This is a genomic window from Desulfurispirillum alkaliphilum (genome assembly GCF_055378285.1).
Genome location: NZ_AP042405.1, coordinates 650,001 through 707,671 on the forward strand (window position 1 = coordinate 650,001; position 57,671 = coordinate 707,671).

46 protein-coding genes and 1 tRNA gene (2 of these 47 cut by a window edge) are annotated in these 57,671 nt (G+C 57.4%); 18 read left to right on the forward strand and 29 right to left on the reverse strand.

Annotated features, from left to right (window positions below; all coding sequences use genetic code 11):
- A protein-coding gene (locus tag ACZ46I_RS03160) for a M48 family metalloprotease (RefSeq protein WP_464281404.1) crosses the window boundary here: on the reverse strand, nucleotides 1-40 show its 5' portion. The gene continues 1,283 nt to the left of window position 1, outside the view; only the first 40 of its 1,323 coding nucleotides appear in the window; it begins with the start codon at nucleotides 38-40; its stop codon lies beyond the left edge, outside the window.
- Nucleotides 33-305, reverse strand: a complete 273-nt coding sequence (locus ACZ46I_RS03165) for a LapA family protein (RefSeq protein ID WP_013504800.1) — start codon at nucleotides 303-305, stop codon at nucleotides 33-35. Before ACZ46I_RS03165 ends, ACZ46I_RS03160 begins: the two co-directional genes overlap by 8 nt.
- Nucleotides 306-810: 505 nt before the next feature.
- Here ACZ46I_RS03165 and ACZ46I_RS03170 point away from each other — a divergent pair.
- Nucleotides 811-2,793, forward strand: coding sequence for a methyl-accepting chemotaxis protein (locus ACZ46I_RS03170; protein ID WP_464281405.1), 1,983 nt, complete (start codon nucleotides 811-813; stop codon nucleotides 2,791-2,793).
- An 81-nt stretch (nucleotides 2,794-2,874) separates the two neighbouring features.
- Here ACZ46I_RS03170 and ACZ46I_RS03175 read toward each other — a convergent pair whose 3' ends face one another.
- The 6 genes from ACZ46I_RS03175 to ACZ46I_RS03200 all read right to left on the reverse strand — a co-directional run bounded on the left by ACZ46I_RS03175 (nucleotide 2,875) and on the right by ACZ46I_RS03200 (nucleotide 12,809).
- Nucleotides 2,875-4,728: an SLC13 family permease gene (locus tag ACZ46I_RS03175; protein ID WP_464281406.1), complete on the reverse strand. Its 1,854-nt coding sequence runs from the start codon at nucleotides 4,726-4,728 to the stop codon at nucleotides 2,875-2,877.
- 86 nt (nucleotides 4,729-4,814) lie between these two features.
- Nucleotides 4,815-6,107 carry an MFS transporter gene (locus ACZ46I_RS03180; protein WP_464281407.1) on the reverse strand — a complete coding sequence of 431 codons (1,293 nt, stop codon included), beginning with the start codon at nucleotides 6,105-6,107 and terminating at the stop codon, nucleotides 4,815-4,817.
- Between the two features lie 38 nt (nucleotides 6,108-6,145).
- On the reverse strand, nucleotides 6,146-7,594 hold the full coding sequence (locus ACZ46I_RS03185) for a type I restriction-modification system subunit M (RefSeq protein WP_464281408.1): 1,449 nt from the start codon (nucleotides 7,592-7,594) through the stop codon (nucleotides 6,146-6,148).
- Nucleotides 7,595-8,176: 582 nt separating this feature from the next.
- Complete coding sequence (locus ACZ46I_RS03190) at nucleotides 8,177-8,719, reverse strand: Fic/DOC family protein (protein ID WP_464281409.1); 543 nt, start codon at nucleotides 8,717-8,719, stop codon at nucleotides 8,177-8,179.
- Nucleotides 8,716-10,047, reverse strand: coding sequence for a restriction endonuclease subunit S (locus tag ACZ46I_RS03195; RefSeq protein ID WP_464281835.1), 1,332 nt, complete (start codon nucleotides 10,045-10,047; stop codon nucleotides 8,716-8,718). Before ACZ46I_RS03195 ends, ACZ46I_RS03190 begins: the two co-directional genes overlap by 4 nt.
- Nucleotides 10,047-12,809 (reverse strand): type I restriction endonuclease subunit R, encoded by a 2,763-nt coding sequence (locus ACZ46I_RS03200; protein WP_464281410.1) that lies wholly within the window; start codon nucleotides 12,807-12,809, stop codon nucleotides 10,047-10,049. Before ACZ46I_RS03200 ends, ACZ46I_RS03195 begins: the two co-directional genes overlap by 1 nt.
- 473 nt (nucleotides 12,810-13,282) lie before the next feature.
- Here ACZ46I_RS03200 and ACZ46I_RS03205 point away from each other — a divergent pair, with 473 nt between their 5' ends.
- A complete protein-coding gene (locus ACZ46I_RS03205) occupies nucleotides 13,283-13,792 on the forward strand; it encodes a chemotaxis protein CheW (protein ID WP_464281411.1) in 510 nt (169 codons plus the stop codon).
- A gap of 67 nt (nucleotides 13,793-13,859) precedes the next feature.
- Nucleotides 13,860-15,848 carry a HAMP domain-containing methyl-accepting chemotaxis protein gene (locus ACZ46I_RS03210; RefSeq protein ID WP_464281412.1) on the forward strand — a complete coding sequence of 663 codons (1,989 nt, stop codon included), beginning with the start codon at nucleotides 13,860-13,862 and terminating at the stop codon, nucleotides 15,846-15,848.
- A gap of 80 nt (nucleotides 15,849-15,928) precedes the next feature.
- Here the strand turns inward: ACZ46I_RS03210 and ACZ46I_RS03215 are convergent, their stop codons facing one another.
- The 10 genes from ACZ46I_RS03215 to ACZ46I_RS03260 all read right to left on the reverse strand — a co-directional run bounded on the left by ACZ46I_RS03215 (nucleotide 15,929) and on the right by ACZ46I_RS03260 (nucleotide 21,597).
- Nucleotides 15,929-16,330, reverse strand: coding sequence for a DUF1622 domain-containing protein (locus ACZ46I_RS03215; protein WP_464281413.1), 402 nt, complete (start codon nucleotides 16,328-16,330; stop codon nucleotides 15,929-15,931).
- Nucleotides 16,331-16,342: 12 nt separating this feature from the next.
- Complete coding sequence (gloA, locus tag ACZ46I_RS03220; RefSeq protein ID WP_013504795.1) at nucleotides 16,343-16,726, reverse strand: lactoylglutathione lyase; 384 nt, start codon at nucleotides 16,724-16,726, stop codon at nucleotides 16,343-16,345.
- 103 nt (nucleotides 16,727-16,829) lie between these two features.
- Nucleotides 16,830-17,873 carry an S-methyl-5-thioribose-1-phosphate isomerase gene (gene mtnA, locus ACZ46I_RS03225; protein WP_464281414.1) on the reverse strand — a complete coding sequence of 348 codons (1,044 nt, stop codon included), beginning with the start codon at nucleotides 17,871-17,873 and terminating at the stop codon, nucleotides 16,830-16,832.
- Nucleotides 17,870-18,148: a DUF167 domain-containing protein gene (locus ACZ46I_RS03230; protein WP_013504793.1), complete on the reverse strand. Its 279-nt coding sequence runs from the start codon at nucleotides 18,146-18,148 to the stop codon at nucleotides 17,870-17,872. The genes mtnA and ACZ46I_RS03230 overlap by 4 nt, the downstream gene beginning before the upstream one ends.
- The gene (locus ACZ46I_RS03235) at nucleotides 18,135-18,872 is read right to left on the reverse strand and encodes a DivIVA domain-containing protein (protein WP_464281415.1); all 738 of its coding nucleotides are present in this window, start codon (nucleotides 18,870-18,872) and stop codon (nucleotides 18,135-18,137) included. The genes ACZ46I_RS03230 and ACZ46I_RS03235 overlap by 14 nt, the downstream gene beginning before the upstream one ends.
- Before the next feature lie 15 nt (nucleotides 18,873-18,887).
- On the reverse strand, nucleotides 18,888-19,145 hold the full coding sequence (locus ACZ46I_RS03240; RefSeq protein ID WP_156787997.1) for a YggT family protein: 258 nt from the start codon (nucleotides 19,143-19,145) through the stop codon (nucleotides 18,888-18,890).
- Between the two features lie 19 nt (nucleotides 19,146-19,164).
- Nucleotides 19,165-19,986: a pyrroline-5-carboxylate reductase gene (proC, locus tag ACZ46I_RS03245; protein ID WP_464281416.1), complete on the reverse strand. Its 822-nt coding sequence runs from the start codon at nucleotides 19,984-19,986 to the stop codon at nucleotides 19,165-19,167.
- A 40-nt stretch (nucleotides 19,987-20,026) separates the two neighbouring features.
- Nucleotides 20,027-20,695 carry a YggS family pyridoxal phosphate-dependent enzyme gene (locus ACZ46I_RS03250; RefSeq protein ID WP_464281417.1) on the reverse strand — a complete coding sequence of 223 codons (669 nt, stop codon included), beginning with the start codon at nucleotides 20,693-20,695 and terminating at the stop codon, nucleotides 20,027-20,029.
- Nucleotides 20,683-21,459: a purine nucleoside phosphorylase YfiH/LACC1 family protein gene (locus tag ACZ46I_RS03255; RefSeq protein ID WP_013504788.1), complete on the reverse strand. Its 777-nt coding sequence runs from the start codon at nucleotides 21,457-21,459 to the stop codon at nucleotides 20,683-20,685. The genes ACZ46I_RS03250 and ACZ46I_RS03255 overlap by 13 nt, the downstream gene beginning before the upstream one ends.
- A gap of 52 nt (nucleotides 21,460-21,511) precedes the next feature.
- Nucleotides 21,512-21,597, reverse strand: a tRNA-Leu gene (locus ACZ46I_RS03260).
- Between the two features lie 186 nt (nucleotides 21,598-21,783).
- Here ACZ46I_RS03260 and ACZ46I_RS03265 point away from each other — a divergent pair.
- Genes ACZ46I_RS03265 through ACZ46I_RS03275 form a run of 3 tightly spaced genes read left to right on the forward strand, consistent with a single transcriptional unit; the run spans nucleotide 21,784 to nucleotide 24,118 of the window.
- Complete coding sequence (locus ACZ46I_RS03265; RefSeq protein WP_226508367.1) at nucleotides 21,784-22,533, forward strand: hypothetical protein; 750 nt, start codon at nucleotides 21,784-21,786, stop codon at nucleotides 22,531-22,533.
- Nucleotides 22,530-23,393, forward strand: coding sequence for an HDOD domain-containing protein (locus ACZ46I_RS03270; RefSeq protein ID WP_013504786.1), 864 nt, complete (start codon nucleotides 22,530-22,532; stop codon nucleotides 23,391-23,393). Before ACZ46I_RS03265 ends, ACZ46I_RS03270 begins: the two co-directional genes overlap by 4 nt.
- A complete protein-coding gene (locus tag ACZ46I_RS03275; RefSeq protein WP_013504785.1) occupies nucleotides 23,393-24,118 on the forward strand; it encodes a GAF domain-containing protein in 726 nt (241 codons plus the stop codon). The genes ACZ46I_RS03270 and ACZ46I_RS03275 overlap by 1 nt, the downstream gene beginning before the upstream one ends.
- A gap of 1,313 nt (nucleotides 24,119-25,431) precedes the next feature.
- Here ACZ46I_RS03275 and ACZ46I_RS03280 read toward each other — a convergent pair.
- The gene (locus ACZ46I_RS03280) at nucleotides 25,432-26,646 is read right to left on the reverse strand and encodes an ISL3 family transposase (RefSeq protein ID WP_464280675.1); all 1,215 of its coding nucleotides are present in this window, start codon (nucleotides 26,644-26,646) and stop codon (nucleotides 25,432-25,434) included.
- Nucleotides 26,647-26,825: 179 nt separating this feature from the next.
- Here ACZ46I_RS03280 and ACZ46I_RS03285 point away from each other — a divergent pair, with 179 nt between their 5' ends.
- The 4 genes from ACZ46I_RS03285 to ACZ46I_RS03300 all read left to right on the forward strand — a co-directional run bounded on the left by ACZ46I_RS03285 (nucleotide 26,826) and on the right by ACZ46I_RS03300 (nucleotide 28,954).
- The gene (locus ACZ46I_RS03285; RefSeq protein WP_013504783.1) at nucleotides 26,826-27,293 is read left to right on the forward strand and encodes a protein-export chaperone SecB; all 468 of its coding nucleotides are present in this window, start codon (nucleotides 26,826-26,828) and stop codon (nucleotides 27,291-27,293) included.
- 56 nt (nucleotides 27,294-27,349) lie between these two features.
- The gene (gene elbB, locus ACZ46I_RS03290) at nucleotides 27,350-28,012 is read left to right on the forward strand and encodes an isoprenoid biosynthesis glyoxalase ElbB (protein WP_226508366.1); all 663 of its coding nucleotides are present in this window, start codon (nucleotides 27,350-27,352) and stop codon (nucleotides 28,010-28,012) included.
- A gap of 64 nt (nucleotides 28,013-28,076) precedes the next feature.
- Nucleotides 28,077-28,472 (forward strand): secondary thiamine-phosphate synthase enzyme YjbQ, encoded by a 396-nt coding sequence (locus ACZ46I_RS03295; protein ID WP_464281418.1) that lies wholly within the window; start codon nucleotides 28,077-28,079, stop codon nucleotides 28,470-28,472.
- 83 nt (nucleotides 28,473-28,555) lie between these two features.
- A complete protein-coding gene (locus ACZ46I_RS03300) occupies nucleotides 28,556-28,954 on the forward strand; it encodes a hemerythrin domain-containing protein (RefSeq protein ID WP_013504780.1) in 399 nt (132 codons plus the stop codon).
- A 23-nt stretch (nucleotides 28,955-28,977) separates the two neighbouring features.
- On the opposite strand, the gene ACZ46I_RS03305 is transcribed toward ACZ46I_RS03300, so the two are convergent.
- From ACZ46I_RS03305 to mnmG, 6 genes are all read right to left on the reverse strand, one after another.
- Nucleotides 28,978-30,138 (reverse strand): murein transglycosylase domain-containing protein, encoded by a 1,161-nt coding sequence (locus ACZ46I_RS03305; protein WP_464281419.1) that lies wholly within the window; start codon nucleotides 30,136-30,138, stop codon nucleotides 28,978-28,980.
- 19 nt (nucleotides 30,139-30,157) lie between these two features.
- Nucleotides 30,158-30,445 (reverse strand): preprotein translocase subunit SecG, encoded by a 288-nt coding sequence (gene secG, locus ACZ46I_RS03310; RefSeq protein ID WP_013504778.1) that lies wholly within the window; start codon nucleotides 30,443-30,445, stop codon nucleotides 30,158-30,160.
- A gap of 150 nt (nucleotides 30,446-30,595) precedes the next feature.
- Nucleotides 30,596-31,342, reverse strand: coding sequence for a triose-phosphate isomerase (tpiA, locus tag ACZ46I_RS03315; RefSeq protein WP_464281420.1), 747 nt, complete (start codon nucleotides 31,340-31,342; stop codon nucleotides 30,596-30,598).
- A gap of 15 nt (nucleotides 31,343-31,357) precedes the next feature.
- On the reverse strand, nucleotides 31,358-32,017 hold the full coding sequence (locus ACZ46I_RS03320; RefSeq protein ID WP_013504776.1) for a ParA family protein: 660 nt from the start codon (nucleotides 32,015-32,017) through the stop codon (nucleotides 31,358-31,360).
- Nucleotides 32,018-32,050: 33 nt separating this feature from the next.
- Nucleotides 32,051-32,662 (reverse strand): 16S rRNA (guanine(527)-N(7))-methyltransferase RsmG, encoded by a 612-nt coding sequence (gene rsmG, locus ACZ46I_RS03325; RefSeq protein WP_226508363.1) that lies wholly within the window; start codon nucleotides 32,660-32,662, stop codon nucleotides 32,051-32,053.
- Nucleotides 32,659-34,551, reverse strand: a complete 1,893-nt coding sequence (mnmG, locus tag ACZ46I_RS03330; protein WP_464281421.1) for a tRNA uridine-5-carboxymethylaminomethyl(34) synthesis enzyme MnmG — start codon at nucleotides 34,549-34,551, stop codon at nucleotides 32,659-32,661. The genes rsmG and mnmG overlap by 4 nt, the downstream gene beginning before the upstream one ends.
- A gap of 141 nt (nucleotides 34,552-34,692) precedes the next feature.
- Here mnmG and ACZ46I_RS03335 point away from each other — a divergent pair, with 141 nt between their 5' ends.
- From ACZ46I_RS03335 to ACZ46I_RS03365, 7 genes are all read left to right on the forward strand, one after another.
- Entirely contained in the window at nucleotides 34,693-35,103 is a 411-nt protein-coding gene (locus tag ACZ46I_RS03335) for a hypothetical protein (RefSeq protein ID WP_013504773.1), read from the forward strand.
- Nucleotides 35,104-35,187: 84 nt separating this feature from the next.
- Nucleotides 35,188-37,602 (forward strand): U32 family peptidase, encoded by a 2,415-nt coding sequence (locus tag ACZ46I_RS03340; RefSeq protein WP_464281422.1) that lies wholly within the window; start codon nucleotides 35,188-35,190, stop codon nucleotides 37,600-37,602.
- A gap of 64 nt (nucleotides 37,603-37,666) precedes the next feature.
- Complete coding sequence (locus ACZ46I_RS03345; RefSeq protein WP_013504771.1) at nucleotides 37,667-38,575, forward strand: AEC family transporter; 909 nt, start codon at nucleotides 37,667-37,669, stop codon at nucleotides 38,573-38,575.
- Nucleotide 38,576: 1 nt separating this feature from the next.
- Nucleotides 38,577-39,347, forward strand: a complete 771-nt coding sequence (locus ACZ46I_RS03350; RefSeq protein WP_464281423.1) for a class II glutamine amidotransferase — start codon at nucleotides 38,577-38,579, stop codon at nucleotides 39,345-39,347.
- 1,051 nt (nucleotides 39,348-40,398) lie between these two features.
- A complete protein-coding gene (locus tag ACZ46I_RS03355) occupies nucleotides 40,399-45,858 on the forward strand; it encodes a leucine-rich repeat domain-containing protein (protein WP_464281836.1) in 5,460 nt (1,819 codons plus the stop codon).
- Complete coding sequence (locus ACZ46I_RS03360) at nucleotides 45,855-47,474, forward strand: FecR family protein (RefSeq protein WP_464281424.1); 1,620 nt, start codon at nucleotides 45,855-45,857, stop codon at nucleotides 47,472-47,474. The genes ACZ46I_RS03355 and ACZ46I_RS03360 overlap by 4 nt, the downstream gene beginning before the upstream one ends.
- A complete protein-coding gene (locus ACZ46I_RS03365) occupies nucleotides 47,474-49,438 on the forward strand; it encodes a surface lipoprotein assembly modifier (protein WP_464281425.1) in 1,965 nt (654 codons plus the stop codon). Before ACZ46I_RS03360 ends, ACZ46I_RS03365 begins: the two co-directional genes overlap by 1 nt.
- On the opposite strand, the gene ACZ46I_RS03370 is transcribed toward ACZ46I_RS03365, so the two are convergent.
- Genes ACZ46I_RS03370 through ACZ46I_RS03385 form a run of 4 tightly spaced genes read right to left on the reverse strand, consistent with a single transcriptional unit; the run spans nucleotide 49,422 to nucleotide 56,869 of the window.
- A complete protein-coding gene (locus ACZ46I_RS03370) occupies nucleotides 49,422-52,385 on the reverse strand; it encodes an FAD-binding and (Fe-S)-binding domain-containing protein (RefSeq protein WP_464281426.1) in 2,964 nt (987 codons plus the stop codon). The genes ACZ46I_RS03365 and ACZ46I_RS03370 overlap by 17 nt on opposite strands.
- 26 nt (nucleotides 52,386-52,411) lie before the next feature.
- The gene (locus ACZ46I_RS03375) at nucleotides 52,412-54,268 is read right to left on the reverse strand and encodes a methyl-accepting chemotaxis protein (protein ID WP_464281427.1); all 1,857 of its coding nucleotides are present in this window, start codon (nucleotides 54,266-54,268) and stop codon (nucleotides 52,412-52,414) included.
- Complete coding sequence (ldhH, locus tag ACZ46I_RS03380; RefSeq protein WP_464281428.1) at nucleotides 54,269-56,383, reverse strand: L-lactate dehydrogenase (quinone) large subunit LdhH; 2,115 nt, start codon at nucleotides 56,381-56,383, stop codon at nucleotides 54,269-54,271. It lies immediately after the preceding gene.
- Nucleotides 56,384-56,389: 6 nt separating this feature from the next.
- Nucleotides 56,390-56,869, reverse strand: a complete 480-nt coding sequence (locus tag ACZ46I_RS03385; protein ID WP_013504766.1) for a LutC/YkgG family protein — start codon at nucleotides 56,867-56,869, stop codon at nucleotides 56,390-56,392.
- Nucleotides 56,870-57,150: 281 nt separating this feature from the next.
- On the opposite strand from ACZ46I_RS03385, the gene ACZ46I_RS03390 reads away from it, so the two are divergent.
- Nucleotides 57,151-57,671: the start of an L-lactate permease gene (locus ACZ46I_RS03390; protein ID WP_226508357.1), read on the forward strand. It continues 1,177 nt past the right edge of the window; only the first 521 of its 1,698 coding nucleotides appear in the window; the start codon lies at nucleotides 57,151-57,153; its stop codon lies off the right edge, out of view.

The window sequence follows — 57,671 nt, forward strand, 5'->3', positions numbered from 1 at the left end:
GGGGAAGGCAAACACTCATCTCACAGACACTTCTAGTCATCTTCTTTTTCCAGGTCTTCAAATTCCTGGGGCTCTTCGCGCCGCAGGCGCGCGCGGCCCATCAGCCATCCGGCAATAAAGCCAGCACCCAGAAAGAGTATGGCCCAGACCGCATGGGGCATGGTGATTTTGATAAAGAGCAGGCGGGTATCAACGGAGTGAATGTTCTGAAAGAGCACGATCACCAGCAGCAGGGCCGCTGCCCCCAGCCCGATGCGTTTGAGGGTCTTTACGTCAAGTTTCCTGAGATCAAACTTCCCATCCATGACTCACTCTCCTGTGCAAGAGGTTCTCAAGCCAAAATTCCTCTGAGACGCCCATCTCCTGGCGCACCTCCTACTATATGCCTGAAGGGCTTTCAGCGCAACAGCTTTGCATCGATACCCGAACCATCACCAGCAAGACCATCTGCAGCATACCAACTGCCTGGCCAGACAGGGAGGCAACCGCTCAGCGACTCCACATAAGCTCTTTCAAAAAATTATCTTACCAGAATGCGCTCGCCAGGCGATCAATGCTAAGCCACCTGAGACCACCACGTTGTTGCGCGAAAATGGTACGCATCGTATCATTAGTTCGATTTTTCTTTACCAAGAAGCGTTTTCCGCATAGAATTCCCATATGGCAAACAAGGCATGGAGCTGCCGCTTGAGCAACACCTCAGCCAGTGCTTCATCGCCTCGCCACTCCCCAGGGGCAGTGCCAACATCACACTGCCCTTTTTCAACGGCTTATCCAGCCTTGAGCAAAACTCCCGTAACGAGGCCCTTTATGTTTCAGAATCTTTCCATGCAATTGAAGTTCATGGCCAGCCTGATCGCCGTTGGCATCCTGGTGCTGGTTTCGGCAATCGTCTTTACCAGCTTTGAAAAAAAGCGCTATGTCGAGCAGCGTATCGCAGAAATCGCGGACGTGCTGCAGCAACAAGTAGAAGACAGCGTGCGCGACAAAGAGGAAAATACCCTTGGAATCGCCATTGCCCTGGCATCCAGCAGCAGCATCAAAGAGGGCATGATCCTGAACGAGCGGGCGGGGTTGCTCCAGGAGCTGCGTGAGCTCGCTCAGGTCTTTCGCGACGCAACCGAAGTCAATAACCTGCGCGTCCACCTGCACGACGAGCGCGGCTACACAATTCTGAGAACCTTCCGACCCGATCTCTTTGGTGACGACCTGACCTCGTTTCGCTCAACCGCCCAGCGCATTCGCACAGAGCAGAAGCCCTTCACGGCCCTGGAGCCGGGAGCCAGCGAGGTGACCCTGCGCGCCATGGCTCCGGTTTTCAATTATGGGAGCTACATCGGCGCCGTGGAAATATCCACTGGATTTGGCAGCGTCAGTCGAGACTTTCTGTCCCGTGGCGACCGCTACATTGTGCTGCTGAACGAGCGCGCTCTTCAGGTGAGTACCGGGCTGAGAAACAATCAGAAAATCGGCCCCTTTGTGGTGGCCAACGATACCTGGTTCTGCGCTGAGACGATCGCCTTTGCCCAGAAAGTCGATTATCAGTTTCTCCAGCAACACGGGTACGCCTTTACTGACGAGTATTTTGTCACTTTTGCTCCCCTCACTGACTACACCGGTACACTGATCGGCATGCAGCTGGTGGGGCAGCCCCTGGAAGTATTTAACGCCGCCTTTGAATCATCGGATCGCATTAAGAACTCCCTGATGATGGCCATGATCGCGGCGGTCGTTATCATGATCGCAGTCGTATACCTGTTGCTAAAATCTGTCATCGCCCCTCCCATACAGCGCACGGTTCAGGTCGCCAGCACCATCGCCAGGGGGGATTTCCGCCAGGAGGTTCCCGTACTCTCCCGCGATGAAATAGGCCAGCTGGCTGACGCCTTCAACACGATGAGCGAGCAGCTCAGTGGCACCCTGAGTGAAATCAACATGGCCGTCTCTTCCGTCTCATCCAGCTCCGAAGAGCTCTCGGCCACTGCTTCCCAGCTCGCCCAGGGCGCCGACAACCAGTCCCAGAGTACCGGGGAGCTGGCAGTTGCTGTCAACGAAATGCACGCCACCGTTGAGCAGATCGCCCAGAATATCCACCAGACTTCCGACCGGGCCCAGAATGCCAGTGAGGCATCCCTGGAAGGTCGCAAGGCCGTTCTGGCTGCCGTGCAGAAAATGGACGAAATCGCCGGCAACGTTGCCGACTCTTCCCGGGTGATACAGTCACTGGGTGCAACCGTAGGGGAAATCGGAAAAATCACAGGCGTCATAGACGAAATAGCCGACCAGACGAATCTCCTGGCCCTCAACGCTGCCATTGAAGCCGCACGGGCCGGGGAGTCCGGCAGAGGGTTTGCCGTAGTCGCCGATGAAGTGCGCAAACTGGCGGAGCGAACCCAGGACGCCACCGGCGAAATCAACACCATGATTCAAGGCCTGCAGAGGCAGGCATCCTCGGCGGTCACCAGCATTGAAGCCAGTGTACGCAACGTGGAAACCGGCACCCAGACGGCCCGCCAGGCAGGACAGAAACTGGACGAAATTGCGGCGCTGACCCAGGAAATGGCCGACATGATTGCCCAGATTGCCGCAGCAGCTCAGCAGCAGGCCGCCACCACCAATCAGATCGCCGGCAGCGTCGAAGGCATCCGGGGCATCACCGAGGAAAACGCTCACCAGGCAGCCGCCATCTCCCAGGCAGCCGCTGACCTGAGCCGCATCGCTGAAGATCTCAGCTCCCAGACATCGCGCTTCCGCCTCAAAGGCGAATCCAACCGCCCGTGGCTTCCCGCCTGAGCACACAGAGCACCACGTCAGAAGGGGGTTGCGCGTAAAACGCGCAACCCCCTTTTCTCTATGCCCCTGCGGGGGAAAAAATCATACCAGCGGCCACACCCACAGGATCATGGGCACCCCGACCGCCACCACCAGGATTTCCATGGGCAGGCCCAGGCGCCAGTAGTCGCCGAAGCGAAATCCTCCCGGCCCCAGGATCAGGGTATTGTTCTGGTGACCGATGGGCGTCAGGAACGAACAGGATGCCCCCACCGCCACCGCCATCAGGTAAGTATCCGCATTCACGCCAAGCTGCAGGGCCGTACTGATGGCAATCTGGCACATCACCGCAGCCGTGGCCGCGTTGTTCATAAAGTCCGACAGGGTCATGGTCACCACCAGAAGAACCACCACCGCCGCAACGGCACTGCCACGGGCAATATTTTCCAGCAGCAGCCCCGCCAGCATATCAGCAGCCCCCGTGTCGGCCATGGCTCCGGCAACGGGAATCATGGCCCCCAGCAGAACGATTACCGTCCAGTCGATGGAGTTATACACCGAGCGCAGGGGTACAATGCGCAGCGCCATAAACGCCAGCATACCCGCCGCAAAGGAGATGGCCGCTGGCAGCAGCCCAAAAGCGGCCCCAGCAACCGCCGCCGCCATGACCAACATGGCGATGGTCGCCTTGCGCTTATCGGGAATATCGATGGAACGCTGGGCCAAAGGCACGCCACTGATCTCACTGGCAAAGGCTGACAGAGCTTCAGGCCGCCCCTGCATCAGCAGAACATCGCCGGACTGCACTGGAGTTGAACGCAGGCGCCGGATAGTCCGGCTACCCTGACGGGCAATAGCCAGCAGATTCAAACCGTAACGGGTGCGAATCTGTACGTCGCTGGCGCTGCGACCCACCATGGCAGAGTGTGGCATAATCACCAGCTCCTGCAGGACAATTTCGTCGTCCTCTTTGCCGCGCTGCTCCTTTTCGCCATTCCCGGCATCACTCTCCTGTGTCGAGGCCTCCTGGAGGACAGCTTCTTCATCACCTTCGTCACGGTCGACCGCCACCGCTTCCTCAAGCTGCAGCCCAGTGCCTGAGAGGGCCGCAGAGAGGGATTCCGGGTCCGCTTCGATAATCAGGATATCCCCTGCCCGCAACAACTGACGCATATTGGGGGCCGTGACGCGGTACTCATTGCGCACCAGGGCCACAATCTGGGCATCGGCCTCTTCCAGCTGCGCCTCTATCTCCTCCAGGGTCTTGCCCGCCGCCTTGCTCTTCTCCTCCACCCGCACCTCGGTGAAGTAGGTGCTCGTCTCAAAGCTGTCACCACCAGCCTGCTGACGACGAGGCACCAGCCTCCAGCCAATCAGGGCGATAAACACAATTCCGGTGAGGGCCACCACGCCTCCCACCGCAGAAAAATCGAACATGCTGAAACTGCCGGAGCCATTCTCGGCACGGAAGCCGGAAACCAGCAGGTTGGGCGGCGTCCCGATCAGGGTGGTCATGCCTCCCAGAATGGTTCCAAAAGCCAGGGGCATGAGCACGCGCCCCGGAGGAATCTCCAGCCGCCGCGCCAGCTGAACCGCAATGGGCATCAGCAAGGCCAGGGCCCCCACATTATTCATGAAAGCCGACAGAACTGCCCCCACCGTGGTCAGGGCCGCAATGGCTTCAATGGGTCCGGGATTAGAAGGCAGCATGCGCTGAGCCAGGGCATCCACTGCCCCCGTCAACTGCAGGCCTCGGCTGAGCACCAGTACGCAGGCGACCGTGATCACCGCCGGATGACCAAAACCGCTGAAAGCCTCGGCACTGGGAACCAGCCCCACCAGCACACAAGCCAGCAAAGCACCTCCAGCCACCATATCGTGACGCCAGCGCCCCCAGAGAAACATCGCCAGGGTGCCGGCAAGAATACTCAGAATAAACCACTGCTCCGTTGGCACTTTCACTCTCCCCATAGGAAATGAACCGCAGCTGCACGGTGTCTCTCTCAATCAGTCGTCAATGGAAAACAGTGCTCGCAGAGAGTCTATACCTCCCGAAGCTGCGCTGTCATGAGGGTCCCCAGCACGCCCATCACCCCAAGGAAAATCACCACCGCACTGACCGAAAGCAGGGAAACCAGCGCCGTCAGCCCACCCATCACCAGCAGCAGGACACCAATCAAAGTGTTGCTGACCGCCGTGTAATCAGTGCGCTTGTTGCCACCGGCCATATCCACCAGGTAGGTCTTGCGCCCCAGCCGGATACCAGCATGGGCGATACTGAGCACCAGAAAGGCCGCCGGATAGAACCACACCAGTGCCGAAGGCTCCTGCGCCCCCAGGCTCACGGCACCCACCAGCAGGCTGACAGCACTGGCCATGATCCCGCCCCACAGCATCACGCGACGGCTCGACTGATCGGCCATCAGGCCCCAGATCAGAGCACTGACCGCGCTCCCCAGACTACTGGCCACCATGAACACCCCCAGCAGCCAGGCCCCCGGACTCTGCTGCTGGGCCAGCACCACCAGGTAGGGTGCCACCAGAGCCGAGCTGAGCAGCAGGCCACGGGCGATGACAAAACGTCGAAAAAGCAGGTCGCCGCGCACCAGGCGCAGATTTCCGAAAGCCTCCCCCAGGGCGTTCACTCCCCCGCCCGTCTCCCCCGGCTGTTCATCAATACAGGCAAAGAGCCAACCAGCCAGTATCCACAGAACCGCCGCCACCACCAGCAGGGTCAGGTAAAACGTCAGAGACGGCTCCCCCTGATCACGAAAGAGCAGCAGGCTGAAAAGAACAACCAAAAGTCCGCTGACCGTGGTGGCGATCCCCGTCAGACGGCCCCGCCGCCCTTTGGGAATGGTCTTGCCCAGCACATCCTTCTGGGCCACCGAACAGAAGCCCCTCGCCAGGGAAAAAGCCACCAGACAGGCCAGAATGGACAGACCGGCCCACAGACCACTGAGCAGCCACACACTGGCAGCCATACCCAGCACACAGAGGGCCTGCCCCAGACTCCCCGCCACCCAGAAAAACTTGCGCACCGGTCTGCGCCGCATCCAGGCACCAATCACAATCTGAGGAACCATGGAGCCCGACTCCCGCACCGGCACCAGCCAGGCCACCAGCCCCGGAGCACCCACCGCGCCCAGCAACCAGGCCAGCACGGTTTTGGGATTGATCAACAGATCACCCAGGGACGTCATCACCTGACTGATCAGCTGCAGAAAGAAGTTGCGAGGCACCTCACGACAGGCGCTCTCGGGAAGATCACGACAGGCGCGAGCCTCCTCCTCGTGGTTTATCAGCAGCCGGTATATATCCTGTTTGGGAAACATGGAACTCCCTCTCAATGAAAAATGGCCCAAAATCCCGTCTAGACTTCCTCCACCTCGCCTGCCAGTTCCGCACTCACACTGCGAAACTGCTCCAAAGCCGCCTCCAGATTTTCTACAATCTCGCTGGCCAGCACATCCGGCTCCGGCAGGCTGTCCATATCTTCCAGGCTGTCATCCTTGAGCCAGAAAATATCCAGATTCAGCTTGTCGCGCTGGGCCAGCTCTTCATAGGAGAAGCAGCGAAAGCGCTCACTTTCTTTGCGCTCCTGGTAGCAGCGGATAAAGTCATCGAAATCACCCTGCACCAGCCGCTTGGTTTTCAGTGTCTTGTGAACATTGGTGCGGTAATCGTACACCCACAGCTCCCTGGTCTGCACCTCGCGGGAAGCAGGCCGCTTGTCGAAAAAGAGCACGTTGGCCTTCACGCCAGGGCTGTACCATATTCCCGTGGGAAGGCGCAGCAGGGTGTGGAAATTGAAACCCTCCAGCAGGCGCTTGCGAATTCCCTCGCCCGCGCGGCCAGCCTCAAACAGCACATTGTCCGGCAATACCACCCCGGCGCGGCCACGGGTATCCAGAATCGTCATGATGTGCTGCAGGAAGTTGAACTGCTTGTTGGACGTGGTGAACTTGAAGTCCTCCCGCTCATAGCTCTCCCGCTCGGAAGTCACCGAACCATCCTCACCCACCACCTTGTAGCTGGACTTCTTGCCAAAGGGCGGATTGGTCAGCACCACGTCATAGCGCTGCGCAGGCGCGGCAGCCAAGGCATCGCGCTGCTCAACAGGGCTGCCCCCATTGCCGATACCGTGCAGATAGAGGTTCATGGCACACAGGCGCACCACCTCATCCACAATATCCACCCCGTGCAAGGCACTGTGGCGCAACTCCCGCAGCATTTCCCGGTCATGACTCTGGGTCTTCATATAATCGTAGGCCGCCAGCAAAAAGCCTCCCGTGCCACAGGCCGGATCGCAAACCGTTTCACCAATCCGTGGATTCACACACCTGACAATGGCATCAATCACCGGGCGCGGCGTGAAATACTGCCCCGCACCAGACTTGACCTCCGACGCATTGCGCTCCAGCAACCCCTCGTAAATCTCACCCTTCACATCAACCTGCATGCCAATCCACGGCCCCTCCGTGTCAATCAGGCTGACAATTCGCTTGAGTTTGGCCGGATCGGAGAGCTTGTTCTGGGACTTGCGGAATATGGTGCCAATCAGCCCATCCTCGCGGGCCAGCGCCTCCAGCGTATGGCGATACTGCAGCTCCAGCTCGTCACCATCCCGCTTCACCAGCTCTACCCAGTTCCACTTCGAGGGAATGGCAGAGCCTTCACCCAGTAACTCCACCCGCTCCTGATCCATCTTCAGGAAGAGCAGGTAGGTGATCTGTTCAATGTAATCGCCGTAAGAAATACCCTGATCACGCAGGACATGGGCGTAGTTCCATACTTTGGCGACAAGTTGCTCATTGGTCACGGGGATATCCTCACTTGTTGTATAATCGCTGCTGACGGGACAGAAAATTCGTCACAGACAAAGGCAGGACAGAAGCAGCCGACAAAGACCCCAGATGAAAGTACCTTCGCTTCTCTCTCGTCTTCCTGCCGCTGTCTGCGTCAATCGGCGTAATCAGCGGAAAAATTCTTTATGGGAAAGCGCAACAGAAAAAGAGGCTCTCACACAAAGTCCGCCAAGGCACCAAGAACAGCCAAAACTCATACCCCTCGCCCGTTCGCTGCCCTCACTCAGGTCGCAAAGAACGCTAAGTAAAGGCAAGGTAACGTTGGTCACGAGCATATCCTCATTTGTTGTATAAGCGCTGCTGACAGGACAGAAAAATTCGCCACAGGCTGGCCAGATTCTTCAGCAGCCTGTTAGAATTTGCAGTATAATCGTTTGTTATGAAAAAGAACTCACTCCTCACTTCCAATGCATACCTGAAAAACAGCACCAGCCGAGATAAACTCCTGCGGCGCACGGTGTTAACTTCCAGTGCTGTCGAAGGCGTGGGCCGACCAGCAGCGCGAGCGCTGGGCATGGAAGCAAAACGCTCAACACCTACTCCCCCCGAAGTGACCACTCCAGAACCGTCCTGAAGACAGCTTCCATCGGCACATAATCATACCCCATGCCAGACCGCACCGCAGCAAAATAGCGCTGCCGGAAGCGCCCCTTGATACATCCAAAATCAAGGGGCGGCAACCCTGCCTGCAGACCCATGAGGACGGACAGCATCCTGGCAAGCCTTCCGTTACCCTCCCGAAATGGATGGATCAACACCAGCTCCGTATGCGCCACTGCCATGGCAAAAGGAAAGCCATCTTTACTGATATTTACGGAACGATACATGCCCGCCCACTCGTAAGTAGCTCCCAGCCAGACCTCATGCATCGTGCAAATATCCGCCGCCGTAAATCGATGCTCTCTCGTATACATTTCCAGGAACTCATTCAGCGCGCGAAATTGCTCACGGGCCTCTATCTCATCCATCTTCCGCCTGGAAGTTACTCCAATCTTGTTTTGCAGCACCCGGCCACGGGAACCTGGCTCATAGCTGTCTTCAATGGAACCGCTGGTGTTGTAGCGCCCACTCTTCTTCATATCGTTCTCTTGCCTTTCGGCGCAGCCTCACGGCTAGCGCGAATACGGGCCAGCAAGTCGCTGGCCGGTTCATCGCTGGGGTCTTGGGGAACCAGGCGACCAGCAAAGGCATCCTTGAGAATGGACTGACGCAGGGCAGCAGAGCGCTCTAGTTGAACCTCAATTTTTCGACATATAACCTCTTGTGAAGACAGGGATTCCTTTACGCGCTTTACTATTTCATTTTGTTCATCTAAACAAGGAAGCAGGAGATTAACATCCCTTATATTCTGTAAATTTAGGCCAGGCTTACCAGCACCGTATGCGTATGTTTCAAGCTGTTTTCTGCCTCCAGCCTCTGCAATCACGAACCAATAGAGGTATTCAGGATTAACTGTTTTAGCCGGGCGAAACAACGCCACATGCTGGCTTACATAGGCGGTACCCAACTCCTTATCCACAAGGGCTGACTTTGTGACATTGGCGCCTGTGATCGTTATAAGCAAATCGCCTTTATTTACCCTGGTTCTTGTGCCCTCAGATTTTGTTGGTAATGCCACATAGGCAATATCCCCAAGATCAAGTCGATCATACTTCAGGTTTTGGGCACGTATAAAAACGTCACCGCAGTCAGAATAGAATTTAGCCCATCCTCTTGAGCCTGATGTTAAGTAGTCAGCTAAAGCCCCAAGTGTCGCTCTCTCCCACTTGTAATCACCTTTTTGATTGCGCCAGTCGGCGGTGAGCTGCCCGGTGACTGCGGCTTTGAGCACGGACTGGCGGTAGCGGGTCAACAGTTTCTGCACACCCCGCAACGCAGCTTCGCCTTTATCCAGGCGGGCAAAGAGCGTTTCAATCTTCTCGACAATGCGATGTTGCTCGTTGAGGGGAGGGAGAAGTGTAGAAATTTGCTTTACCCGACTCAATGGCAGTGATGGCATATTGCCGCCATGTGCGAGGTTAGCCGCATCAACTGTTTTTAAAAAAAAGTAAAGCCAGTCTGGCGAGGTAGCAGGTGAAGCAGAAACAGTTGCTATATGACTTACAACATAACTATCCTGGCCCAAAACGGCCCTCTGGTTAAGAAGTGTCGATGCGCCACTTTTCGTTAAGAGCACGGTGCCTTTTGGGAATAATTTCAGGCCGGAGGAACTAGCCTTACTTACCTTATCTGAAGTTTGCTTCAGCACTTTCCGTCCAGATAGGCGTCCCATATCTTGCACTCGAACAAAAGGGGTACCATGAGGTGAGAACTTATCTTTCCCTTGTGGGGCCGGGTTACCAGCACCAACTTCGGCAATATCACTGAGCAGCACGCATGTCCAACCGCTTGGTAAAAAACTCTCCATCACGCTACCAATGCCTCCTGCAGTTCTGCCAGCATTTCACTGAGTTCACTTCCCAATACCTGGCGGGCGCGCAGGATGCCGCCACGGTCGGCGAATCCTGGGGCTTCCATGAAGTCGCGGGAGGATATTTCGGCGTTGGCGGCAATGTAGGCGGCGATGGCCCGCAGCCACTCTTCCTGTTCGGCGCTGTACTGGCGTCCAGCTTTCTTTTCCCGGCCCAGCCACAGGTTGAAGCGGCGCTCCACAACGCTGCCGAATGGTTCCAGGGTTTCGCTTTGGCCGAGGGTATAGCGCACCAGGCTGACGATTTCGGTGAGCTGTTCATCGACGGGCGCGCCGCGCACTTTGCTGGCTTCCAGGCGTTTGTAGGCTTGCCAGACGTTGGCGGTGGTGAGGTAGTGGGGTGGGTCGGTAAGGCGCTGGGCCAGTTCGCGGATGGCGGCGTAGGTCAGGCGCTGCTGGCCGAGGGGTTGGTTATAGATAATCTGCAGGGCGGTGAGTTCGTCCCGATTGGCTTCAATAAACTGTTTAAAGCTCTGAACGGTCTGCCTGGCTATTTCTTCGTCAAATCCGGCGTGTTCCAGCTGGTCGGTGGTGATTTCGTCAATGACGATATCGCTTTTGCGTTTAATGTCCTTGAGCAGGTTGCGCAGTTCGGGTTTGTCGAAGGGGCGGCAGGCGTGGTCAGCCAGGGTTTGAAGAACCTGCTGCTCCTGCTGGGGCGTGGGGGCGCTGCCGTGCCGTTGGCGTATGGTGGCTTGCTGCTGGTCGGGGTCAATGGCGTCCAGCAGGGTGTTGGCGAGGTCGCGGGGCGTCTGGCCGCCGGTGGTTTGGGCGATGCGGCTGCGGTCTTCGTTACTGAGTTTGCGGTCAAGGGCGGCGAGGCGAGCGGCCAGGGAGGAGAGGGCGTCCTCGTCGCGGCGACCCATGGCAATTTGCTCCAGCAGTTTATCAAAGCTGACGCCGTGTTTACGCTCCAGGGGTTGGCTGGCGTTTTTTTTGGTTTCCGAGACGCCAACGGCATCGATGAGGATAAAGCGGGTTTTGGTTTTTGCGTCGGGGGTTACCTGCTGCAGATCGGCGTCGGGGATGGTGCGCACGCCCCGGCCTTTCATCTGCTCGTAGTAGCCTTCCGATTTGACGTCGCGCATGAAGATGAGCACTTCCACGGGTTTGATGTCGGTGCCGGTGGCGATCATGTCCACGGTGACGGCGACGCGGGGGAAGGGGTCAACGCGGAAGGCTTTGATCAGAGCCTTGGGGTCTTCGCCGGTGTTGCGATAGGTGATTTTCTTGGCGAAGTCGTTTCCTTCGCCAAATACTTCACGCGCGGCGTGGACGATCTCTTCGGCGTGGTTGTCATCTTTGGCGAAAATCAGGGTTTTGGGCAGCCACTGTCCGGTGCGGTCGGGGAAGAGTTCGGTGAAGACGCGTTCCCGGTAGGTTTGCAGTACGGTGCGTATCTGGTTGGGATTGACTACGGAGCGGTCAAGCTCTCTGGCGGTGTACTCCAGGTCGGCGTCCAGGGTTTCATAGCGCAGTTTGCGGGTGCGTTTGTCGCGCACGGGAATCTGGAAGCCGGTTTCGTCGGTTTCCACTTTGCCGCCTTTTTCCGTAACGCGGGTGCGGATGCGATAGACTTCGTAACCCACGTTGACGCCATCGGCCACCGAGCGTTCATAGGGATACTCGGCCACCAGGTTCTGGTTGAAAAAGCCCAGGGTGTGTTTGGAGGGGGTGGCGGTGAGGCCGATGATGGAGGCATCGAAGTACTCCAGCACCTGCCGCCACAGCCCGTAGATGGAGCGGTGGCATTCGTCGGTGACAATGAAATCGAAGGTTTCAATGGGGATTTCGGGATTGTAGTTCAGGGGTGGGATTTCGCCTTCATGGCTGGTCCACTGTTCAAAAGCCGAGGACTCTTCGGCCTCCACATCCAATTCTTTACCCCGCAGCATGGAATAGAGGCGCTGAATGGTGGTGATGACTACCTTGGCGTCGGGGTCTATGCGGTGCCCTTGCAGGTGCTGGACGATATAGGTGTCGGTGAAGCGATTGGCGGCACCAATGGGCTGAAAGTCCTGGTACTCCCGCAAGGTCTGGGTGCCAAGGTTATTGCGATCCACCAGAAAGAGAATGCGCCTGGCCCCGGCGTACTTGATGAGGCGATAGGAGAAGGAACAGGCGGTGAAGGTTTTACCAGCGCCGGTGGCCAGCTGAATAAGAGCGCGGGGTTTGTCTTCGGCCAGGGACTGTTCCAGGCCACGGATAGCCTCTATCTGGCAGTCCCGCAGGCCTCTGGTTTCCAGGGATGGCAGAGTGCGCAGGCGTGAGCGCAGGGTATCGGGCTGCATCAACCACTGGTGCAGGGTTTCGGGACGGTGAAAGGCGAAAAGTCGACGGGAACGGGCCTTGGGGTCGCGCATGCTGCGAAAGTAGGTCTCTTCACCAGTGCTTTCGTAGTCGTAGACCAGAAAAGAGTCCCAGGACGCCAGGTGCTGGGGCAACCCGGTCATATATCTGGCCGATTGCTCCGCAACCAGGCTCAGGGTGACTCCCACCCTCTTGGCCTCAATCACACCGGCGGCACGGCCATCGATAAAGAGCAGGTAGTCGCAGAAGCCACCGGACAATGGAAACTCACGCACGGCTACTCCCAGGGCAGCGGTGCGGTCAAAGGCTTCCCGACTCTGCAGTACCCAACCGGCGTCGATCAGCAGTTGGTCTATGGTTCCTCTGGCCTGATCTTCGGGGTTCTGCATAGGGTATCCTGCTCTTTCTGCCTTTCTTTGTGTATAGGGGTCTTTTCTTGCGCAGAACGTCATCAGGAGCACTCTCCCAGATACTGCGCAACCACACTTTAGCATACCGTGGACTAGCAGTGATCAATTTTCTCCTGCCAGGTGGTCACCAATCAAATCTCACCTAAAACGGTCAAATCTGCTTGACTGGCCAGAATCATTGACAGCCACAACACCTCATTATGTAAGCGATTGCGCCCAGCAACCCTGTGCAGGTCAACGATACTTGACACTGCAGCTTATCGCCATATGTCTACAAAATAGCCGATTACAAAAACACCACCCCTGGCAACTGACTTGCAACAAATGGCACCGCATGGAGTGTTCACAGGAGATCATTACTGATAGCAAATCACGGTATCGCATCAGATCAGCACAAAAAGCAAAAGAGTAGCCACCGGACACTATGAGCAAGCCAAGACAAAGGAGAAGCCATGACCGAAAGAGGCCACCCGGATTCCAACGGGAATCAACACGAGATCATCGAATTTCAACTGCACCACCACGACGCCAGCGGAGCAGCCGCTACCGTGCACTATGGCATCAATGTCTGCCATGTGCGGGAAATCATAAAGGTTCCCGCCACCACCAACTACCCCAACTCCCACCCCAGTGTACTGGGTATCTTCAACCTGCGGGAGCACATTATCCCCCTGATCGACCTGGCCCGATTTCTGCGCGCCCGGACCGATTCTCCCCTTGAGCAAAAACGAGTCATTGTCACCCAGTTCCAGGACAAGTTCCACGGCTTCCTGGTGGACAATGTGAACCGCATCTACCAGATTGACTCCAGCAGCATGGAGTCAACCGAGAGCATTTCCCAAAGCTACGCCAGGGACTGTGTTCAATCCGTGGTCCGCATGAAAGACCGTCTGATTCTCATGCTGGACTTTCAGAAAATCATCGCCAATAACGACTTTGCTGCAGAAGCTGGAAACTTCTGATCAGCGCTTGCTCGTAATAATACCTTTCTATCGACCATAATGAGAAACGTACAACAAGGTGACTACCATGAAGAACTTACCCATGAGTGTAAAATTAGGCGGCGGCTTTGGCATTATACTTCTGATCACGATAGTGATTGGAGTCATTGGATACACGGCCCTTCACACCGTGCAAAGCGCCGCCGACCGCAGCATCGCCATGAACCAGGCTGCCAATGAAGCTTTGCAGGCGGTGGAAGACATCCAGCTCTTTATCCGAACCGAGTGGCCAGCCTATGCCCAGGAAGCCGAGCAGACCCTGAGCCGCATGCAAACAGAACTAAAAAAGCTCCTGCAGGAGGGTGACTCCGATCGCCTGCGCACTGCACTGGAGGAAACAGAGAATGTGGTACGTGCCTTTGGCGAGTACCAGCAGATAGTTGGCAAAAAGAACGCCTCCTTCAATTCGCTGGGAGAAGCTGCCGGACGCCTGCGCCGCGAAGCCCAGGAAATCAGTGACCACCTGCTGCCAACCGTGACTCAGCTGCTGGCTGCCACCAACAACCCGGCCCAGATTCGCGAGCTCTTGGAAACCGTACACATTCAGGGGCAACTGGTGGAGAACATCTACCGCATGCGCTTCAATGTGGAACGCTACGATAACCGCCAGGATGAAGCTTTCCTGAATGAGACCTACGCAGTAATTCAAGAAGTATTCGGAAATTTTGATGCCCTGCTGAGCTGGTCCCAGCGCAATAACATCAACAGTGTTCTGCTGGCCCAGATGGAAAGCTCACGCCAGCTGGCCAGCCAGTATCGACAGGCACTGGAAAGCTGGGCCAGCCAGATTGAACAGTTGAATACCCTCTACACCAGCCTGCGTCAGGATGTGCGGGATGTTTCCCAGGCCATGTCGGAAGCGCTTGTGATGGTGGATGAACACATGGATCGGGAGGTGGAAAAAGCGGACCGCATTCTGTTTTTCGGCATCATTACCGCCATCGCCCTGGGAGTCGCGCTGGCAACCCAGATCACCCGCATGATTGTGCGTCCCGTGCGTGAAACCATGGCTTTTGCCTCAGAAATTGCCGACGGAAACCTTGATGCCACCCTGGCCCTGCACCAGCGGGATGAAATCGGCCAGATGGCCAATGCCCTCAATGCCATGGTGCGAAGCCTGCGGGAGATCGTCACCAACATCCGCCAATCCGCCGATGGAGTAGCCTCGGCCAGCGAACAGCTCAGCAGCTCATCAACCCAGATGAGTGCGGGGATGAACATGCAGGCGGAAAGCGTTTCCCAGATCGCATCGGCAACTCTGCAAATGTCCCAGACCGTCAATGAAATTACAAAAAATATCGCCAATATCCAGGAAAGCTCCGTTGATGCCCTCAGCCAGGCCCGCAAAGGGGGACAAACCGTTCTGCAGTCAACCCGTGAAATGGAAGCCATTGCCCGTCAGGCCGAGGAAGCCTCAGAAGCAGCCAAGTCACTGGAAGAGAAAGCCGCCCGCGTGGAAGAAGTGATCCAGGTTATTAATGACATTGCCGACCAGACGAACCTGCTGGCCCTGAACGCCGCCATTGAAGCGGCCCGGGCTGGCGATGCGGGACGCGGATTTGCCGTGGTGGCTGATGAAGTGCGCAAACTGGCCGAGCGCAGCACCGAGTCCACCGAGGAAATTATCAGCATCGTGCAGAGCATCCAGGGTGGTGTGAATCAGGTTACTGGAGCCATGGATACAGTGAACAGCAAGGCCCAGAGTGGCAATCAGCTGGCCCAGCAGACCGACACGGCCTTTGGAGAAATCCTGGAAGGCATGGAGAGTCTGCAGCAGCTCATCGAACAGAACGCTGCAGCCATGGAAGAGATGTCCACCGCCGCCGATCAGATCAGTGGGGATATCCAGAACATTTCCGCTGCTTCGGAAGAAACAGCCCAGGCATCGGAAGAAGTTGGCCACGCCTCCAGCGACCTGGCGCGGCTGGCCGTGGATGTACAGGATCATCTCAGTGTATTTCGCACCCAGGACATGGGCGGACGGGAAAAGGCCCTCGGACTTGCCCCCGCACGGTAATCACTTCTTATCAACATTAAACACTCAACAGCAACAGCCCTCTGCCGTTTTGCAGAGGGCTGTTGCACTCATACAATCGCCTACTCTTTTGACTGCGCATCACTGCCATTATCGCGATAGCGCTCGTCCAGCTCCTTCATCATCTCCTTATTGCGCTCAATCTCCTTGGCAAGGAAATAGCTCAGGGCGATGCGGATACTGACGATGACCAGCAGAATAATCACACTTTCCATGGTGGGGGCGCCAACGGTCTTAATGATATCGGCACCCACAAAGATATCGAGGCTGAAAATCAGATGTATTCCAAGGCGCTCGCGAATAATGCGCGTTTCATAGGAAAAGCGCTTGAGATCGTGACGCCATACCAGCTCGACCCGCAGAAACTTGATAGTGGCTTCCAGGACGGCCCACAGCACCACGGCGATGCCAATGAAACTGATGATGTAGTAGATGATGTCTTTGATGAGAACGATGGTGTCCATGACCATGGCGGGTTACTTCAGGCCCAGCAGTTCAACTTTGTAGCCATCGGGGTCTTCCACAAAGGCCAGGATGGTGGTGCCGTGCTTCATGGGGCCGGCTTCGCGTATTATTTTGCCGCCTTTGGCGCGGATTTTCTCGCAGGCGGCATACACGTCTTCCACACCGATGGCGATATGGCCAAATCCGCTGCCCATCTCATAGGATGAGGTATCCCAGTTATGGGTCAGTTCCAGGACGGTATTCTCCGCCTCGCTGCCAAATCCCACAAAGGCCAGGGTGAACTTGCCTTCGGGGTAGTCTTCTTTGCGCAGCAGCCGCATACCGAGGATATTCGTGTAGAAGTCCAGGGACTTTTCCAGGTTGCCGACCCGAATCATGGTGTGCAGAAATCGCATGGTTTCCTCCTCATTCATTGCGCGTTCAGGGAAATTTCATGAATATGATACCCAAGTCTGGTCCGGATAACAATTCCGCGCAGCATGAAGAGAGGCTCCGATTTCAGTCGGAGCCAACCAGCTGGGCCAGTGTTTCCCGGTAGGGAGGATATGCCACACCCTTGTCGGTAATAATGGCACTGATAAAGCGAGCAGGGGTTACATCAAATGAGGGGTTTTCCACCTGCACACCCGCTGCGGCGATATGGTGCCCCTGCAGATGGGTGACTTCGGCAGGGTCGCGCTGCTCGATGACAATCTGATCGCCGGAGGCGATCTGCAGATCAATGGTGGAACAGGGAGCGGCGATATACACGGGGATACCGTGCTCTTTGGCGACAATGGCAATGGTGTAGGTTCCGATCTTGTTGGCAGTGTCGCCATTGGCGGCAATGCGATCCGCTCCCACCACCACGGCCTGAATTTTTCCCTGGGCCATCAGGGAGCCCACCATGTTGTCGCACAACAGGGTGACGGGGATATTGTCCTGCAGGAGCTCAAAGGCGGTCAAGCGGGCTCCCTGCAGAAAAGGTCGAGTTTCGGTGGCATAAACCTGAATGCCACGGCCTGCGGATACCGCGCTGCGAATAACGCCCAGGGCGGTGCCATAGCCGGCGGTGGCCAGCGCTCCGGCGTTGCAGTGGGTCAGCACTCCACCACCCGCGGGCAGCAAAGGCGCACCGTACGCTCCCATGCGCCGGTTCGATTCCACGTCATCGGCGTGTATGCGCAGCGCTTCCTCCAGAAGCGCCTGTCGCCATATTTGCGGATCTGCGGTCATATGGCGTTCACTGACGCGTCGCATCTTTTCTATGGCCCAGAAGAGGTTGACCGCCGTTGGGCGTGAAGCGGCCAGCAGGGCAAAAACCTGCTCCATGGTATGGCTGATGCTCTCCTGGTTCTTGAGCGCCTCCAGGGCGCCCAGGTAAACACCATAGGCTGCGGCCACGCCGATGGCGGGTGCTCCGCGTACGACCATGGTGGTGATGGCGTCAGCCACTTCCCGGTGGGTTCGACAGGGGATATACGCAATTTCATGGGGCAGGATACGCTGATCGAGGAGGTGCAGTTCGCTGGAGGAAGAGTCAAAACGCAGGGTTTCCGTCATGGCAGTACCTTTTCGAGGATGGCGGGCTCAACACCAAGCAAAGCAATGACCTTGCGGCGGCTCTGCTGGCCCTGGACTATGGATATGCGGGATTTGGGGATACTCAGAAGCCGGGAGAAAAATTCGATTACCTGCTGATTGGCTGCACCATCAACGGGAGGGGCGTTCAGGCGCAGCTTCAGTTGTCCATCAGCTTCCCGCAGCAGTTCGGTTCGCGAGCTGCGGGGTTGCACTTTCAGTTGCAGGGTCAGTGACGGGCCATCACCTTTTTTCATTCTCTCCGTCTCGCAGGGAGCGCAGGAAGCGATCCAGCTCTTCTTCGCTGTATTCGCCTTCATCGGAAGCGGAGATGGGATTGGAAGGGGTTTCACTGGCGGGCGGATCGTAAACGGCAGTCTGCTCCAGTTCTTCCAGGGCCTCAATGGCGTCAATGGCTTCCAGGGCGCGGTCGAGATCGGCCGAGAGGTCGTCAGGCAGTACGTCTTCGTCCTGGGCTTTTGCCGCCGACAGATCGCTGTCCACCAAGGCAAAGCGGGTTTCATCTTCCAGGGAGGTCTCGGTTTTTGTCTCCGTACACAGGCGCTTGAACTTCGACTCCATCTGCTCGGTAAAGACCACGCCGGAGTTAAAGACAAACTTCAGCTCCTTGAGGGCGCTGCTGTAGCGGTTCATCATCTCGTGGAGGCCCTGTTCCATAAACTGGCGCTTTTGCTCAATTTCATCGCGCAGTTTTTTCTGGAGCTGGCTGGCTTCCTGGAGAATGGCTTTCTTGTGTTCTTCAGCTTCTTTTTTTGCGTTATCCGAGAAGCGCTGGGCCTGGAAAAGGGTGGATTTCAGCATTTTCTCGTCGCCGACAATGGCGTCGAGACGTTCCTGAAGCTCTTTGTTCTGCTGGCTCAACTGAATGATCTTCTCCTGGAGGTCGGTGATGTAAGCTTCCACCTGCTCCTTGTCGTACCCCCGGAACGAGGTTTCAAATTCAGGAATTGCTGGTTCCATATGCCAATCCTCCACTTAGTACATTCGGAAAGAGCCCAGAATGAGGTTCTCCAGGAAACGTATGAGAATAAACACCACAATGGGTGAAAGATCGACGCCGCCAAGGGGCGGGATTATGCGCCTGAACGGCTCCAGCACCGGCTCGGTTATGCGATAGATAAACTGCACCACGGGATTATAGGGGTCGGGATTGATCCACGACATGAACACCCGCGCGATGAGAATCCAGGTATATATATTGATAACAAAACTGATGGTACTGACCAAGGTCATCAAAAAGCTTCCGCCAACACTACCCATTATAAACCTCTCCCAAGAGTTTTGCCTTGTCGTATGCCGCAGCCACTGCTTCGGCAAACGCCCCGCGTACCGCGGCCATTTCCAGGGCACAGATACCTTCTATAGTGGTTCCCCCCGGACTGCAAACTTTTTCGCGCAGCACCGCCGGATGCTCGCCCGTCTGCAGAATCATGGAGCCGGTTCCAAGAAGTGTCTGGGCCGCCAGGACCTGGGCCACGGAGCGGCTGAGCCCCAGGCGTACGCCAGCGTCGGCCAGAGCTTCAGTCACCAGGCAGATATAGGCCGGTCCACCGCCGGAAAGGGCGGTGACGACATCAAGCTGCTTTTCTTCCAGTTCAAAGGCAACTCCCACCGCCTCAAAAAGTTCCTGAACTTCCCGGCGCCTGGACTCACTCAGGGTACTGTCAACACAGTAACCAGTGGCACCGGCTCCCACCAGGGCAGGCGTATTGGGCATGGCCCGCACCACCTTGCGGCCGGGCAAATGCCGCTGCAGCACTGCCATGGGAATGCCAGCGGCCACCGAGATCAGGATATGTTCTTCTGAGCTCAGCAGGCCATGCAGTTTTTCGCAGACAGCTGCTATCTGCGCCGGTTTCACGCAGAGCAGGAGTATGCGGCAGGCATTCATATCGGCCAGGTCATTCGTGGTCGCGATGCCTGGAAAAGCCTGAGCGAGGGCTTCCAGGCGCCTGGGATCGATGTCGCAGCAGAGTACCTGCTGCGGCTGCGTCGCAGATTTCTGCAGAATTCCACGCACAAAGGCTTCTGCCATATTTCCGGAGCCGATAAACCCGTATTGATACTGATACACATGCTCTCCTTACAGCCTCCTGGCAGCGGGGAAACTGTCGTTATCCGCGCTGGCCAAAGATAGCTGATCCTATTCTTACCAGAGTACTGCCCTCACGGACAGCCAGGCTATAGTCATCACTCATGCCCATGGACAGTTCGCCGCCCAGACCGGGAAACTCCTCCTGCATGCGCTGTCGCAGCTGCCTCATCTGACGGAAGTACAGGGTCGCGTCTTCGGAGGCAGGGGGAATGCACATCAGGCCATGCACCGCAATATGGGGGAACGAGCGCAGCTGGCCGATAAATCCACTGAGGTCTGCGGGCTTCACTCCACCCTTCTGGGGTTCGTCGCCGATATTCACCTGCACCAGACAGCCCTGCACCAGCTTCAGGCTGGCAGCCTGTTTTTCCACAGCTTCTGCCAGGGAGAGGCGATCAAGGGAGTGAATCAGGTGCGCTTTGCCCACCACGTCCCGCGCTTTGCGGCTTTGCAGCTGGCCCACGAAGTGCCAGCGAATGTCCCGGGGAAGCTCCCGCACTTTCTGCAGAAATTCCGGCAGTCGATTTTCACCAAAATCGCGACACCCTGCACCATAGGCCTCCAAAACTGCGGAGGCCGGAAACGTTTTGGATACGGCCACCAGCACCGGAGATTCCTGCCCGGCCTGCTGGCTCAGGGCGTGGATTTCGGCACAGATACGGGTGTAGTGAAGGGCTATTTCATCCATATAAACGCAAGCTCCCTTCCGGTATCGGAGCACCGTCGGTAGGAGAAGTATCCCGCACAGCATTTGGTACACTCTGCGGCAATATCTATATTGCCTGATAAAAAGCCCAACGACGACAATTGTAATACGGCAACTTTCCATAAATCAAGCAAAGAGTTACCATTTTGCCACTGCACCGCCCCCCCGTAACCACTGGCCGAGAATTTTTCCGCCAGATCCTGACCCACTTCGTAACAATTCCCACAGATCGACGGCCCGAGGAAGGCTTTACAGGCCGGGGCATACACCTGGGGCCATTGGCGGCTCACCTCCCCGAAGCAAGCTGCCAGAATATTGCCGAGCGCGCCTTTCCAGCCAGCATGCACTGCGGCCACGGCAATCAGCTGGTCGCTCTGGTCACGCAGTTCCAGAAGAATGGGCATGCAGTCGGCCGTCAGCACTCCAATGGCAACACCGGGCTGATCGGTCCAGAGGGCGTCAGCTTCAATGACTTCACCCTCAAGGGGCGCGCCAACATAGGCACTATGAATGCCATGCACCTGCAGCGGAAGGGAGATCGCAGCGATACCCAGAGAGCCCAGCAGGCCATCCCAGTTGCGCTGAACCGCTGATGGATCATCGCCAACACGCCACGACAGGTTCCCCCGGCCATAGGCACCAGAACTGAATCCGTTTCGGGCAGTGGTAAACCCGTGACTGATATCGGATGAGGCAAGAGAAGAAAAGAGTATTTCCACAGGCGAGTGGGAGGAGCGAAGGTACACCGATAATCCTTATGGGAAGAGCAATTATTGCGGTGAGAAAAAAGAGAAAAAGTGGTGGGGCTGGGGAGACTCGAACTCCCACGGCTTGTGGCCGCTGCCACCTGAAGACAGTGCGTCTACCAATTCCGCCACAGCCCCGAATTTGAATGCCTGACATATATAGGCAAATCGCCACGGGATGTCAATAGACGAATTCGGCAAATACAAGAAAATTGTCGAGGCGCACGGGGAGTGAATTCTCGCAGCGACTTTTCAATATTCCCTGTGATTTCTCATTCTTCATATGGTAACTTAAGGGATTAGGATGAATGAAAGAGGCTTCCCATGGGTACTGTGCGAAAACTCCTGTTCCCCATAGTCTTTTTTGGCGTATTACTGTACGCACTGTTTCATCTGATGACCCATGAATCCTTCCGACTGTACCGTGAAGGAATGGAGCACTACCGCCAGGGGGACTATCGTCAGGCCCACCAGCTTTTTGTACAGGCAGTGGACTCCTACCGCTACAATCAAAAGGCGCTGCTGATGCAGCGCAACTCCCGTTTTGCCCTGATGACGCTGGAAGTGGCGGAAACCATAGAGGATTTCCTGGAGAAATCCGACGCCGCCATAGCGGAAAAGGACTTTGACCGGGTGGAGCGACTTCTGGAGTCGGCGCTGCTGGCAATCGTCGAAGTCCGCAAAAGGGAACTTGGCGATCTGCCTCGCATTGACGCTCTGGAACAGCAGATATATCGCAAGCGCGACCATGCACGGGCCCTGGCCCGCCAGCACTATATCCAACAGGCACAGTCCTATGCCCGCGCCGGAGAGCTGCGCCTGGCGTACTCGTACTCTGAAAAAATTCGGCCCGTCGACCATGAGGTCCAGATGCTGCAGTCACGGCTTGCCATGGAAATCGCCCGCAGGGATATCACCCTGCTGCTGACGGAAAGTGAGCAGAACATCGCGGCCCACCAGGTGCGCTTTATCCTCTTCTGGCTCAACAAGGTACACCCGGACTCGGTGCACTTTAACGAAGCAACACGGCTGAAGCAGAATATCGAGAAACTTTTACAGGAGAGTACTCCATGAGTCGTATCGTCCAGCTTCTTGACTCCACAGAATCCTTTCCCAGCCCCTCAGGTGTCATCGCAGAAGTCGTGGAAACCCTGAACGACGACAATGTCAATTTCGAGAAAATCGCGCGTTCAATTTCCATGGACCCGACCCTGAGCGGGCGCATTCTCGGTATGGCCAACAGCGCCTACTACGCCCGCGGCAAGGAGTGCAGCAGTGTACAGAACGCGATCATGCGCATCGGTATGGACTCCCTGAGCGGTCTGGTTCTGGGCGCTTTTGCCGCACAGCTTGGCGAGCGCTCCAACATGGCCCAGCAGCACCTGAGCCAGTTCTGGCGTCACAGCCTCTGCGTGGCCATACTCAGCAAGACCATTGCCAGGGACAGCCGCCTGCCCCACAGTGAACTTGCCTATGTCACCGGCATCCTGCATAACATCGGCAGCCTCGCCATGCAGGTGCTTGATGACAGCAGCTACGGCGCCCTGGAGCTGAAAGTCCGTGCCGGCAGCGCCCTGAAGGAAGCGGAAGAAGAGCTGTATGGAGTGGATCACTGGAATCTCGGCCACCATATCGCCATGCGCTGGAAACTTCCCAAACCCATCTGCGCCGCCATTGAAAACCACCACCGGGTTGACCACATGGACAGCCAGGATCCATATCGCGGATTGTCAGCCATTGTGGCCATGGGCGATATCCTCTCCAGGCACGTGTTCGCAGAAGAGCCCATTATAACCTTGGCACCGCATTCCGAATCCTATACAGTATTGGTGCAGGAAATTACGGGAACCACTGAAGAGAAGATACAGGAAGTGCTGCACAAAACATCTGCTCTCCAGGAAGAAATCTCATCACTGGTATCGGAGCTGCTCTAATGGAAATGCAACAGGTTACCTCACTGATCGACGATGTACTGAAAGGCCGCAAAACCCGCAAGGATCTGGATGAAGTTGCAGATCACGGGTTCCGCAGCGCGCTGCAGAAGATATCCTTCCTGGTGCTGGAAAAGCAGATTGCCTACCGCTCCCTCAATGACCTGCGCATCAATTACGATAAAATCATCAACGCGCTCTCCTGCGCCATAGTCCTGCTGCAAAGTGACCGCAACTTTCCCACCAAGGAAGATGCCGCCAGGCACGCCCTTGAGGTCGTTGCCCTGGAGATGCCCTTCCATAATATGGCCCTTTTCCTCTGCAACGAGGACTCGCTGGAAATGATCTCCAGCTATAATCGCGAGCACCAGAAGATAAGTCTTCCGGGCAAGGATACCGAACCCGTGACTTTCGCCATGGGCGAAGGTCTGACCGGCTGGGTTGCCCAGCACCGTGAAACCGCCCTGCTTGGTGATGTCACACGGGACACGCGTTTCACCGCTAAGGATGCGCTGGGTACTCCCATCAATTCACTTATCTGCACTCCACTCATCTGCCGCAAGGAGCTGCTGGGGGTTCTGTGCTTCTCCCATCATATCAAGGGCTTCTTCCATGAACACGATATCCGCATCTTTGAAACCCTCGGCGAATTCATGGCCTACTACCTCTACCACAACGTACTCATCTACAATGCCCAATCCAGCCCCGGGGAAGACACAGGCAACTGAATAACCCAAGGTGCCAGGTTGCCCGCGAACAAGGAGCAAGGGCGCTTCCCCTGCGCTTGCGGCAATGAGGCACCGCGGGCAAAGCCACAGATGAGTGATTTCCAGAGTTCGCCAATGCTGGATCGCTTTACCCTCAAGTTTCGCATCTTGTTGTCTTAGGTTAAGGTGTTATTATTCTGACATTTATATCGCGGAAACCGTATTGATTTTGAATGCTTGACTTATCTGGTATTCCACTTTTTGTTTCCGGATATTGTCCTTTTTGACCGCGCAAAAAGGACCCAAAAACGCGCCCCCCGAACGCCCGTTTTTCCGGCTCGTTTGCTCGCCTGTTCTGGAGATCCGGCAGCAGGCTGCTCAAAGAGGCCCATCTGCTGCGTTGCAGGGCATCGCTCGTCACTGCGACGTACAGGGAAGTACGCCTCCTTTCTCGCTTTGCCCGCGCCTTGCACCTGGGCCTCTTTGCGTTGCCTGACCCCTGCATCCCTGCAGTGCTGCCGGACCACTCACTTCCTGTGAGTGTCCCTTCGGGTCTTGCCAGCCAGGCGTCGCACTCACCGGACGGGCTCAGGGGGGAACGGCCTGCTTCTGTCTTTCCCCCGTGGGCTGGCCCAGCCAGAACGCACCGACTGGAACGCTATGGACCCGCAGGGTTGCCGCCACGAGGGCGGCAACCGCAAACCAAAAGCCACGGAGGGCGGTTGTTTGCGGTCCCCAGTTCCAGGCAAGCGGACGGCTGAAAAGGACAGCACTGGGGGTCGCTTTTACGCCACTTTTGGCGACCCAAAAGTGGCAAAAGAAACTCATAAACAGGGTGAGGGCAATGTCAAGCGACGCAGTCTGTGCAGAACCATTTCCTCCATTCCAACATAGTGCCAGGATCGGCACAGTCAACCTGTCGTTTCGGGAGTGCGAAACTTCAGTTTACCGTAAAGCTACATGTATCTGGAGTTGCCACTAACACCCCAAGGCTATCAACATGTTATCAACAGGCACTTGGTAACAAAACACGGGAGAACCTGGAGAGCGTATTCGGCACGGGCAAAAAGTCACAGGCATATTCCATCGGGAAACTGCCACCCTGAGGCGCCACTGCCGCACCCACGCTAACCTCCATTAAATAAAGAAGATAAACAGCGGGCATTCTCAAGAAATACGCAAAAGTGTCCGTTGAAGTTACGACCTCCCAAGAACACCCGATGGAGCAGCCACCCTAACTCACCTGCCCACTGACCCTTGGAGCATCGACTTCTTCCCCTCAAAACAATGAAAACATCAACAGTTTTTCCACAACACCCCAACGCCTTTTCGGTTCATCCGGTTAAAGCGTACTTTGAATTATGGAGGGCCTTTATTCTGAGCTCGAAGAATTCCATATCTCTGTATCCATAGGCTTGCCTTTTGAGGGTATCAATTTTGTTGTTGATCCCCTCAAGTGGTCCTGTTGATATGGGGTGATCATACCAGTTCAGGATTCCCTCTCGGTGCTTCTCCAGCGTTTTGGCCATTTTCTTCAACCCTTTGATGGCTGATGCCTGAGCCCTGTTGATCCAGTCATCGAGGAATACCGTGGCAGCTACCTTGTCAGTTTGTTGCCATATCTGGCGGAGATCTTCTTTCATATAGTAGGCAACCGCCAATGGTCGATTGGCCTGCAGGGCAAGTTCAAGGCGTTCATGATCGCTGGTTTGCTCGCCAATGCTCTGCGGATTTTTGAGAAGCATCCAGCGAGTGCCTTTGAGAATGCTCTTGTCATGCTGACTTGTGAGCTCATGGTACAGCTCGCGGCGAATATCGGTAAGGCGTTCATTCATAAGCTTGACGACATGGAAACGATCAAACACCAACGCAGCAGATGGAAGGTGTTCGAGCACTGCCGACCGGTAAGCCGGACTCATGTCAGCAGCAACGGCTTTGATAGATGACTTGCGACGACCAAGGCGTTTCCAGAAACCATCAAGCGCTTCTGCCTGTTTGCCTGCTCCAACGTATACGACCCTGGCTGAACCAAGGTCAATGACGAGAGTAATGAAGCCATGTTTGCGTCCGGTGTATTTCTCATCAATGGCGATATACTCAAGCCCAGCAAGTGAAGGGCTACTATAGTGATGATGCAGATACCGCTTGAAAATGGACTTGACCAGGTCCCAGCCTATACCAAGAAGCCGTGCTACATCAATGAGGCTCATAGCTTGGGCAAGGGAGACCACATACCGAGCAAATGCATGGGTGTAGGAACACCGTGGAGAGGCTATTTTCAGACTCACCCGCCTGACGCTACCGCACTGAAGGCACTGGATGCGTGGAACGTGGACGTGCAACCAAGTGGACTTGATCCCCAAAGGCAAACCTCGTAACCGACGAATGCTACTGCCTCGCAATATGACAGAACGGCCAAGGCACGCAGGGCAGCGAATCAGCTTTTTACGGGGCCGGACATGGAAATTGATGGTATTGCCGCGATACTGTGTACGGATGTAATCGTAGCCAGCAAGGCCGTAGGCATGGTAAAGAACACTGGTGGGCATGGTGCTTCTCCCGGAATTATTTGGTTGTAATCCCGATAAATGGCACCATGCTCACTTTTTTGTCAATGTATCCTCAATACGGAAGAGCCGCCTTTTCACTGTACATTTTTTATGGTTTTCGTATAGGCTGTCACAGAAAATCAACTGACCAGAATCGCCATACGGTCAAAGGAGAGAACATGAGCGGAATCGGTGCCGTACACTTGCTGGGAACCATGCTGGAGGGAGTCCATTACCGGACCCGTCCGCGCTACGCCCTCAAGGATGTCAAAGGGCAGCAGGATATGCAGATGAACATCAACACCAAGTACACCCGTCTGGATGACGAGAAATACAAGGTCACCCTGATCACCGCCCTGGTGTTTGCCGAGGAGAAAACTGCCCCCTTTGTCATGGAAGTCGTACTTTCCGGCATTTTCGCCCTGAAGGATGACTTTGACGAAGAGGATCGTGAAATTATCCTCAACGTGAACTGCCCATCAATCCTCTTTCCGTACAGCCGCGAATGTGTGGCAAACCTCAGCATGCGCAGCGAATACGGCGCCATAACCCTGCCCAGCGTCAACTTCATGGAGCTGTACCAGGCAAAAAAAAATCGCCCGGCAGAGGCACCGAAGCAGCCCTCCGATGAGGAAACCACCAGCTGAAGCCCAGAATCATCGATAATCGTAACCCCTGCTGAAAGCCCGAAAAGGAGGTAAACATGTCCACAAAAAAGGTATGCGTTATTCTTGCTGGCTGCGGAGTTTTTGATGGTGCTGAGATCTACGAATCTGTCTTCACCCTGCTGGCCCTGGAAAAGGCCGGGGCAATCGTCACCTGCGTGGCACCGGATGTGGCCCAGATGCACGTCATCAACCATGCCACCGGTGAAGTGGCTGCCGGTGAAACACGCAATGTCTTCGTGGAATCGGCCCGGGTGGCGCGCGGCAATATCACTCCCATCGCCGATGTCAAGGGCAGCGACTTTGACGCCATCATTATGCCAGGTGGATTCGGTGTGGCCAAGAATCTCTCCACCTTCGCGACACAGGGCGCTGAGTGCAGCGTACATCCTGAAGTGGAGCGGGTCCTGAAAGAAGCGTACTCCGCCAAAAAAGTGCTGGGAGCCATCTGCATAGCGCCAGCTGTTGTCGCCAGGGTTTTCGGCGACAATAATGTGAAACTTACTATAGGCAGCGATAGCGCCACGGCTGAACAGATCAGCAGAACCGGTGCGAATCACATAGAGGCACGGGTAACTGACGTGGTCGTTGACAATGAACACCGCATCGTCACGACCCCCGCCTACATGCTGGGGCAGAGGATGTCTGAAGTGAAATCGGGCATCGACAAGCTGGTACAGAACGTCCTCGAGTTGGCATAACCCCCCGTTTCACGATTCCCCCCTTGAGCCGGAAGCCTTTTCCGGCTCTTTTTTTGAGGTCACCATGCACGTCCTGACACTCCACTCCCACGAACGCACCCAGTTCATTGAAATTACCGGCTCTCTCCACGAGGCTGTGCGGGAAAACGGCTGGAAAGATGGAATTCTCCTCGCTTTCACGCCCCACACCACGGCGGCTCTGACCATCAACGAAAATGCCGACCCCGATGTCGCGGTAGACCTGCAACACTTCCTCAAGAGCAGAATTCCTGCTGATCCTTCCTTCAGGCATATGGAAGGCAACTCCGACGCCCACATCAAATCAAGCCTGCTGGGCTGCTCCGCGCAGATGATCGTCGCCAGAGGAGCTCTGCAGCTTGGAACCTGGCAGGGTCTCTACTTCTGCGAATTTGACGGCCCGCGCCAGCGTCAGGTCTATCTGCAATTCTGTCCCGCCTGAATTCGCCTTCTTTTGACGTAGCTCAAGGGAACTTTCTTCTACGAAGCTATATTTCCTCCAGAATACTCTTCAAGGAGGCTATCATGGCACTGATTCAGGAACTCATACACGATCACAAGGAACTCTTCTGCCTGCTGGACGAAGTGCGGCAGCTGGGAGTCGGCAACGAAACCGGACGTCAAAAGCTCATGGGGGCGAAAAAAGCGCTGCTGGCGCATCTGGAGAAGGAGGATCGCCACCTCTACCCCAAGCTGGAGCAGGCATCCCGCCAGGACCCGCGCCTGGGGAAAATATACTCCAGCTTTGCCAGTGAGATGGATGAAATATCCAGGTTCGCCGTGGCATTTTTTGAGCACCCCTGGGAAGAGAAGAACCGCCTGGATTTCGCACGGGATTTCGGCAAACTTTACGCAACCCTGCGCCAGAGAATCAGCCGTGAGGAATCAATCCTCTACCGGGAATTTGAAAAGCTCAGCACCTGACAAGCCCCTCAGCAGTCCGAGTGTCACAGATACTTGCGCTCAAAGGTGGTCACCTTGCGCATATAGTCGCGGGTCTCCTGGTAGGGCAGGTGCTGCACCAGATGGTGGTATACCTGCTGGGGCGACAGGGCGTTAATCCGGTCAAAGGCCCGGCTGCGGTCGCTGTCAAAGGCGCGCAGGACATTGCCGCTGCCGGTATTGTATCCGGCGATCACACAGTACTCCCGTGACTGGGGGTGGGTAACGCGCGCCAGGTAGCGGTCGTTGAGGATGGAGAGGTAGGCTACGCCCATGCGGACGTTATTGCCGGGCACGAAGAGGTACTCCTTGGTGGGCGTGCCTGGCTGCCCGTAAATCAGTTCGTGGGAGTCCCGCCCGGCAGTGGTGGGGACAATCTGCATCAGGCCGTAGGCGGGAATATGGCTCATGGCGTGTGGATTAAAGCTGCTCTCCGCCTCCATGATGGCATAAATCAGGGGCTGCCGGATGCCGAAGCGCTGACTGTTGACGCTGACATACTCCTGGTAGTGGCGCTGCTGATTTGATTGATAACCGTCCACCATGGTGAAGCTGACAAAATGACGAACCCGGCTCTGGGAGCGATCCTGTTGATAGGCGGTCTGGATGAGGTAGCTGGCGTACTGCTGCGCGCGCCACTCCCAGCGAATAGGCTGGCCCTCGTGATCCAGTACCAGATTGTAGAGGAAAGGCTGGCTACCCACTTCCACCGCCCGGTCGCTGAGCAGATCAACCTTGCCGGGATCTTCCGGCGTCAGCAGAGTGGTGATGATGGCCTTTTCCAGAACCGTGCGGGGATTATCGCTGGCAATGGTCTCCACCCGGATACTGCCCGTCTCGAAGTTGACAATGGCACGGGTGTTGTAGTCGTCGGTATACTTGACATACTCGGTGGGACTGGCAATCCGTTCATCACCCCACTTGGCCCGCAGCCTGTCGGCCAGCTGCCGGAACTGCTGACGCACCAGCTCGTCCATCACCGTATTCCCCGTCGATGGGATTCCCGACGAAATCGTTTCCAGCCCCTCATCCACAGCGGCCTTTCCCATCTCCTCAAAATGGCGGCGCGCTTCCCGGGAAGAGCAGCCGCTCAGGGGCAGCAGCGCCAGGGACAGCAGAACCGCGCGCCGGGAAAGAGATGTCTGCCAGAAAGAGTGAGATGGCATCGGGCCAGGCCCTGGACGATTAATCAGCGGCACGCTGCTGCTGTTGCGGAACTTCAGCGCTGTCCATAACGCTGCCACCTTCGGTGTAGGCGCGCGTCTGCACCATGGCCAGAATCAGGCCCGTGGCCAGGAAAATAACCGCAGCAAACGCGGTGATCTTGATGAGAAAATTGGCACCACCGGTACCCAGAATGGAGTCGGAGCCACCCATCATGCCCATATCGGCACCCTTGCCCTTCTGAATCAGAACAAACGCGATAATGGCAATAGCCGCCAGAACATGCAGAATAACTAACAGTGTGGTCATGGGAAATTATACCTTTCTCTACTCTTCAGAAATTGCTTCAGAAATATCCGCACATATGCCGATATCAGCTCCTGCCCTCCACTGTGCCATGGAAATCATGCAGTCGCCAGACAGAAAAACAATGCAGAATATACTGATTCGCCTGGCAGGTCAACTTCCGGCGTTATACTGGCAGATACGCAGGAAACTCTCCACTTCAAGGCTCGCTCCACCGACCAGGGCTCCGTCGATATCGGGCTGAGCCATGAGGCTGTCAATATTCTCCGGCTTTACCGATCCACCGTAAAGAATCGGCACCCGCTGGCTGTCTCCCAGGGAGCGCAGGGTATCGCGAATCACGTCGTGAACCTCCTGAGCGTCAGCGGGCGTTGCCGTCTTGCCGGTGCCAATGGCCCACACCGGTTCATAGGCAATAATCAGGCGGGTGATATCCATTCCGGCAACGGCTGCTTCCACCTGCTGCCGCACAATCACCTGCGCCTCACCGGCTTCACGCTGCTCCAGGGTCTCGCCCACACAGATGATGGGAGTAATGTCACAGTTGAGCAGGGCAACAGCCTTCTGGTTCACCAGCACATCACTTTCACCAAAATACTGGCGACGCTCCGAGTGACCAACAATACCGTATTTCACCCCCATGGACTGCAGCATGGGTGCGGATATCTCTCCGGTATAGGCTCCCGACTCCTTGTGGTGAACATTCTGGGCGCCGACGGACACCGGCGTGTTTTTTACCGCCTCAAGGGCGCTCTCCAAAGAGAGAGCAGGGGGACAGAAGACAATTTCACGTCCGGCGGTGACGGTGCCGATACGCGACAGGAAACGCGCCAGAAAGGTGCGGGTATCCGCAGGCGCATAGTGCATTTTCCAGTTGCCGACAAGATACGTGGTACGCATGAAAACTACTCCAATTTATGACAGTGTCAGAATTTCGTTGGTCAGCTGGGTAAAGCTGCGGGAAAGGTGCGAAGTGATCTGGCTGTTGGCCACTGGCGTCGTGTAGCGACGAATGCTGGAGTCAATGGGCAGACTCGTCTCGAAGATATCCAGACCTTCCAGCGCCGGCGCGTGCTCCCCCATGTTGATAACCCGGAAGGAGAGATCCGCCACACTGCTGACCAGATGCGCCATGGACTCCATGGCCCTGGCGTCCTCCACCTGAAAGGGCGAACGGTGGTTCAGGAAGAACATCCAGTTCCAGTACCTGGCACCCAGGGGAGGGTACTGGTTGAGGTTGACGTCAAGGACAATATAGGTGTAGGGCTCGCTTTGCAGCTCCTCCAGCAGACTCTCCCAGAACATGCCGAATCCGAAGCTGCCGGTGCCAAAAGGCAGCAGATCAACCCCCGGCGAGCGGGTAGGCACCACGTAATCGACGATGCGCTCGCCACCGCGATAGATATTCGTGATACCCGGCAGGCTTCTCTCGCAGCCCAGCAGTGTGGAGGCATCGCCCCCGGCCACATCCACCAGCAGAGTCTTCTTCTCGTATATACCAAGATTTGCGGCAATATTAACTGCTGTCGTCGTCTTGAAGCTGCCGTTGCGCGGATGGGTGATGGCAAATATCATCGTGTGCTCCTCCACTTAAGCTCGAAAGGCCAGTCAGCGGGCGTATGAAAGCTCGAGAATGCCCGTCTCTTCACCAACAGGGGTAGCGTGGAATGTCATCTGCAGTCCAGTGCGGCCAGCCACCTGTTCGGCTTCGGGAACTTCCCGTTTCGTCTTCCAGAGCAGTAACTTACCTGTTTGCTTCAGGAATGGCAAGCCTATCTTGACCAGCAGCGCGCTGTCGGCAACGGCGCGGAAAGTGACCACATCAGCCTTGGCGTGCAGCTGGGTCAGCTCCTCGGCGCGCCGGTCAAAGCACTCCACCCCCTGCAGGCCAAGCTTGCGTGCCATATGGCGCACAAAGGCAATCTTCTTGGAAATGGAGTCAACGGCGATCAGGTGGATATCGGGCCGCAGCATTTTCAGGGGCAGCCCCGGAAATCCGGCTCCACAGCCAATATCAATCACCAGCGCCCCCTGGGGCAGGAGCCCATCCACCCCATGAACCGAATCGAGAAAGTGACGATCGTAAACTTCCGCGCGCTCCGTGATTGCCGTCAACTTTTTGGCCCGATTCCAGCGAACCAGTTCCTGGCAGTACAGCTCGAATAGTGGCAGCAGCTCCTCGCGCCCCAGATCACGCAGAAAATTTTCAAAGGCGCTCACTGCTGGGCTCCGCGTTGCTGACGACGCAGGTTTTCCAGGTGGATGCTCAGCACGGAAACGGCGGCCGGGGTCACCCCGGAAATACGCAACGCCTGCCCCAGCGTGGCGGGGCGAATCTCCAGAAGCTTGGTCCGCACTTCGCGGGAAAGGCCGGAGACGCTTTCGTAGTCGAAACTGGCGGGAATCTGCACCCGGTCGAGCTTCATCTGGTGCTGGATAAATTTTTCTTCCCGCTGGATATAGCCTTCATACTGCAGCTGAATTTCCACCTGCTCCCGCACATCGGCGGGCAAGCCCGCCAGGCCCGCTCCCATCTGCACCAGATGTTTGTAGTGCACCTCGTGACGCTTCAGCAGAGCGGCTGCCCGCAAAGGCTCGGCCAACACCGCTGTGCCCAGTTCCGCCAGAAGCTGGTTCACTTCGGGAGCTGGTTTGACAGTCAGATTCTGCAGGCGCTTTTTTTCCGCCTCCACCATGGTCCGCTTGATCTCAAAGCGCCGGTAGCGCTCATCGCTCACCAGGCCAACACGACGGCCAAGTTCTGTCAGACGCAGATCCGCGTTGTCCTCGCGCAGCACCAGGCGATGTTCGGCCCGGGAAGTGAACATGCGATAGGGCTCACGGGTACCCTTGGTCACCAGGTCGTCCACCATGACCCCGATATAGCCCTGTTCGCGACCAATGGTCACCGGTTCACGCCCGCTGGCGCGCAGCGCCGCATTGATCCCCGCCAGCAAACCCTGAGCCGCCGCCTCTTCATAGCCGCTGGTGCCGTTGATCTGCCCGGCGTGAAAGAGCCCCCGCACGGGTTTGGTCTCCAGGGTGGCGTAGAGTTGCGTGGGGGGAATAAAGTCATACTCAATGGCATAGGCGGGGCGCATCAACTCCACCCGCTCCAGGCCGGGAATGGTACGGTAAAACTCCATCTGAACATCCACAGGCAGCGACGTGCTCATGCCGTTGATGTAGAACTCATTGGTATCGTAGCCCTCGGGCTCCAGAAAAGTCTGATGACGATCCTTGTCGGGAAATTTGACCACCTTGTCCTCTATGGAAGGGCAATAGCGGGGGCCAATGCCAGTGATCTTGCCGCTGTAGAGAGCACTGCGCTCAATATTACGGCGAATGATCTCATGGGTCCGTTCGTTGGTCCAGCTGATCCAGCAGGGAACCTGAGACTGGCGGATGTGGGTATTCATAAAGGAAAACGGCCTGGGGTCAGGATCACCCGGCTGCTCCTCCATTCTGGAAAAGTCGATGGAGTGCCGGTTGACCCGGGCCGGGGTGCCGGTCTTCAGGCGCCCAAGCTCGAACCCGTGCTCCTGCAGGGATTCGGAGAGTCCAAGGGCGGGAGGCTCGCCCAGGCGACCAGCGGGGAAGCTCTCAAATCCGATATGCACCGTGCCATTCATGAAGGTTCCTGCCGTCAGCACCACCGCCCGCGCGTGGTAACGCACGCCGATCTGGCTGATAACGCCGGCAATCACCCCGTTTTGTGTAAAAATGCCAGTCACCATATCCTGGGTGATATGCAGATTGGGCTGCAGCTCCAGCACCTGCTTCATGCGCTTGCGGTAGAGCTGCTTGTCGGCCTGGGCACGGGAAGAACGCACCGCCGGACCCTTGCTGGTGTTGAGGGTGCGAAACTGAATACCCGTGGCATCGATGTTCAGGGCCATCTCACCCCCCAGGGCATCGATCTCCTTGACCAGATGGCCCTTGGCAACGCCGCCAATAGCAGGATTGCAGCTCATCTGAGCAATCGTGTCCAGATTGATGCTGAACAGGGCGGTGGAACAGCCCATGCGGGCCGCTGCCAGGGCCGCCTCGCAGCCAGCGTGGCCCGCTCCCACCACAATGACGTCAAAGGTGCGCGTATAGTTGAGCATAGGTGTTTCCTTCGCGGAAAATAGCCTCGCGGCCACGTGACGGGCCGGGAGCATGGGCAAAAAATTCAACCGGACAACTGCCCGGTTACTTTGCGCCATAAGTTATGGTATATTCAGCCCGAATTTGCAAGGAGAACCTCAATGCTCATCAGTGTCCTCGGTGCAGCGTACTTCGCCATCATGGAATTGTACGCCAGCTTCAGTAACTATCGCATCCTGCAACAGCAAATGGCGCGCCCTTCCTCTGAAGGCCTCTCCATTGAACATATCCGCTTCACCCAGCCAGTCCACGGCACCTTCATCCACATCCTCTTTGCCCTGGTGTGTTTTATTGCCCTGGAAGCCTTTGCCCTGGGCATTCTGTTCCTCATGATCTCTTTTTTGTATTTCTTCTACTCCATGAAAGGGATTGACCAGGCGCTGGTCCTGCAAGAGGCGTTTCGTCAGGCCGGTGCTGAACAGTTCATGGCAACGGTGCGCCTCTCCCTGGTACTGACCTCCCTGCCCTATGCCTATTTCCTGCTGCGCATCCTGCTGCACCTGGCATCGTGAGCAGCCGGATGTGCCATACCCTTCCTGAGGAACCACGCCCATGAATAGACGCTGCTCCCGGAACCTGTCCGCCATGGCAGAAGTATGGATCTGAAGTCTTCCGCAACACCAGCACGGCCTTCCCATCCGATGCCGGAACTGCTGGCCCCCGTATCCACCAGACAGATGTTGCTGGCGGCCATCCACAACGGTGCCGATGCCGTCTATATGGGCATGCCCGGCTTTAACGCCCGCGCGCGCGCCAACACCATGGATATGGCGGAGCTGGGGGAAAGCATTGCCCTGTGCCACCTGTACGGCCTGAAGGCCTATGTGGCCTGGAACACCCTGCTGCTGCCCGGCGAGCTGGAGAGCGCCCGCCACCTGATCCCGGAACTCATCGGACTCTGCCCCGATGCCATCATCGTACAGGATATCGGGCTGGCCCGCCTGATCCGCCATATCTGCCCCTCCCAGATCATTCACGCCTCCACCCAGATGACCATCACCAGCTCCTGGGCCATGGAGGCGCTGGAGGATCTGGACATCCGCCGCTTTATCCTGGCCCGTGAACTGAGCCTGCGGGAGCTGGAAACCATCCGTCAACACACCACCCGCGAACTGGAAGTCTTCGTACATGGCGCCCTGTGCATCAGCTGCTCGGGGCAGTGCCTCGCCTCCTTCGCCATGGGAGGGCGCTCCGCCAACCGGGGCCAGTGCGCCCAAAGCTGCCGCTTGCCCTACGATCTGCTCCTGGACGGCCAGGAGCAGGGTCCGGCGCGCTATCTGCTCTCCCCCACCGACCTGTGCACCACAGGCCAGGCCAGCACCCTGGCCCGCATGGGCATCCAATCCCTGAAAATTGAAGGCCGCCTGAAATCCCCCCACTATGTGGCCGCCGTGCTGCAGGCCTATGGGGCGGCCCTGGGGAGATGGCAGTGGCAAGCGCATATGCCACCCCCCCACGAAACCATGGCCCTGACCTTCGGCCGTCGGTTTTCCAGCGGCTGGCTGGAAGAGACCTTCCAGCGCACCCTCATGGAGCCGGACTACTCCGGCGATCGCGGACTGCGCCTGGGTTCTGTCCACGCCGTGCAGGGACAGCAGCTGCTGATCCATCAGGTGTGCCGCTACACCCCCCAGGCTGGCGATGGCCTGCTGCTGGTCCAGGGCAAGGCCGAGCACGGCGGGTCTGTCTATGGTGTGGCACAGGCCGGCACACAGCTGACCCTCACCATGGGACGGGAGTTCCCCGCCCACACCATTACGCCAGGGGCCGATGTCTTTATCACCAGCGCCCCGGCGGTGGAAAAAGAGCTGGAGCGCAGCTGGACAGATCAGCAGCGCCAGCGCACCATTCCTCTGCGCGCCCATCTGCAGGGCCGCGCAGGAGCGCCACTGGAACTGCACCTGCACGATGAAGAGGGCCACCATGTGCGCAGCAGCAGCCAAATTGCGCTGGAACCCGCCAGCCGCGCTCCCCTGGATGAAACCACCCTGCGCAAGCACCTGGGCGCCCTGGGCCGCACCCCCTTTGCCATCGAACAGTGGGAGATGGATGTGGAGCCGGGACTCTTTCTGCCCAACAGCGATCTGAAGGAGCTCCGCCGCGCTGCGGTGGAAGAGCTCATCGCCCGGCGCTCCCACGGCACCCCACCGTCATGTGAGGTGTTGCCGCTTCCGGCAGTGACCCATGCTCCGCAATGTGCTGCACCCCGCCTGCACCTGCTGCTGCGGGATGAAGGGCAGCTGGATGCCCTGCCAGGAATCCAGCTGCCCATGGGGACCGTTTACCTTGATCTGCCTGCGGGCCAGGACCCCACAAGCGCCCTGCGGCGGCTGCGCGACCTGGGATATGCCACTGGCCTGTGCACTCCAGCCCTGCTCAAGCCCCACGACGGGCCATCCATGGAGGCGATTCTCAACCACAGTCCCGATACCCTGCTGATTCGCAGCCTGAGCTCCCTGGGCTTCGTGCTGGGGCAGAATGCCCACCCCACCCTGGTGGGCGATATGCGCCTGAACATCACCAACCCCCTGAGCTTCCGGTATTTCCTTGAAAAGGGGCTCCATCGCCTCTGCCCCTCGCCAGAGCTGGAGGAGAACCAGCTCTGGCTGCTTCTTGAGCAGGCAGAGCCCGGTCGCATGGAAGTACCGGTGCATTTTCACCCAGCCATGTTTCACATGGGCTATTGCCTCTTCAGCGGGCACCTGGCCGCTGGCCGCCCGAAACCCGCCTGTGGGCTTCTGTGCCAGCACCATCTCCTGGAAATCCGCGACCGCAAAGGGCAACGGCACATGGTTCAGGCCGACGCCACCTGCGCCAATACCATCTACCATGGCCAAAGTCTGAACCGACTGCACACACTTCCGGGCTTGCTTGGCCGGGGGGTTCGTGATATTCGACTGGAGTTCCTGGACGAAACCCCGGCACAGACACGAGGCATTCTGGAAGAGGCCGCCCGCCTGCTGACAGGCAAGGCATTGCAGCAGGCAGGAGCGTTCGCGCCAATGCCTTGATGGCGAACCTGGATAATATGGGCGCGAGTGCCGTTGCACCGCGAAGAGTGACGAAAGGAGTACCATGGAGAGCCTGCTGATGGTTGTGCTGTGCTTTATGGGTGGAGCCATCCTGCGCCACACCGGGCGCATCGCCGAGAATGCCCCCCAGGTGATCAATACCGTCATCATCTATATCAGCCTGCCCGCTCTGGTGCTGCTGCAGATACACAGCCTGGAGTTTCAGCGGGAACTGCTGTTCACTGTGGCCATGCCCTGGCTGACCTTCGGCCTGGCCATCCCCTTCTTCCTCGTCGTCGGCAAACTGCTGAAGCTGGATCGCGCCACCGTGGGCTGCCTGATTCTGCTGGGGGGCATGGGCAACACCTCTTTTATCGGCCTGCCCATGATCGACGCATTTTACGGCTCCCATATGCTGGCGGTGGGTATCATCGCCGATCAGGCCGGCAGCTTTCTGGTGCTCTCCACCGCTGGCATTGTCACTGCGGGAATCTTTTCCTCCCGCGCCAACATCCGCCCCTCTGCCATAGCCCGCAAGATCCTCACCTTCCCGCCCGCCATTGCCGCCATTGTGGCCCTGCTCCTGCGACCCATTGCCTATCCTCTGTGGTGGACGGATACCCTCAGCACCATCGGCAGCACCGTTCCCATGCTGGCCATGGTCTCGGTGGGCACCCTCTTTACCGTGCGGGGACTCCGGGGCCTTGAGCGGGAGCTGGCCCTGGGGCTTGGTTTCAAGATGCTGCTGGCTCCCCTGGCGATATTCGTCCTCTTTGTCCTGCTGCTGGGAGGCAGAGGGGAAATCGTGCAGGTCACCATCTTCGAAGCAGCCATGCCACCCATGATCGTGGGAGGCATCCTGGCCATGGAGTACGGCCTGCGTCCTCAACTGGTTCCCCTGCTTCTTGGGGTTGGGATTGTGTTTTCCTTTATCACGCTGCCCCTGTGGTGGCTGGCTCTGGGATGGGTGTAATATGTGTCAACTCCTGGGAATGAACTGTAATGTCCCCACCGATATCTGTTTTTCCTTCGAGGGCTTCGCCGCCCGGGCCGGGCTGACCGACCACCACACCGACGGCTGGGGCATCGGCTTTTTTGAGGACGGCGGCTGCCGCACCTTCCTGGACTCCATGCCCGCCAGCCAGTCGCCCATCGCCGCCCTGGTGAAACAGTATCCCATCAAATCCAGAAATGTCATTGCCCACATCCGCAAAGCCACCCACGGCCATGTCACCCTGGAGAACTGCCACCCCTTCGTGCGGGAGATGTGGGGAAAATACTGGCTCTTTGCCCATAACGGCGAACTGAACCATTTCCATCCGACCCTGGGTGGACGCTACAACCCCGTGGGCGACACCGACAGCGAGCGCGCCTTCTGCCTGATCCTTGAGCACCTGTTCAAGAGCTTTCCCCAGGGAAACCCCAACGCGGAAGCGCTGTACAGGGCCATGGCCGAAATTACCCGCCACATTGCCACCCACGGCATCTTCAATTTTCTGCTCTCCAACGGACAGTGGCTCTTTGCCCACTGCAGCACCAAACTCAACTATATTATTCGCGAGCATCCCTTCCAGTCCGCCCACCTGGTGGATCAGGACATTACCCTGGATTTCAGCCAGGTGACCACCCCCGCCGACCGGGTGACCGTCATCGCCACCACCCCACTTACCTATAACGAATCCTGGACCATGATCTGGCCCGGCGAACTGCTGCTCTTTCAGGATGGTATTCCCCGAAAATTCTGACTCGTTTCCCTGCTCCTGCGCTGTTTTGCAAACATACGCGCCAATTGAGACCTTCACGAGACCATCGAGCCTGTAAACTCTCCGTCAACACATGTTAGCTATTTACAAACCCCTTTAACCACCCTACTATCAGGAATGATTTTTTTCTGCGAATCCGCAAACAGCAAAAGGGGTGAGCTGTGAAAAGAGCGTATTCTGGTACTGCCGAAAGAGTTCCCCGGCGGCGGGAAAAAGCCGCCTCCTAAACTTGCTTCAATAGTTATTTTGCAGTCACCAAACCAACCTGCACCAAAAAAGTCACAGGGCTTCCCAAGTCATCATGACACTATCTCACAAGGAGTTAGCTATGACCGAACTGATGAATAGCGCGTTCGGAACACTCCGGCTAAAAAAAATGTATACGGGCGCCTTGCTGGTGCTATTGAGCTGCGTGCTTCTCTTTTGTGAGGTCACAGCTGTCCAAGCAAATCCGGTTGTACTGGGGCAGACGTACGCTCATGGGGCTATGGCTTACGATTATGTTGGTCAGAGCTTTACTGCCCCGGTCGATGGACTGGCGCATGCTATCAGTGTGGCTCCTAATGGGGAGACTAATGGGGTAGCTTTGTCCATATTCCCTGGCGATGCAGGTTGTTTGGGCGATAATCCAATATATTCTCAAGGCGATATATCGCTTCAATTTCAGAATGGTCAACCATCGCTGCCGAATAATATGGCCCCAGACTACATGCAACATATTGAGCTGCTGTCGCCTGTTTCGATGCAGGAAGGGTTCGAATATACGGTCTGTTTCTTCGCGCTAGGCCTAGAAGAAACAGTGCGGCTTACCTATAGCAGTGAGAGTCTGTCCGAATTTATCCATTTGTACTACGGCTCTTACGGGGGAAGCCAATTCTCTAGTGATCAGTGGAGTCTTGTACTTCAGGTGGAAATTACACCTACACTGCTTGTTCATTACGAGTTCGAGGGGGACTTCCAGGATTCCAGCGGGAATGAGCTCAATGGAGAAGGTTTTGGTGACTACCACTTTGGAAATGAAGGGCCAGTAGGAATGGCTCTGGATTTCAGCGCGGGGGACGCTTATGTTCGGGTACCACCGGTACTGTTCCCTGAAATAGACACATTCTCCATCTCTGCCTGGCTGAAGCTAGACTCTTTAAAGGAAGAGGAATCCTATGTTTTCACCCACTTTGACGGGGGGGAGCTTCAGGTGCACTTTGACCCAGACCCTGGACAAATGAGGTTTGGTGTAAAACTGGCGAGTGAAGTTTGGCATTGGGTTTACGCAGACTCTCCTCCTTTGGATACATTTGCCCATTTCACCTGGATATACCGTCGTGGCGAGAGTATCGAAATCTGGATCAATGGGGCATTGCAGGCAAGTGAAGGGGTCCCCGAAGGCTCGCTGAACAATCCAGGAACAGGCTGGTATAACGCTATAGGCGCTTACCTCGGGAACAACGCGGAGCCGCAGGATATTTTTGCGAATCAATTATTCAGCGGCTCCATGGATGATTTCCGTGTGTATGGCATTGCGCTGGACGCAAGCACCATCCGCCTGATAGCCAGACAGCACCCATGGTCTGCCCCGGAAGTAGTGGATGAGATGCCGGCGGGCTTCGTGCGCATGGTATCCGACAGCGAAGGGTTTCTTCACGCCCTGTACAATGGAAACGACGATACAAACATTCTGTTCCATGCCACGAACCGCAGCGGATCCTGGCAGCGCACCCTGATCGGCGAAAACTTCACCAACTCCTATACTGGCCTGGAGCTGCTGTACACCCCCGACAGCGATACACTGTACCTTGCTTATATTGCCGACAGTACAGGCGGCGAGCGAAAAATCGTCTATGGAATCAGTGAAGACCTGGGGCAGAGTTGGGGGCTGGAGGATGCTATTGACGAGCTTTGGTTTCCAAGTGACTTGGCGTTGGAGGTTGATGACTCAGGGGGCATCCATATTGCCTTCAGTACCGATGATACCGCGTATTACTCCTCCAGTACCACCTCGTGGACCCTGGAGGAGGTTGATGATCGCCCCTATGCCGGTCGCAATGGCCGCCTGATCCGGGATTCCGATGGGGTCATTCACTATGTGTACGGGGTGGATACCAGCCTGGGATGTGGATATGGATACTGCCTGGCCTACGCCGCCAGAGACGGAGGTTCATGGACCATTGAGGATGTCCCCTCTGACCAGAATCTGCACCGCTATTCCAGCAGATTCACTCTGCTGCTGGACGAAAGCAATCGCCTCAATATTTTCTACGAAAACTCCATTGAAAACGCCCTTATGCACCTGTGGCATGTGGGTGGTCCTGAGCAGTGGGAATCTGAGGTCATTACCCGTAACCCCGACGCCCAGGGGCCTGTTTATGCGGTCAGGGAGCCTGGCAGCGACACTTTCCACATCCTGCACCAGCTGCGGGACAGTGTATGGGGTTATCGTTCCATCGCCTCTGCCACCAACAGACTGGGCTTCTGGCAGAGCCATGAAATCATCCCCAGCAGAGGGTACCTGGATGACTTCTCCCTGGCATTCAATCAGGTTGCCGGCATCCCGGAAATGCTCTTTGTCAACAGAGCTGACGAAGGAGACTGGCAGGGTCTCCTCAGCCACAGCTTTCTGGTGAATACCCTCCACCCGGCTCTCTCCACGATGCGCTGGGGAGGGGTCGAACCTGATACCACCCAAAATTCTGTGCTGTCTTTGCAAAATTTTTCCTCAGCGCCTGTTACCATAAACACACTGAGCATCAGTGGCCCCGACAGCTCAAGCTTTGCCGTCGCGACATCAGACTGCGTGTCCCAGACGATAGCTCCTTATGAGCAGTGCCTGGTTACCCTGGAGTATACGCAGACGGGGGCCGGGCAGCGAGAAGGCTTCCTGCAGGTTGCCAGCGATGACCCCGTTGCCCCCCTGTTAAGCGTTGCCCTGATCGGCAACAGTGAAACCCTCATTGTGGAACCTGCTGCCATTGATTTTGGTTATGTCAAACCAGGGGAATGGTCTATAGCAGAGCTCAATATAACCAACCTCACTGCAGAGCCGCTTGAAGTATGGGGGGAGTTTCTAGGCGGTCAACATTTTTATATTTACACCGAACAGTGCGGCGCCATGCTCAGCCCAGGGGAAACCTGTACAATATTCGTTGAGTTTTTTTCTCCCCCATCCCTTGGACAGTACAGCGACACCGCCCAAATTGGCATTGGCACTTACAGCCGGGAGGTGGAGATCTCTGCCTTCAATGCCACTTTGCTGCCGCCAGGGTTGAGCGCGCTTCATTTTTACGAGCCGGGCGAGCAAACGACCCTGACTCTCACCAACCCTCTGGATGACCCAGTGACCATACAGGATCTGGGCTTTCAGGATGGCACCTGGTACGAGATACTTTCCCATAACTGCCTGACAACGCTGAATATCGATCAGAGTTGCTCCATAACCATCCGATTCACCGGTGAGAATTTGCTGGGGTACTATGCTGACACCCTGTTTTTCGAAACGAATAATGCAGTTTTGGGCACGATTTCCGTGCCATTGAACATTTCCATGGCTCCCCGCTTTACAGGAGTACAGGAAGATGAGCTGGAATTCTATGCCATCGCCATGAGCCCCGATGGCAACACCCTGGTTGCCATTGTCGATGGCCATGCATTTGGGAGTGATGCCGACCACATCATTTTTTATAACGTCAGTAATGATGGCACTCTGAATCAGTTTGGCTCTACCACCTCCGACCACTTCGGCGTGTACTCCCGCGCCAATGATGTGGTGATCAACAACAGCCATGTTTACATTTCCAGTACCAATAATAATCAGGGTTTCCATGAGTATGGAGTTCATGTATTCGATCTGGAAAATCTCTCCGTCGACTGGTATGGAATGATCGACTCATCACCCAGCTCCTGGTATGGATCAACAGTGGATTCCAACGGCGGGATAACTGCCCGACTGGCAATCGCAGGCGGAAAGCTTGCCCTGACCGGTGGCCACCATCAGAACTGGGTGCAATTGCTGGATGTTGCCGATCCCCTGAACATATCCACCACCGGGCAACTCTCCCTGACCGAAAACTCTCCCACCCAGGTATCGCTGACCGAAGATGGCAATACCCTGATCGTCAGCAGCAACTCCCATGTGGAGATATTTGACATCAGCAACCCGGCAACACCCCAGTTGCTCAGTATCCTGGATGACCTTGCTGGAGCAGATGGCATTGCACCCCTGGCGGTGGGCAATGGGAAGCTCTTCCTGGCAAAGGAACGCTACACGGGCGGGGATGGGCGACTGACCGATGTACTCTCCTACTCCATCAGCAACCCCGCCGCACCTGTTCTGGTGGCAGAGCATACCAATGTCCCCAGTGTCTATGGCTCCCTGGCAGCTTCCAGTAACGGAAACTGGCTCTTTTTCTCCATCCGGAATAACTTCCAGAACTCCATTGACCTGCATGTTTTCGACATCACAGGAAACAACCTGCTTCACCTGGGAATGGAATCCCCGTCATTCAGCAGCTTTTTCCCCACAAAGCCTGCCCTTTCTGCAACCGGTGAGCATTTGTTTATCGGAACAGACTCCGGAGTTTACACCTATCACTTTCCAAGATTGAACGCGTTGTTACCGCAAGTCATTACCTTTGAAACCCTCCCCGAATCCATCGCCTACGGCACCGGCCCCTACGAGCTGGTGGCAACGGCCTCTTCAGGTTTGCCAGTGGCCTTTGAAAGCAGCAATGAAGCGGTGGCCGTCATTGATGGTTCAATGCTTGTGATAGCTGGTGCCGGCGAAGCAATGATCACTGTCAGCCAGGCAGGAAGCGGAATGTACGAACCTGCCACCAGTGTTTCCCAAACCCTTGTGGTCGAACCTGCTGTAGCCACCATCAGTCTTTCAGGTCTCACCCACACCTGGGATGGCGATCCCAAGGTCGTCACGGTAGCCACTGATCCTGCAGGCCTTACCTATACCGTAACCTACGATGAAAGTACTGAAGCCCCCAGCGCCGTCGGCAGTTACGAAGTTGTCGCCACCATCACTGAAGCCAACTACCATGGCAGTGCGACGGCAACCCTGCTTATTGAGGAAACCCCTGTGACCCTCCTCCCCATTGATAACTTCAGTGATCCCCAGCTCCGCACCATCATTCAGAACATCTTCGGTACTGACCAGATCACAATGAGTGATATACTCGCCACCTCCAGCCTTGACCTCAGCGGCCTGAGCATCGCCAGCCTGAGCGGCCTTGAGCACTTTGCCAACCTGGAGAGCCTCAACCTGCGGGGCATGACTGGTCTGGAGGACATCAGCGCCATTGCCGGACTGCATCAACTGCAGTGGCTCAGCCTCGGGGGCAGTGGCATCAGCGACCTCTCTGCCCTGCAGAACCTTGGCGGCCTGCGTACTCTGGCACTGTGGCAGAGCGGAATCGAAGATATCAGCATGCTCTCTGAGCTGACCAATCTTGAACACCTGTACCTGGGTCAGAATGCTATCGCCGATCCCGCGGTGCTGGCCGGCCTGACCAGCCTGCGCAGCCTCTACCTGGATGGTAACGCCATCAGCAGCCTGGACTTCCTGCAGAACCTTACCAGCCTGGAAGTGCTCTACCTGGGCAATAATGCCATCACCGACATCAGCGTCCTGCAGAACCTCCTGAACCTGCGTACCCTGCAGCTTGACCGCAACCAGATCAGCAACCTGGCCGCCCTGCAGTACCTGGTTCATCTGGAGGAGCTGTATCTGAGCCGCAACCAGGTCAGCGACATCACGCCCCTGGCCGGGCTTGGCACCCTGCGCATCCTGGGCCTCTGGGGGAACAACGTCACCAGCCTCACCCCCCTGCAGAACCTCACGTCGCTGCGCAGCCTGAACCTGGGCAGCAATGGCATCAACGCCATCGGCTCCCTGGGCAGCCTTGCCAGTCTGGAAACCCTCTTCCTTGACAGTAACCAGGTCAGCGACATCAGCGTACTCTCCTCCATGGGCTCCCTGGAGTGGGTCAACCTCTACAACAACCCCCTCAGCGAGACATCGCAGCAGCTTATCGAAACCCTGCGCCAGAACAGTATCACCGTCGCCATGGAAGACTACGAGCACCAGTGGGGCACTGAGCTGCCTTCCCAGTTCACCACGCCACCGACAGGATCGCTGGCAGGCTCACGGGAAAGCACCTCCGAAGCGGCCAGCGGCTGCTTTATCGCCACTGCCGCCTATGGCAGCGCATTCCACCGGGACATCCTCGTACTGCGGCAATTCCGCGATCAGATTCTGATGCAGACATCCATGGGAAAAGCTTTTGTGGAGCAGTACTACACCCTCTCGCCACCCATTGCCCGCGTCATTGAACAGCACCCCTGGCTGGCGTTGACCGTCCGCGCCCTGCTGCTTCCGCTGGTGGCCCTGGCCTGGCTGCTAATGCACCCCTGGCTGCTGGCGCTGCTGCTCCCGTCAGGCATTGCCTGCTGGTACACCAGTCGCCTCTGCCTGGGCAGGAGGGCCGCAGCATGAAGGTACTTCGCCATATTCCGCCGCTTCTGGCGCTGTTTTTCCTGAGTGCCACCTCCCTCTGGGCCACTCCTGAGCCCATTGGCACCGTTGTGGGCATCCAGGGGCAGGTGTGGGCGCATACCGAAAACTCTCAGCGCGCCCTGCGCCTGAAGAGCTCCGTCTACCCCCGTGAGGAGATCGTCACCGGCAGCGAGGGTCGGGTACAGATATCCTTCCTGGACGATTCCGTGCTCTCCCAGGGTCCGCAGAGCAGTGTCATTCTGGACACCTATATCTTTGACCCCACCGCCCAGGACTCCAACCTGATGCTGCGCATGCAGCGGGGAGCCTTCCGCAATATCACCGGCCGCATTGCCGAACAGAACCCCGAAAACCACAAGCTGGAATCCCCCCTGGCCGTCATCGGTATCCGCGGCACCGATATCGTGGGACAGATCGCCCCCGATGGCAGCTCCCAGGAAATCGGAGCCATGAGCGGAACCATCACCTACCACAACGACCACGGAGACTTTGACGTTCCCCCGGGGTTCTCGGTGAGTTCCACCCCCGACGCATCGATTTTCGGCCCCATGAGCGACCTCCTGCAGCAGTCCGCCGCAGACCTCAGCCACTTCGATGACCAGCAGTTCGATGACACCGCCGAGGGCCCTGAGCCCTCCAGCGAAGACGACGAGCTGGCAGCAGAGGATGATGCGACCTTGGCCGCTGACGACGGAAGCAGCGCCGATGACGAAGCTGCGGTCGAGGGGGACAGTGAATTCGCCCTTGCCGAAAGCGATGATGAAAGCGCTCTGCAGGGCGGCTCCCAGGAGGACACCGACTTCCTGCTCTACGAGGAAGACGATATTCCCGGCCAGCCAGCGATAGCAGGCTTCTCCAGCAGCAGTGGCGGACAGGCAGGCTCCGTGGGCTCTCATCTGCAGGATATCGCCCGGACCCAGACAGAAACAGACCTGGAAGACGCCACCACACCCTCTGAAACCGGCTTTCAGGCCAGTCTGATCTCCAGGCACACAGGCGCTTCAGGGGCGACCCTGGGCCACCAGCAGCAGACTGGAACCAGTGACCTGACCTGGCAGGCTGCCGGGCACAGCCGCTACAACAATGCCTCTTTCATGGAGTGGGGATACTGGGAGAGTTCCTCCCAGCAGCTGGCTCAGCGCCGCTACGATGTGCGGGGCAACCTGACTGCAGCAACCGATATCGCCCGCATGCGCGATGACAATATTGTGGCCACCTACTCCGGAAGCGCCTTTGGCATCTACAGCCCCCTGGGTGAAACCACCTACCAGCAGCTTCCCACCGGCAGCTTTTCGGGACAGATCCACTTCGGCAGTGGCGAAGTGCGCAACTTCCAGGTGAATTTTTCCGATATTGACGGTGGTGCCATCACCATGACCGGCGGTCGCGGAACCCTCAGCGCACATGGCACCTATACCCTGAGCATTGACCAGTTTGAGAGTGTGACCCTCCCCGGAGCCAGCGTCACGGAAGGATCGCTGCGCGGAGGAACCTATGGGAGCTTCGGCGCGGGAACCGGCGGTGTCTGGGAGCTGCGCTCCGGCACCTCGCCCACCGACGCCCATGCCACCGGCAATTTTGAAGGCCAGCGATAATGAATATGCGCACACCCCTGGCCTGGACCTTCTGCATTATTCTGCTGCTGCCCGCGACCCTGCAGGGTGCCGATCTCTTTTCCGGCCTCTCCGCCTATGAACGTGGTGAGTACAGCCGCGCCTACACCCAGCTTGAACCTCTGGCCCGGCAGGGGCACATGGTAGCCCAGGCCGCTTTGGGTGCTCTCTACTACCACGGTCAGGGTATACCCCAGGACCATGAACAGGCCTTCGCCTGGAACCTCAGATCCGCGCGCCAGGGTTACGCCATTGCCCAGTACCATACCGGTTACCTGTATGCCATGGGTCATGGAACCAGCGCTGATGACCGCCTGGCCTCCCGGTGGTTTGAACGGGCAGCTCGCCAGAATGAACCCTATGCCATGGCCGCCCTGGCGGAAAATTTCCTCCAGGGAAAGGGAGTGGAGCAAAGTGACCATGAAGCCTTCTTCTGGTTTGAACAGGCCGCTGAGCTGGGCCATGTGACAGCCCAGTACCGCCTGGGCCGCATGTACGATGACGGTGTGGGTACCGGACAGAACACCGAACAGGCACTGCACTGGTATCGGAAAGCTGCCGCCCAGGGGCACCCCCATGCCGCCGCGCTGCTCAGCATCTACCAAAGCATACCCGGCCATGAAGCGACCTCGGTCGCCACGGAACCCGCCCCACCCCCTGTACCCGTCATCAACCTCCCCAGTCGCGCAGAGCGGGTGCACTCGCTTCAGCAGGCCTCGCGACGTGGCGATCATGACGTTGCCTACGCCATCTCCTCACAGCTGATGCGGGAGTATCCCGAAGATGACAATATCCGCTTCCACTACGGCCGGGCCTCCTACGCCACCGGCCGCTATCCCCACGCCCTCTTTGCCTATGAGCGGGTCCTGACCCGCAACCCCGACGCCCACCGGGTGCGCCTGGAAATGGGCCGCGCCTACCTGGCGCTGAATCAGCCCCAGCGAGCCCGCGAGCAGTTCGAAGAGGTTCTGCGCCACGACCCGCCACCAGCGGTTCGCGCCAACATTGAAGGCATGCTGCGGGATATGGACGGCCAGCCAGGAGTTGAGCCGGGTAACCGCCTCAGCGGCAGCGTCTCCCTGGGCGCCTTCCATGACTCCAATGTGAATTCCGGGCTCAGCTCCCTCTTCGAGTGGAAGGGCTACCGTTTCGAACCCCAGCAGGACTCCGATGTGGATCCCATGTCCCGCAGCGACGGTGGTGTCATGACCACGGCCAGCCTGGGATACGATATTCCCCTGGGCACTCCGGGCACCTGGGTTGCCACGGTGGGCGGTCAATACCACGCCAGAATGCATTTCAGCGAAGATGACCACAATCTTGGCTACCTGCGCCTGCACGGCGGCGCCTGGCGTATGGGAGAAAGAAGTCTCTGGCAGATGCTGCTCAAGTACGAGGACATCAGCTATGGCGGCAGCACCATCAGCACCATTACCGGTATTGAGCCGCTGCATATTCACCTCTTCTCCCCCCGGCTCAGTCTCACCTCGGCACTGATCGTGGAAAACCGGGATATGCGTGACGCAGACCGCGACAGCACGTATCTGGCCCTTGATGAATCCCTGCGCATCCTGCACGGGCCCCGTGAAGACGCCCTGAGCCTTGGCGTGCGGATATTCCAGGAAGATGCCACGCAGAAGCGCTACTCCTACAGTGCCTGGGAAGTGCGGGCCATACAGGATTTCAGGCTGAGCGCCGTCACACTCAGCGCGGGGATGAGCTACCGCCAGCTTCAGTACGCCGAGGCGACTCTCGTGCTGCCCGAAGTCACCGAGGAGGTGAAACGCAAAGACACCCAGATGATGTTTCACCTGGGTGTCTCCCGTGAGCTGACGCCTGCCATCACCCTGGATGGCAGGGTGCAGTATCTGGAGAACGATTCCAACATTCCCCTCTACCGCTATGAAAAAACGCTGATAACAGCTTCCCTCAACTATCGCTTCTAGGCCGTGCCACCCGATCCACCAGATAGACGATGGACTGGTAGCTGATGCCGCTGTGGCGAGCCAGGCCGATTTCGCAGGTACGGCTGTTGGAGTATCCGCTCTTACAGTCCGCGGGCAGGGCTGCCTTCAGGGGCGCCAGGGCCGAGGCGTTGAGCTCGGGGTAGTTGAACCCGCGGTCGCCGGCGAAGCCACAGCACTTGATTTCCGGGGGGGAAACCACGCTGCGGGCACAGGCGGCTGCCACGGCCTGGAATTTCGGCTGCAGGTTCATCTTGGTGGCGCTGCAGGTAATGTGAATGGCCACGGTTTCGGGCAGGGGCTCAATGTTCAGGTGCCCAAGCAGGTGGTCGTGAATGAATTCCACGGGTTCCAGCAACTTCAGTCGGGCATCCATGACCCGGCGCATGCGATAGAGGCAGGGGCTGGTGTCACACAGCACGGGAATACGCCCACTGTCGCTGGCTGCCAGCAGGGCCTTTTCCAGCTCGCAGCTCTTGGCATCAGCCTCTTCCATGAAACCCTTGCTCTCAAAGGGAGTTCCACAACACAGAGCGTCCAGGTTTGCCGGATAAATCACCTCGTATCCCGCCTTTTCCAGCAGGCTGAGCATGGCTTCGGTCAGGCTGCGCTGGTCGAGGTCGCCGTGGGCGGGGCCCATGCTGCGGCTTACGCAGGCGGGGAAGTATACGACCTGCCTGGGCGCTTCGTCACCCATGCTCCTCCCAGACACGTTCGCTTCCTTCCCTGGCTCAAGTGTCTGCCGTTCGCCATCCTGGCTCACTCTCGGAGCATGGGTTGCTTCAACTTTTTTCGTATTGACTGGCCGAAACCAGGCCGCTTTGGGAAACCAGGGGTCCCAGGCGGGAATTTTCCCGCCACTGAGGCTGCGCACGGCGCGGCTTAGTCCACCCAGCAGGGATTTGCCGAGAACGCGGTGGGCAATATGGGAGAAGCCCAGGGCCAGAGCTATGCCCTTGGTGAGGGGGGCGAAGTTGCGGGCGCACAGGCCGGCAATGCGTCTGCCCATGGTCTTGTTCTGAGTGCTGCGCAGGTTTTTCGTGTGGGAGCCGGTGTCAATGGCCACGGGGCAGGTGGTGGCACACAGTCCGTCGGCGGCGCAGGTGGCTTCGCCCATATACTGGTAGTCATCTTCCACCCGCTTCAGCAGCTCGCCGGATTGTCCGATGGCGCGCAGGCTGGTGATATAGCGCTGAGTGGTGATGCGCTGGCGCGGTGTCAGGGTCAGGTTGCGGGAGGGGCAGTTCACTTCGCAGAATCCGCACTCGATGCACTTGTCGATGATTTCATGGGTGGCGGGCAGGTGCTTGAGGTCCTTGAGGTGGGCCAGGGAGTCTTCGTTGATGATAACACCGGGGTTGAGGATGCCCTGGGGGTCAAAGGTCTGCTTGATGCGCAGCATATAGCTGTATGCCTGTTTGCCCCACTCCATTTCCACAAAGGGAGCCATGTTGCGCCCGGTGCCGTGCTCGGCCTTGAGAGAGCCGCCGTACTGGCCAGTCACCGTGTTGCACACTTCCTGCATCAGGGCGTCGTACTGGCGTACCTGCTCTTCCTTGGCAAAGTCCTGGGTGAAGACAAAGTGTACGTTGCCGTCCAGGGCGTGGCCGAAGATGATGGAATCGGTATAGCCGTATTCATCCAGCATGGCGCGCAGGCCGCTGATGGCGTCGGCCAGGTGCTCCATGGGATAGGCCACATCTTCAATGATAACGGTGGTACCCATGGTGCGCATGGCGCCCACGGCGGGAAAGAGCCCTTTGCGGATATTCCACAGCTGGGCGCACACGGCCTTGTCGGTGCTGAACTCCAGGGGGCGGGCGGTGGGAATGCCTTCCAGGGCGGCCACTGCGGCGTCAATCTTCGTATGCAGGGCGTCGTGGTTTTCGGCTTCCACTTCGATGAGCAGTCCGCACACTTCGCTGTCCAGGGTGCGCAGGTACTCGGGCATGCCCGCCTTGTCTTCGACAGATTGCAGGGACTTGCGATCCATCAGCTCCGCCGCCGAAACCAGATCGCGGTTCAGACGCATGACCGCCAGGCACGCCTGGCGAATATCGGGGAAGAGGGCCAGGGACGAGGCCTTGTGGCTGTGGTCGTGGACCGTGCGATAGGTAATACGTGCGATAAAGCCCAGGGTGCCTTCGGAGCCGATCATCAGGTGTTTGATGATATCAATGGGGTCATCAAAGTCCACGAAGGCATTGATGCCGTAACCGGTGGTGTTCTTGATCTTGAACTTGTGACGGATCAGAGCGCTGAGTTCGGCGTCTGCCCCAATGTCATCGCGCATGCTCTCCACAGCGCTGATCAGGTGGCCATGGCTCAGGCGAAAGGCCGCCACGGAATCGGGATCGGCCGTATCCAGCACGGTGCCATCGTGGAAGATGATGGTCATGTCCTGCACGGTCTTGTAGCTGTTGTCAGCCGTGCCGCAGCACATGCCGCTGGCGTTGTTGGCGGCAATACCGCCGATCATGGCGTGGTTGATGGAGGCGGGATCGGGGCCGATTTTGCGGCTGAAGGGCTTGAGGACACGGTTGGCCTCGGCGCCAATGACCGCTGGCCCCATGGTGATGGCGCAGCCATGGGCGTCCACATCACAGTGGGACCATCCCTCGGCGAGCATGACCAGTATGGAATCGGAGATGGCCTGGCCCGAAAGGCTGGTACCCGCCGCGCGGAACGTCAGGGCAATGTTCAGACGGGAAGCCACCTGCAGCAGGACAACCACCTGCTCGTTGCAGCCGGCCTTCACCACCAGTTTGGGAATCAAGCGGTAGAAGCTGGCATCGGTACCATAGGCCAGAGTGCGCAAGGGGTCAGCGATAATGTCCTGGGGAGCAAAATGGGGGGCGATCTCCCGATAGAACTCCTGGTAGGTGGAGGGGAGTTTGGCGATATCGCCTGGTCTCACCGAAAGGTTCATGTCATTTCCTTATTGTATGTAATGTGTTAGCTGGTCAGTAACGGTTTGGTCACGGTGGCGGAAGTCAGGAGCGCCTGCGGTTCAAAACCCACAATAAAGGCACCCCAGTGGCGATTCTCAAGGAAAATCGGTATGGAAAGATCATTGAGAATTTCCCCGGTATCCCTGAGATAGGTCTGCAGCAAAAAAGGTTCCTGGTGGCTGGCGCGACGACGTTCGGTCGGCGTGTTATTGTAGATGCGCATATGGCGACTGTACTGAATATCCCTTTCCCGATCACCGCTTGGCGGCAAAGAGACGTTGCTGTGGTGGGTGGGCAGATAGCCGTTGGCATCAATGCACAGAGCGTAACAGCAGCCGGGAATGGCGGCGCGGGCTTCGTCAAACAACCCCTGCAGGCGGGCCAGAAACACATCGGTGTACGAGGTGCGGTACTTCTGGGGATTGGTGCCGGAAACCGGGGCATAGGTGTGGTCGAAAAGGTTGGCACCACTCTCCAGGAGATCCGTCATGATAGCGTGTGCCTCCTGGTGGTAGAGGTGCGTGACCTGCAGGATTTCCTCAAACACCCCCTGCCCCAGGTGAAAACTCAGCACATCGGCCTGCATGCTTTCGGTGATAGCCGAAAGCGCATCCAGACAGATGCCGGCGTCTTCCATCTGCTCCTTCACGCTGCTGCTCAGGGCACTGATGTCGGCCACCTGGCGACGAACTTCGCCGTTGGTGGTGGAAAGCTCTTCAATGGCAGAGGCTATCATCATAAGCTGGGTATTGGTCTGCTCAAAATCCTGCACCATATGGCGAAATTCCCCGGCCGTCTTTTCCACCACGACACTGGCCGCTCCCATCTGGGTGCGAATGCCGGAGGTCTCCTCTGCGGTGCGCTGTACCAGTGCATTCATATTCTGGATGTTCGCGGAAATTTCACTCGTGGCCTCACGGACCTTCTCGGCCAGCTTGCGCACTTCATCAGCCACCACGGCGAAACCGCGCCCGTTGTCACCGGCGCGGGCGGCCTCGATGGCAGCATTGAGTGCCAGCAGGTTGGTCTGTTCGGAAACATCGGTGATGATCAGGGCGATGTTATTGATGGTGCGGGAGTTCTCCCCCAGGCGATCCACCGTCTGACCGAACTCGTTGAGCATGGACGACACCCGGGCAATACCGTGGGATACTTCGGAAAGTTCATCCAGGGAGCTGCGGGCGCTCTCCAGGTTGCGGCTGGTTGACTGGGAAATTCCCTGCACGCTGCTGGAGATGTCCTCAATGGCGCGGACGCTTTCGTCACTGGCGATCAGGACTCCCCTGACATACTCTTCCTGGTGCTGGGTGTTCTGGATAGTCCTGCCCATATTCCACACCACTTTCATGGTCTCCATTGCCGTTCTGACACCCTGCTCCCGCAAAGAACCGATCATCGCGCGCAACATGGTCATGAAGCCATTATACCCGGTGCCCATGGTACGGATTTCATCCACCGTGTAGGGAACGATATCCCGGGACAGGTCACGACGCTCCGTGGACTCACGGAAACTGCGGGTCATTCCGATGATGGGACGACGTATCAGGTAGCGCAGGAAAAGAGCGGCCCCCGCCATGGCCAGCACACTGACCAGAGTCAACACGGCTCCCCGGATAAACAGATCGCCCACCAGAGAGCTCACCTGCTGCCCGACTTCCGGAGCGCCCCCTGGCGCGGTCACCACCGCTGCCTCAATGGCGCCAAGCCCGCGGGTGTAGACAGCAAAGGTCAGCACCTGCAGAATCAGCAGTACGCTGAGATTTCCGACGATCTTACGGGTTAACGTGGAGAAAAATCGCTTTTCGAGCCACTGGTAGAATACCTGAGCCATGCGCATCATGGGGCTGCCCTCAGGGGCCACCTAGCCCCTGCTCTCCAGATTTTCCAGGAAGGTACTCAGGTGCACCACCTGCATGTCCATCTCCTGTTTGGCGGCACCACCGCCGATCTGCATGACGCAGCCGGGGCAGTCGGTTATGAGGGTGGAGGCACCGGTGGCAGCGGCGTGCTCCAGTTTTTTGCCCAGGATTCCAGCGGAAACCTGCGGGTAGTCTACCGAGTAAGAGCCGGCAAAGCCACAGCACACATCGGCGTGTTCCATGGGGGCGAACTGTTCACCCAGCAGGGACTTCAGCAGGTCGGCAGCGCTGGAGCCCATGCCGCGACCCATGTGGCAGGGGACATGGTAGGTGACTTTCTGGTTGCCGCCTGACTGGAACTGCAGTCCGGCCTTTTCCACAAAGGAGGCCAGGGTCATGGTCTTGGCGGCAACGCGCTGGCTGAGTTCTTCGTGCTGCCCGGCGGCGGCGTAGTGGGGAAACTCATGTTGCATGGCTGAGCCGCAGCTGGGGCAGAGCACCAGGATGGCTTCGTAGTCATCGGGATTGCGGAAGTGATCCAGGCACTGGTCCACGGTTTTCCCGGCGCTTTTGGCATCGCCGCCGAAGTGGGCTGGCAGGCCACAGCAGACGGCCTTGTCGGGATAGTCCACCTGATAGCCCGCCTTTTCCAGCAGGTTCACCAGAGCGGTTCCCATCTGGGGATAGAAATATTCCACGGCGCAGCCGGGGTAGAAGAAAACCTTCTTGGTGGATATTTTCGTTGGATGCTGCTTCATGCGATCGCTGAAGGTGGCGGATTCAAAGCGCGGCAACTTGCGGAAGTTGTGGCTGCCGGGCAGGGGCAGGTTCATGAGTCCACTGTGCTTGTCCACCAAGGGCTTCTGCGCAAAGGAAGCGGTTTTCATGGCAGCGCGGAACAGGGAGGGGTTGGCCAGCATGCCGCCGTAGATGGCGCGCTTGAGCAGAGGTACGCCGTGTTCCTTGCCATATCGCAAGCGAAGATGAGCGATAATGGCATGCAGATCGATGCCGGCGGGGCAATTGGCGCTGCAGGCCATGCAGGAAGAACACAGCTTCTGCAGGGCATTGGCCAGCTTGGCGTCGCCGAACATGGAGGTGTAGATCAGGCCGATGGCACCGATATACACGTCACCAAAGACATGGCCGCCCAGCAGCTCATAGACAGGGCAGACGTTGGCACAGCTGCCACAGCGAATACAGCCCAGGGCCTGGTTGACGTCCTGATCATTCTTGTATTTCAGGCGGCCATTATCCAGGAAAACGTAGTGCATCTGCTTGGCCTCACCGGCAGGAGTAACTTCCTGCCCCTGAATCCAGGTGACGTAGGTGCTGATGGTCTGCCCAGTGGCCGACTTGGGCAGCATGCGGATAACCTTGAGGGCATCGGTGAAGCTGGGGACCAGCTTTTCGTAGCCCAGCAGGACGATGTGCACCGGGGGCAGGGTGGTGGTCAGGCGGGCGTTGCCCTCGTTGGTGACAATGCCGATGGCGCCGCTGTCGGCGACGGCCACATTGGCACCGGTGATGCCCGCTCCGGCTTCAAAATAGGATGGGCGCAGATGGTGACGAACAAACTCCACCATGGCGGGGATATCTTCGCTGAGACCTGCCTGCAGGCCATCGTTGAAAATATCACGGGCCTGGCCACGGGTCATGTGGATGGCCGGCATGACCATGTGGGAGGGATGCTGCTTGCCCACCTGCAGCAGGTATTCGCCCAGATCGGTCTCCACCACCTCCACACCCTCTTTTTCCAGGGCGCTGTTGAGGTGGGTCTCTTCACTGGTCATGGACTTGGATTTCACCGCCATGGTGGCACCAGCCTGCTGGCAGATTGTGGCAATGATGCGGTTGGCTTCTTCAGCAGTGGCTGCCTGGTGGACCATGGCCCCACCAGCTTCGGCGTTCTGTTTGAATTGCTGAAAGAGGGTGTCGATGTTGTGGCAGGAGTTCTGCTTTACCGCTGACAGCTCAGTACGCAGGGCGGCAAAGTCATGGGCGCTGTACGCCTTGTCACGGGAGATGCGATAGTTGCGCCCGAAATTTCGCAGCGCCTGGTAGAGAACCTTGTCGTCAATTTTTTCTCGGATCTGCTGGGGGATATTTCTCTTCATGGTTTCCTACCTGTCTTCCAGAATCAGGGCATGCATGTAGCGCGGCCCATGCACGCCGATGGTCAGTTCCCGCTCGATATCGGCGGTACGGCTGGCACCGGAGATAAAGGCCACAAAGCCTGCTTCGGCACCGGAGAGTTTCTCTTCCATATAGGCAGCCACGTCTTCCAGCTTTTCCACCAGGCGTGAGCGCTCCAGGATCACCACCAGGGTTTCGGCCATACAACTGGCCAGGCGAACTTCCGGATTACGCTGGTTGATGACAAAAGTACCGGTTTCACCGATAGCCCAGTCGGCTTCGAGAATACATACAGGGATACCGGCACGATCCACTGGGGTGGAGACTTCCGGTATCTCAAAGCGAGGGGCGCAGACCACACCCCCTTCCTGCAGAAAGGATTCTATGGATGATGTCAGCTCTGCCGCCGGGATAACCCGGGTCTGCATGGCAGCCACTGCACAGTGCTGGAGAAATTTTTCAAGCATAGGGCACCGCCGTTTCAATTGGTAATACCAACATGATATACCCCATGATTATTTTGTCAACACCGTTCGATGAACACCCCAACAGTTCAGCCGAACCGCACAGAATAGCCGCTAACTACAATGCAGGCACCACATTCTCCAATATGAAAAAATAGAACCAATTTTTATTTTGCAAAAAAGTTTCTTGACATCGCCACGGCAATTCCCTATTTTTCCCATCAACAACCTATTGGTATTACCAATTTAAGCCGGGCAAACGCCCGCGGACAAGGAAAGAGCCCATGAACCAGACTCTATTGTCACTCCTCGCTTTCACCCCACTCATTTTAGCCGCTGTGCTGCTGGTGGGACTGAACTGGCCGGCACGCCGCGCCATGCCCGTCGTCTTCCTCACCACTGCAGCCATTGGTCTGACCGCCTGGGAGATGAGTTTCACCCGCATTGTCGCCTCTTCCCTCCAAGGTCTGATCCTGACCGCCTCAGTTCTGTGGATCATTTTCGGCGCCATCCTGCTGCTGAATACCATGAAACACTCCGGAGCCGTCACGGCCATCCGGGGCGGATTCTCCAGCGTCAGTGCCGACCGCCGAGTTCAGGTCATTATTGTCGCCTGGCTCTTCGGCTGTTTCATTGAAGGCGCCTCCGGCTTCGGCACTCCCGCCGCCATCGCGGCGCCCCTGCTGGTGGCCATTGGCTTTCCCGCCCTCGCAGCCGTCACCATGGGCATGATGATCCAGTCCACCCCCGTCTCCTTTGGTGCTGTGGGAACACCGATCGTCATTGGCGTCAGTGCCGGCCTTGA

Bases quoted from the DNA above. Each gene is read 5' to 3' on its own strand.
- ACZ46I_RS03165 (WP_013504800.1), bottom strand. From the start codon at position 305: ATGGATGGGAAGTTTGATCTCAGGAAACTTGACGTAAAGACCCTCAAA.
- ACZ46I_RS03170 (WP_464281405.1), top strand. From the start codon at position 811: ATGTTTCAGAATCTTTCCATGCAATTGAAGTTCATGGCCAGCCTGATC.
- ACZ46I_RS03180 (WP_464281407.1), bottom strand. From the start codon at position 6,107: ATGTTTCCCAAACAGGATATATACCGGCTGCTGATAAACCACGAGGAG.
- ACZ46I_RS03190 (WP_464281409.1), bottom strand. From the start codon at position 8,719: ATGAAGAAGAGTGGGCGCTACAACACCAGCGGTTCCATTGAAGACAGC.
- ACZ46I_RS03195 (WP_464281835.1), bottom strand. From the start codon at position 10,047: ATGGAGAGTTTTTTACCAAGCGGTTGGACATGCGTGCTGCTCAGTGAT.
- ACZ46I_RS03200 (WP_464281410.1), bottom strand. From the start codon at position 12,809: ATGCAGAACCCCGAAGATCAGGCCAGAGGAACCATAGACCAACTGCTG.
- ACZ46I_RS03205 (WP_464281411.1), top strand. From the start codon at position 13,283: ATGACCGAAAGAGGCCACCCGGATTCCAACGGGAATCAACACGAGATC.
- ACZ46I_RS03210 (WP_464281412.1), top strand. From the start codon at position 13,860: ATGAAGAACTTACCCATGAGTGTAAAATTAGGCGGCGGCTTTGGCATT.
- ACZ46I_RS03215 (WP_464281413.1), bottom strand. From the start codon at position 16,330: ATGGACACCATCGTTCTCATCAAAGACATCATCTACTACATCATCAGT.
- gloA (WP_013504795.1), bottom strand. From the start codon at position 16,726: ATGCGATTTCTGCACACCATGATTCGGGTCGGCAACCTGGAAAAGTCC.
- mtnA (WP_464281414.1), bottom strand. From the start codon at position 17,873: ATGACGGAAACCCTGCGTTTTGACTCTTCCTCCAGCGAACTGCACCTC.
- ACZ46I_RS03230 (WP_013504793.1), bottom strand. From the start codon at position 18,148: ATGAAAAAAGGTGATGGCCCGTCACTGACCCTGCAACTGAAAGTGCAA.
- ACZ46I_RS03235 (WP_464281415.1), bottom strand. From the start codon at position 18,872: ATGGAACCAGCAATTCCTGAATTTGAAACCTCGTTCCGGGGGTACGAC.
- ACZ46I_RS03240 (WP_156787997.1), bottom strand. From the start codon at position 19,145: ATGACCTTGGTCAGTACCATCAGTTTTGTTATCAATATATATACCTGG.
- ACZ46I_RS03250 (WP_464281417.1), bottom strand. From the start codon at position 20,695: ATGGATGAAATAGCCCTTCACTACACCCGTATCTGTGCCGAAATCCAC.
- ACZ46I_RS03265 (WP_226508367.1), top strand. From the start codon at position 21,784: ATGGGTACTGTGCGAAAACTCCTGTTCCCCATAGTCTTTTTTGGCGTA.
- ACZ46I_RS03270 (WP_013504786.1), top strand. From the start codon at position 22,530: ATGAGTCGTATCGTCCAGCTTCTTGACTCCACAGAATCCTTTCCCAGC.
- ACZ46I_RS03275 (WP_013504785.1), top strand. From the start codon at position 23,393: ATGGAAATGCAACAGGTTACCTCACTGATCGACGATGTACTGAAAGGC.
- ACZ46I_RS03280 (WP_464280675.1), bottom strand. From the start codon at position 26,646: ATGCCCACCAGTGTTCTTTACCATGCCTACGGCCTTGCTGGCTACGAT.
- ACZ46I_RS03285 (WP_013504783.1), top strand. From the start codon at position 26,826: ATGAGCGGAATCGGTGCCGTACACTTGCTGGGAACCATGCTGGAGGGA.
- elbB (WP_226508366.1), top strand. From the start codon at position 27,350: ATGTCCACAAAAAAGGTATGCGTTATTCTTGCTGGCTGCGGAGTTTTT.
- ACZ46I_RS03295 (WP_464281418.1), top strand. From the start codon at position 28,077: ATGCACGTCCTGACACTCCACTCCCACGAACGCACCCAGTTCATTGAA.
- ACZ46I_RS03300 (WP_013504780.1), top strand. From the start codon at position 28,556: ATGGCACTGATTCAGGAACTCATACACGATCACAAGGAACTCTTCTGC.
- ACZ46I_RS03305 (WP_464281419.1), bottom strand. From the start codon at position 30,138: ATGCCATCTCACTCTTTCTGGCAGACATCTCTTTCCCGGCGCGCGGTT.
- secG (WP_013504778.1), bottom strand. From the start codon at position 30,445: ATGACCACACTGTTAGTTATTCTGCATGTTCTGGCGGCTATTGCCATT.
- tpiA (WP_464281420.1), bottom strand. From the start codon at position 31,342: ATGCGTACCACGTATCTTGTCGGCAACTGGAAAATGCACTATGCGCCT.
- ACZ46I_RS03320 (WP_013504776.1), bottom strand. From the start codon at position 32,017: ATGATATTTGCCATCACCCATCCGCGCAACGGCAGCTTCAAGACGACG.
- mnmG (WP_464281421.1), bottom strand. From the start codon at position 34,551: ATGCTCAACTATACGCGCACCTTTGACGTCATTGTGGTGGGAGCGGGC.
- ACZ46I_RS03335 (WP_013504773.1), top strand. From the start codon at position 34,693: ATGCTCATCAGTGTCCTCGGTGCAGCGTACTTCGCCATCATGGAATTG.
- ACZ46I_RS03340 (WP_464281422.1), top strand. From the start codon at position 35,188: ATGGATCTGAAGTCTTCCGCAACACCAGCACGGCCTTCCCATCCGATG.
- ACZ46I_RS03345 (WP_013504771.1), top strand. From the start codon at position 37,667: ATGGAGAGCCTGCTGATGGTTGTGCTGTGCTTTATGGGTGGAGCCATC.
- ACZ46I_RS03350 (WP_464281423.1), top strand. From the start codon at position 38,577: ATGTGTCAACTCCTGGGAATGAACTGTAATGTCCCCACCGATATCTGT.
- ACZ46I_RS03355 (WP_464281836.1), top strand. From the start codon at position 40,399: ATGGCTCTGGATTTCAGCGCGGGGGACGCTTATGTTCGGGTACCACCG.
- ACZ46I_RS03360 (WP_464281424.1), top strand. From the start codon at position 45,855: ATGAAGGTACTTCGCCATATTCCGCCGCTTCTGGCGCTGTTTTTCCTG.
- ACZ46I_RS03365 (WP_464281425.1), top strand. From the start codon at position 47,474: ATGAATATGCGCACACCCCTGGCCTGGACCTTCTGCATTATTCTGCTG.
- ACZ46I_RS03370 (WP_464281426.1), bottom strand. From the start codon at position 52,385: ATGAACCTTTCGGTGAGACCAGGCGATATCGCCAAACTCCCCTCCACC.
- ldhH (WP_464281428.1), bottom strand. From the start codon at position 56,383: ATGAAGAGAAATATCCCCCAGCAGATCCGAGAAAAAATTGACGACAAG.
- ACZ46I_RS03385 (WP_013504766.1), bottom strand. From the start codon at position 56,869: ATGCTTGAAAAATTTCTCCAGCACTGTGCAGTGGCTGCCATGCAGACC.